General features: G+C 44.0%; 54 protein-coding genes and 1 tRNA gene (1 of these 55 running past the window's edge). 26 read left to right on the top strand and 29 right to left on the bottom strand.

All coding sequences use genetic code 11. The features are described from left to right. Positions 1–405: 405 nt before the first annotated feature. On the bottom strand, positions 406–780 hold the full coding sequence (locus F6K63_RS11110; RefSeq protein ID WP_008188182.1) for a tRNA-binding protein: 375 nt from the start codon (positions 778–780) through the stop codon (positions 406–408). A gap of 1589 nt (positions 781–2369) precedes the next feature. On the opposite strand from F6K63_RS11110, the gene F6K63_RS11115 reads away from it, so the two are divergent. Further along, positions 2370–3956: a SpoIID/LytB domain-containing protein gene (locus F6K63_RS11115; protein ID WP_131827322.1), complete on the top strand. Its 1587-nt coding sequence runs from the start codon at positions 2370–2372 to the stop codon at positions 3954–3956. Positions 3957–4413: 457 nt separating this feature from the next. Here F6K63_RS11115 and F6K63_RS11120 read toward each other — a convergent pair whose 3' ends face one another. Both F6K63_RS11120 and F6K63_RS11125 read right to left on the bottom strand, forming a co-directional pair. Further along, positions 4414–4713, bottom strand: a complete 300-nt coding sequence (locus F6K63_RS11120) for a ferredoxin (RefSeq protein WP_008188179.1) — start codon at positions 4711–4713, stop codon at positions 4414–4416. 41 nt (positions 4714–4754) lie between these two features. Then, on the bottom strand, positions 4755–5048 hold the full coding sequence (locus F6K63_RS11125; RefSeq protein ID WP_287262798.1) for a 2Fe-2S iron-sulfur cluster-binding protein: 294 nt from the start codon (positions 5046–5048) through the stop codon (positions 4755–4757). A gap of 477 nt (positions 5049–5525) precedes the next feature. Here F6K63_RS11125 and F6K63_RS11130 point away from each other — a divergent pair, with 477 nt between their 5' ends. Both F6K63_RS11130 and ilvC read left to right on the top strand, forming a co-directional pair. Beyond that, positions 5526–5666, top strand: a complete 141-nt coding sequence (locus F6K63_RS11130; RefSeq protein ID WP_287262799.1) for a hypothetical protein — start codon at positions 5526–5528, stop codon at positions 5664–5666. Continuing rightward, complete coding sequence (ilvC, locus tag F6K63_RS11135) at positions 5635–6630, top strand: ketol-acid reductoisomerase (protein WP_287262800.1); 996 nt, start codon at positions 5635–5637, stop codon at positions 6628–6630. Before F6K63_RS11130 ends, ilvC begins: the two co-directional genes overlap by 32 nt. Before the next feature lie 331 nt (positions 6631–6961). Here the strand turns inward: ilvC and F6K63_RS11140 are convergent, their stop codons facing one another. Then, the gene (locus tag F6K63_RS11140; RefSeq protein WP_287312113.1) at positions 6962–8374 is read right to left on the bottom strand and encodes an amidase; all 1413 of its coding nucleotides are present in this window, start codon (positions 8372–8374) and stop codon (positions 6962–6964) included. Positions 8375–8778: 404 nt separating this feature from the next. Between F6K63_RS11140 and F6K63_RS11145 the strand changes: the two genes are divergently transcribed. From F6K63_RS11145 to F6K63_RS11170, 6 genes are all read left to right on the top strand, one after another. Then, a complete protein-coding gene (locus tag F6K63_RS11145; protein ID WP_287312115.1) occupies positions 8779–9648 on the top strand; it encodes a DUF4058 family protein in 870 nt (289 codons plus the stop codon). 203 nt (positions 9649–9851) lie between these two features. After that, complete coding sequence (locus tag F6K63_RS11150) at positions 9852–10619, top strand: hypothetical protein (RefSeq protein WP_287312117.1); 768 nt, start codon at positions 9852–9854, stop codon at positions 10617–10619. Between the two features lie 31 nt (positions 10620–10650). After that, on the top strand, positions 10651–11031 hold the full coding sequence (locus tag F6K63_RS11155) for a hypothetical protein (RefSeq protein WP_008183020.1): 381 nt from the start codon (positions 10651–10653) through the stop codon (positions 11029–11031). Between the two features lie 647 nt (positions 11032–11678). Beyond that, complete coding sequence (locus F6K63_RS11160; RefSeq protein ID WP_008183023.1) at positions 11679–12479, top strand: MOSC domain-containing protein; 801 nt, start codon at positions 11679–11681, stop codon at positions 12477–12479. 169 nt (positions 12480–12648) lie between these two features. Continuing rightward, complete coding sequence (locus F6K63_RS11165) at positions 12649–12936, top strand: hypothetical protein (RefSeq protein ID WP_075873702.1); 288 nt, start codon at positions 12649–12651, stop codon at positions 12934–12936. Positions 12937–13394: 458 nt separating this feature from the next. Next, positions 13395–13589, top strand: a complete 195-nt coding sequence (locus F6K63_RS11170; protein WP_008183027.1) for a hypothetical protein — start codon at positions 13395–13397, stop codon at positions 13587–13589. A 140-nt stretch (positions 13590–13729) separates the two neighbouring features. On the opposite strand, the gene F6K63_RS11175 is transcribed toward F6K63_RS11170, so the two are convergent. From F6K63_RS11175 to hisF, 3 genes are all read right to left on the bottom strand, one after another. After that, positions 13730–13802, bottom strand: a tRNA-Ala gene (locus F6K63_RS11175). A gap of 77 nt (positions 13803–13879) precedes the next feature. After that, positions 13880–14092, bottom strand: coding sequence for a hypothetical protein (locus F6K63_RS11180; protein ID WP_008183028.1), 213 nt, complete (start codon positions 14090–14092; stop codon positions 13880–13882). 126 nt (positions 14093–14218) lie between these two features. Then, entirely contained in the window at positions 14219–14989 is a 771-nt protein-coding gene (gene hisF, locus F6K63_RS11185) for an imidazole glycerol phosphate synthase subunit HisF (RefSeq protein WP_008183030.1), read from the bottom strand. Between the two features lie 41 nt (positions 14990–15030). Between hisF and ruvB the strand changes: the two genes are divergently transcribed. Together ruvB and F6K63_RS11195 are read left to right on the top strand one after the other, a co-directional pair. Further along, the gene (gene ruvB / locus F6K63_RS11190) at positions 15031–16122 is read left to right on the top strand and encodes a Holliday junction branch migration DNA helicase RuvB (protein WP_287312119.1); all 1092 of its coding nucleotides are present in this window, start codon (positions 15031–15033) and stop codon (positions 16120–16122) included. Between the two features lie 77 nt (positions 16123–16199). Beyond that, complete coding sequence (locus tag F6K63_RS11195) at positions 16200–17021, top strand: tetratricopeptide repeat protein (RefSeq protein ID WP_008183034.1); 822 nt, start codon at positions 16200–16202, stop codon at positions 17019–17021. 138 nt (positions 17022–17159) lie between these two features. Here F6K63_RS11195 and F6K63_RS11200 read toward each other — a convergent pair whose 3' ends face one another. After that, positions 17160–18614, bottom strand: a complete 1455-nt coding sequence (locus F6K63_RS11200) for an MFS transporter (protein ID WP_044492840.1) — start codon at positions 18612–18614, stop codon at positions 17160–17162. 1580 nt (positions 18615–20194) lie between these two features. On the opposite strand from F6K63_RS11200, the gene F6K63_RS11205 reads away from it, so the two are divergent. From F6K63_RS11205 to F6K63_RS11215, 3 genes are read left to right on the top strand one after another with little or no spacing between them, the layout of a single operon-like run. Beyond that, positions 20195–21451, top strand: coding sequence for an ABC transporter substrate-binding protein (locus F6K63_RS11205; RefSeq protein WP_008183038.1), 1257 nt, complete (start codon positions 20195–20197; stop codon positions 21449–21451). Between the two features lie 3 nt (positions 21452–21454). After that, complete coding sequence (locus F6K63_RS11210) at positions 21455–22411, top strand: carbohydrate ABC transporter permease (protein ID WP_008183040.1); 957 nt, start codon at positions 21455–21457, stop codon at positions 22409–22411. A gap of 14 nt (positions 22412–22425) precedes the next feature. Then, positions 22426–23253 carry a carbohydrate ABC transporter permease gene (locus F6K63_RS11215; RefSeq protein ID WP_287312121.1) on the top strand — a complete coding sequence of 276 codons (828 nt, stop codon included), beginning with the start codon at positions 22426–22428 and terminating at the stop codon, positions 23251–23253. A 184-nt stretch (positions 23254–23437) separates the two neighbouring features. Here the strand turns inward: F6K63_RS11215 and F6K63_RS11220 are convergent, their stop codons facing one another. Then, positions 23438–24280, bottom strand: coding sequence for a TIGR01548 family HAD-type hydrolase (locus F6K63_RS11220; RefSeq protein ID WP_287297670.1), 843 nt, complete (start codon positions 24278–24280; stop codon positions 23438–23440). A gap of 174 nt (positions 24281–24454) precedes the next feature. On the opposite strand from F6K63_RS11220, the gene F6K63_RS11225 reads away from it, so the two are divergent. After that, entirely contained in the window at positions 24455–24754 is a 300-nt protein-coding gene (locus F6K63_RS11225; RefSeq protein ID WP_008183046.1) for a 30S ribosomal protein PSRP-3, read from the top strand. A 280-nt stretch (positions 24755–25034) separates the two neighbouring features. Here F6K63_RS11225 and atpC read toward each other — a convergent pair whose 3' ends face one another. The 6 genes from atpC to F6K63_RS11255 form a co-directional block, all read right to left on the bottom strand. Then, the gene (atpC, locus tag F6K63_RS11230; RefSeq protein WP_008183048.1) at positions 25035–25445 is read right to left on the bottom strand and encodes an ATP synthase F1 subunit epsilon; all 411 of its coding nucleotides are present in this window, start codon (positions 25443–25445) and stop codon (positions 25035–25037) included. Between the two features lie 130 nt (positions 25446–25575). Beyond that, positions 25576–27024, bottom strand: a complete 1449-nt coding sequence (gene atpD, locus F6K63_RS11235; protein WP_008183049.1) for a F0F1 ATP synthase subunit beta — start codon at positions 27022–27024, stop codon at positions 25576–25578. A 319-nt stretch (positions 27025–27343) separates the two neighbouring features. Beyond that, complete coding sequence (minE, locus tag F6K63_RS11240; protein WP_008183051.1) at positions 27344–27661, bottom strand: cell division topological specificity factor MinE; 318 nt, start codon at positions 27659–27661, stop codon at positions 27344–27346. Between the two features lie 91 nt (positions 27662–27752). Next, positions 27753–28547 (bottom strand): septum site-determining protein MinD, encoded by a 795-nt coding sequence (gene minD / locus F6K63_RS11245; RefSeq protein ID WP_008183054.1) that lies wholly within the window; start codon positions 28545–28547, stop codon positions 27753–27755. Continuing rightward, positions 28544–29338, bottom strand: coding sequence for a septum site-determining protein MinC (gene minC, locus F6K63_RS11250; protein ID WP_044492862.1), 795 nt, complete (start codon positions 29336–29338; stop codon positions 28544–28546). Before minC ends, minD begins: the two co-directional genes overlap by 4 nt. A 189-nt stretch (positions 29339–29527) precedes the next feature. After that, a complete protein-coding gene (locus F6K63_RS11255; protein WP_008183058.1) occupies positions 29528–30850 on the bottom strand; it encodes a four-carbon acid sugar kinase family protein in 1323 nt (440 codons plus the stop codon). A gap of 509 nt (positions 30851–31359) precedes the next feature. On the opposite strand from F6K63_RS11255, the gene lysS reads away from it, so the two are divergent. Further along, positions 31360–33078, top strand: a complete 1719-nt coding sequence (gene lysS / locus F6K63_RS11260) for a lysine--tRNA ligase (protein ID WP_008183060.1) — start codon at positions 31360–31362, stop codon at positions 33076–33078. Positions 33079–33324: 246 nt separating this feature from the next. Here the strand turns inward: lysS and F6K63_RS37760 are convergent, their stop codons facing one another. Continuing rightward, the gene (locus tag F6K63_RS37760) at positions 33325–33468 is read right to left on the bottom strand and encodes a plasmid mobilization protein (RefSeq protein WP_008183062.1); all 144 of its coding nucleotides are present in this window, start codon (positions 33466–33468) and stop codon (positions 33325–33327) included. Between the two features lie 77 nt (positions 33469–33545). Between F6K63_RS37760 and F6K63_RS11265 the strand changes: the two genes are divergently transcribed. Both F6K63_RS11265 and F6K63_RS11270 read left to right on the top strand, forming a co-directional pair. Then, positions 33546–34775, top strand: a complete 1230-nt coding sequence (locus tag F6K63_RS11265) for an RNA-guided endonuclease InsQ/TnpB family protein (RefSeq protein ID WP_287295344.1) — start codon at positions 33546–33548, stop codon at positions 34773–34775. Between the two features lie 304 nt (positions 34776–35079). Next, on the top strand, positions 35080–36714 hold the full coding sequence (locus F6K63_RS11270; protein WP_008183066.1) for an alpha-D-glucose phosphate-specific phosphoglucomutase: 1635 nt from the start codon (positions 35080–35082) through the stop codon (positions 36712–36714). Here the strand turns inward: F6K63_RS11270 and F6K63_RS11275 are convergent. Beyond that, positions 36711–37016 (bottom strand): hypothetical protein, encoded by a 306-nt coding sequence (locus F6K63_RS11275; RefSeq protein ID WP_131826939.1) that lies wholly within the window; start codon positions 37014–37016, stop codon positions 36711–36713. The two genes, F6K63_RS11270 and F6K63_RS11275, sit on opposite strands and share 4 nt — an antisense overlap. Before the next feature lie 1322 nt (positions 37017–38338). On the opposite strand from F6K63_RS11275, the gene F6K63_RS11280 reads away from it, so the two are divergent. The 3 genes from F6K63_RS11280 (at position 38339) to F6K63_RS11290 (ending at position 42438) form a co-directional block, all read left to right on the top strand. Then, positions 38339–39664: a hypothetical protein gene (locus tag F6K63_RS11280; protein ID WP_008183068.1), complete on the top strand. Its 1326-nt coding sequence runs from the start codon at positions 38339–38341 to the stop codon at positions 39662–39664. 1155 nt (positions 39665–40819) lie between these two features. Then, positions 40820–41128, top strand: coding sequence for a hypothetical protein (locus F6K63_RS11285; RefSeq protein ID WP_131826938.1), 309 nt, complete (start codon positions 40820–40822; stop codon positions 41126–41128). Further along, entirely contained in the window at positions 41119–42438 is a 1320-nt protein-coding gene (locus tag F6K63_RS11290; RefSeq protein WP_008183071.1) for a hypothetical protein, read from the top strand. The genes F6K63_RS11285 and F6K63_RS11290 overlap by 10 nt, the downstream gene beginning before the upstream one ends. A 599-nt stretch (positions 42439–43037) precedes the next feature. On the opposite strand, the gene F6K63_RS11295 is transcribed toward F6K63_RS11290, so the two are convergent. The 5 genes from F6K63_RS11295 to F6K63_RS11310 all read right to left on the bottom strand — a co-directional run bounded on the left by F6K63_RS11295 (position 43038) and on the right by F6K63_RS11310 (position 45241). Continuing rightward, entirely contained in the window at positions 43038–43505 is a 468-nt protein-coding gene (locus F6K63_RS11295) for an FxLYD domain-containing protein (RefSeq protein ID WP_008183073.1), read from the bottom strand. Positions 43506–44067: 562 nt separating this feature from the next. Continuing rightward, positions 44068–44520: a hypothetical protein gene (locus F6K63_RS11300; protein ID WP_008183077.1), complete on the bottom strand. Its 453-nt coding sequence runs from the start codon at positions 44518–44520 to the stop codon at positions 44068–44070. Positions 44521–44719: 199 nt separating this feature from the next. Next, positions 44720–44890, bottom strand: coding sequence for a hypothetical protein (locus tag F6K63_RS11305; RefSeq protein ID WP_287312123.1), 171 nt, complete (start codon positions 44888–44890; stop codon positions 44720–44722). Next, positions 44875–45129, bottom strand: a complete 255-nt coding sequence (locus tag F6K63_RS37765) for a ferredoxin-thioredoxin reductase variable chain (protein ID WP_499881084.1) — start codon at positions 45127–45129, stop codon at positions 44875–44877. The genes F6K63_RS11305 and F6K63_RS37765 overlap by 16 nt, the downstream gene beginning before the upstream one ends. Then, positions 45068–45241, bottom strand: coding sequence for a hypothetical protein (locus F6K63_RS11310; RefSeq protein WP_154659761.1), 174 nt, complete (start codon positions 45239–45241; stop codon positions 45068–45070). Before F6K63_RS11310 ends, F6K63_RS37765 begins: the two co-directional genes overlap by 62 nt. 14 nt (positions 45242–45255) lie before the next feature. Between F6K63_RS11310 and F6K63_RS11315 the strand changes: the two genes are divergently transcribed. Next, positions 45256–45747 carry an acyl-CoA thioesterase gene (locus F6K63_RS11315; RefSeq protein WP_008183079.1) on the top strand — a complete coding sequence of 164 codons (492 nt, stop codon included), beginning with the start codon at positions 45256–45258 and terminating at the stop codon, positions 45745–45747. A 32-nt stretch (positions 45748–45779) separates the two neighbouring features. Here F6K63_RS11315 and F6K63_RS11320 read toward each other — a convergent pair whose 3' ends face one another. The 4 genes from F6K63_RS11320 to F6K63_RS11335 all read right to left on the bottom strand — a co-directional run bounded on the left by F6K63_RS11320 (position 45780) and on the right by F6K63_RS11335 (position 48854). Beyond that, positions 45780–45944: a hypothetical protein gene (locus F6K63_RS11320; protein WP_154659762.1), complete on the bottom strand. Its 165-nt coding sequence runs from the start codon at positions 45942–45944 to the stop codon at positions 45780–45782. 83 nt (positions 45945–46027) lie between these two features. Beyond that, positions 46028–46690 carry a potassium channel family protein gene (locus tag F6K63_RS11325; RefSeq protein WP_008183083.1) on the bottom strand — a complete coding sequence of 221 codons (663 nt, stop codon included), beginning with the start codon at positions 46688–46690 and terminating at the stop codon, positions 46028–46030. A 463-nt stretch (positions 46691–47153) separates the two neighbouring features. Beyond that, positions 47154–47801: a peptide-methionine (S)-S-oxide reductase MsrA gene (msrA, locus tag F6K63_RS11330; protein ID WP_008183085.1), complete on the bottom strand. Its 648-nt coding sequence runs from the start codon at positions 47799–47801 to the stop codon at positions 47154–47156. Positions 47802–48257: 456 nt separating this feature from the next. After that, positions 48258–48854: a thermonuclease family protein gene (locus F6K63_RS11335; RefSeq protein WP_287254350.1), complete on the bottom strand. Its 597-nt coding sequence runs from the start codon at positions 48852–48854 to the stop codon at positions 48258–48260. Between the two features lie 12 nt (positions 48855–48866). Between F6K63_RS11335 and F6K63_RS11340 the strand changes: the two genes are divergently transcribed. The 3 genes from F6K63_RS11340 (at position 48867) to F6K63_RS11350 (ending at position 50816) form a co-directional block, all read left to right on the top strand. Then, a complete protein-coding gene (locus F6K63_RS11340) occupies positions 48867–49046 on the top strand; it encodes a hypothetical protein (protein ID WP_287312125.1) in 180 nt (59 codons plus the stop codon). Between the two features lie 145 nt (positions 49047–49191). Next, a complete protein-coding gene (locus F6K63_RS11345) occupies positions 49192–49923 on the top strand; it encodes a pentapeptide repeat-containing protein (RefSeq protein ID WP_287254354.1) in 732 nt (243 codons plus the stop codon). A 29-nt stretch (positions 49924–49952) separates the two neighbouring features. Beyond that, entirely contained in the window at positions 49953–50816 is an 864-nt protein-coding gene (locus F6K63_RS11350; protein ID WP_287254356.1) for a class I SAM-dependent methyltransferase, read from the top strand. Positions 50817–50844: 28 nt separating this feature from the next. Here the strand turns inward: F6K63_RS11350 and F6K63_RS11355 are convergent, their stop codons facing one another. From F6K63_RS11355 to F6K63_RS11365, 3 genes are all read right to left on the bottom strand, one after another. Next, entirely contained in the window at positions 50845–53346 is a 2502-nt protein-coding gene (locus F6K63_RS11355; protein ID WP_287312127.1) for an alpha/beta hydrolase, read from the bottom strand. Positions 53347–53927: 581 nt separating this feature from the next. Then, positions 53928–54260, bottom strand: a complete 333-nt coding sequence (locus F6K63_RS11360) for a DUF433 domain-containing protein (RefSeq protein WP_287312129.1) — start codon at positions 54258–54260, stop codon at positions 53928–53930. Positions 54261–54467: 207 nt separating this feature from the next. After that, positions 54468–54644 carry a hypothetical protein gene (locus F6K63_RS11365; protein WP_287312130.1) on the bottom strand — a complete coding sequence of 59 codons (177 nt, stop codon included), beginning with the start codon at positions 54642–54644 and terminating at the stop codon, positions 54468–54470. 41 nt (positions 54645–54685) lie between these two features. On the opposite strand from F6K63_RS11365, the gene F6K63_RS11370 reads away from it, so the two are divergent. Continuing rightward, positions 54686–57671, top strand: partial view of a hydantoinase B/oxoprolinase family protein gene (locus tag F6K63_RS11370; RefSeq protein ID WP_287312132.1) — the 5' portion only. It continues 785 nt past the right edge of the window; the window shows 2986 of its 3771 coding nt (coding positions 1–2986); it begins with the start codon at positions 54686–54688; its stop codon lies beyond the right edge, outside the window.

Consider the following 57671-nt stretch of genomic DNA (forward strand, 5'->3'; position numbering starts at 1 on the left):
TCTAAATAGATGGGTGGCAGGCTTAACTCCAATTGCCGATGACCACCCCTCACTTAGACCACAATAAAATGCACCTTGACCGTCTTATCCGGGATTATCCCGATTAATTACGGTTTAAGAGTATCCCCCCTCCTTTTCCTATTCGTGGGGGAAGTTAATCGGGTTCAAGCTTCATTAGGCAAGGACTTCAGCTTTTTTATGATCCCTTACTGACGTTCAATAGGAGTAGAGTGGGCATCCTGCTGTGGAATGGGAATATTGATAACCGGCAAAATGCCCATTCCACAGCAAAATGCCCATTCCACCTCACTCTTAAAATCATTTCATTATTAAGCAACGCTGATTCGTTTGGGCATAGTGGGGTAGCGTTCGTATATCCCCCCACACTAGATAGATGCCCTTGCTTTATCCTGCACGAGTACCATTCGGAATGATCTTTTCAGGCATAGCTAAAACTGGGGTTATACCATCTGCATAGCCAATATCAAAAAGCATGCCCTCTGATTGTTCTCCCATCATCTTCCTAGGCTTCAAATTAACTATAAATAAAGCCTGCTTACCCTCAATCTCTGCTTTAGGGTTTTCTCTCTCTTTTTTCATACCTACTAGGATCTTGCGTTTGAAATCACCAAAGTCAACCGTTAATCTGATCAACTTATCTGACTTTGGCAAATCTTCTACTAGCTCGATTGTGCCAACACGTATATCAATTTTTTCAAAGTCTTCATAAGAAACAATTTCTTTAATTGGAGCAACCTTAAAAGGGTTAGAGCTACTCATTTATGGATTCCTCACTAGTAGAGTTCATATATTATAATAAGATGCGTGCCAGATGAAGCTTCAGTATTTTTTATCCTGTGCAGTTACTTTACTTTGAGCTGCATCGGAATAATACAATACAAAGTGTGTCCTAGGAGCAACAGACCTAATTATACAGGAGTCCATAATTCAATTCATAGTCATCGGTGACAAGTTAAGGCTGTATACCAGTTGTCAAGGGAGTTTGCTGGAAATCAGCAATTCTCATTTTAGGAAATAGGTGTTCAACACCTACACAAAATTTGCCATAAGACAATACACAGTGGTAGATGTTTTGTGAAAGCAAAGGCTTGAGCCGGATGATGCGAGGAGTGTCAAGTCCGGTTCTTAGGGGAGGGAGATACGGTGACGTATGCTCTGTTACCCGCCACTTTCACGTATGGTATGACAGGAGAGGTGCCCCGGGTAATACAGTGCATCGACTCTACCAGCTTCAACAGCTGGGAGCAGGGAAAAGAAATATGTCCTAAGCTTTGCTTCGACTGGTATATAGCAGTCGCCAGGGCAGTTAGGACATCGACATTAGTCTCACACCCTTTGTAAGCGATGCAGAGGTGCGACCCGTGGCGAATTTAATTCTTAATGCGGAAAGCGCACCTAAGCGGTCTTGGGGGTTTCCCCCACTCGCTATTGCATCAAGAAGCGCAAGAGTTTGACTTCTGACTTCTGACTTCTGACTTCTGACTTCTGCTATACCAACTCGGAAAACCTTTTTTGAGGATTTGCGAGCCTTGACCCGTTACATGTATTTCGATAGCTGGGAAGATCTGCTCACTTTCATCCTCCAGGGATTGGAGTTATAACTCCCTCCCAAAACTAGTTAATATTTCATACTGAGAATTGCTGGTCATTGCTGATTAGTCTTGACAGATTTGAATTCATAATATAAGGAACTACGCATTAAGGTGTTTGACATTGATAAAAGCTGAAAAAGGTGCGACCCGAACGCGCCCCGCGTCGGCTTTGCCGATAGGCGCGACCCAAGGGCGATTTACTCACCCATTGGAAAGCCCACCTTGAGGTGCGACCCAAGGGCGATTTACTCGCCCATTGGAAAGCCCACCTAAGCGCGAATTTAATTCTTAATGGGTCAAGCGCACAAAGAGCGGAAAGCGCACCTAAGCTGTTTGAGTAAACTTTTGCCTGTGGCCTGTGGCCTGTGGCCTGTTGCCTTCGGCGTAGCACTATACTATCTCGCCCCCGATCTTTCCAATATTCCTCCTCCTCCTGATGCTTTAAATTCCAATAAATCATCCCTATGCCAAAGCAAAGACCCTCCAATGCCAAAGCAAAGACCATGAAAAGACCTGGTCAGGGTAACAATACCTGTGGAGGATCGTACTTTTCGGGATCTAGAATCGGGGAATGGGAATTATGGATTGGGTACTTTAAAAACTAAGCTAATGACAATAAAAGCGTTTGACTTGAATTCGCATCAAAATACGGCATCGGGTAAGACAGGTCGGTTTCGCAATTGGATAGTGGGGTTCACGAAAAAACCGATCTCTCTCAATTCCCCAGCTTCCAATCCCCATTTCCTCATACCATTGATGACACTATCGTTGTGGGGACTACCAATCCTATCAGGGTTAGCCGCCAAAGCCTCAGATATCCCACTAAAAGTGGGAGTAGTGCAGCGCTTTGGAGATGAACCAACGGACAAGCTCACTCTGAAAGCTGCCCCGGACGATCAGCTAACCGTCAAATTTTTAGGCGGTGATATGCAACCGAAAACCAAGCAGCTTAGCAGCCTCAAGCTGGAAATAGTCAATAAACCGTTACAGCAGCCCCAGATCGAAGAGTACGTGGTATTGAGTAACCATGGAACCTTTGAAACTGCAGAAGATAGTGCCAATAAATGGCGGGAAAAGGGGATTGAGGTGGAAGTTGCCAAGCCTGACCGCTGGCAGGTGTGGGCAAAACGGAGTGTTTATCAAACCCCTTTATTGCGACGTCTACTGCTAGCAAGTATCAAAGCCAAAGGTGATACTACTGCCTATATTGATACTAATGTTGTCACCGAGGTGCCCCATGCTTCCTTTGTGATTGGTAACTATCGCTACCATCGACGGGAAATTGATATTACTGCTGGCAAAAATCTGATCTGGGTTAGCAAAGGAGAAAATAACCGTAGGACAAGACTTTATCCTGGTAGTCTACGGATCCAGCCCAATGCCTATGGTGACTATACCTTAGTAAATCAGGTACCTCTAGAAAGCTACTTGCGGGGTGTGGTACCTCATGAAATTGGAGCTGGAGCACGCTATTCAACCGTAGCTGCTCAGAGCATTATTGCTCGCACCTACGCCTTGCGGAACCGACGCCGATTTAATGTTGACGGTTACGAACTCTGTGCCGATACTCACTGCCAGGTTTATTTCGGAATAAATCAAACCAATCCAGTGGCTGACCGTGCGATCGCAGCTACTAAAGGTCTAGTGCTGACCTACAACAATGAGTTAGTAGATGCTCTGTATTCAGCAGCAACTGGTGGAGTCAGTGCGCCCTTCAGTGATGTTTGGAATGGGTCAGAACGTCCCTACTTAAGAGCAGTGGTAGACTCCCCATACTCCCTCTGGAATTTGTCACAAAAATCCTTAGCAGACGAACAAAATTTCCGTGAGTTCATGAACTTGAAGCAAGGATTTAATGAGACTGACAATAGTTACTTATTCCGCTGGAAGTACAACAATAGCTTGAAACAAGTCACCAGCCATTTACAACGCTATCTCAAAAAAACCAAACACCCCCTTGCCAACTTCACGACCATTGAGCATATGGAAGTGGTAGAGCGTTCACCAGCAGGACGAGTGCTGAAAATGGCGGTAACAACGGATCGGGGTATCCTGGAGCTGAGTAAAAATGAAGCCCGCAGCGCCTTTGGTCCTCCCCGCAGCACCCTCTTCTACGTAGACCCGATTTATGACAAAGGTAATCAAACCCTCAAAGGCTACGTGTTCGTGGGTGGCGGCTTTGGACATGGGGTTGGCTTTAGCCAACACGGTTCCCAAAATTTAGCTAAACTCGGTTGGTCCGCAGAAAAAATTCTCAGCTTCTATTATCCTGGTACTCAAATTCAGCCTTTGAACAATTCTATTATCTTCTGGCAAAATGCCAGCGCACTAGTTAAGCCCTAGTCTAATCAAGGGTAAAAGGGGGGAGAAGGGGAATATATGGATTGAACTTCCCCAACCGTCTTCGATGGGGATTCCCAGGCACAACCAAATAGATTGTTCTCTCCATGGGCGTAACTTTCCCCCGCACCGGGGGTAGCTGAGTAGGGTCAATACCCAGTTTTTTTGAGACCGTTTCCTTTCATTTTAACACTATTTGAGAGGGAAAATTCATCCCCACCTTAAAAAAGGATGGGGTATTCTTTTCCCTCTCAAACTCTCCCTTTAGATAATTTCAGGAAAATTACCTCCTTCTCCTCCTTGATTTAGCTTGGATTGAGCGTGATTTCGCCATCACCCCATTAGCTAAGGATATCATCACCCGATCTGCGGCAAAGGGGAAGTAAAGAGCTTCAAGGATAAAACATCCAAATTCTAAGCTCTCTTACTTCCCCTCTGTTATTAGTACATATACTAGTACTTAGTACAGAGCTTCCTCTTGATGAGTTTCGATCACGCAATCAGAGGTGGGCTTTGCGACACAGGTTAGAACGAAGCCAGCTTCTATTTGGTCATCATCCAGGAAAGATTGGTCGTCCTGGTCAACAGTACCACTGACTACTTTGCCAGCACAGGTAGAGCAGGCACCCGCACGGCAGGAATAAGGCAGATCTAAACCTTGCTCCTCGGCAACGTCGAGAATGATTTCGTCATCGGGAACGTCAATGGTTGTATTTATACCTTCCGCTTCACTTTTCAAGGTGACTTTGTAAGTTGCCATGTTTTAGTAATCCTCTTTGTTACTAGTACTTATATTAGTATTTAGTACAGAGCTTCCTCTTGATGAGTGGTGATCACGCAATCAGATTGGGGGTAGGCGACACAGGTCAGAATGTAGCCCTTCTCGATTTGGTCATCATCGAGGAAGGATTGGTCTGACTGGTCAATAGTACCACTCTCTAGTTTGCCAGCACAGGTAGAGCAGGCACCTGCACGGCAGGAATAAGGCAGTTCTACACCTAGCTCCTCGGCAGTGTCGAGAATGTATTCGTCATCAGGAGCGTCAATGGTTTGATCCCCTTCTGGCGTTTTCAAGGTGACTTTGTAAGTTGCCATGTTCTAGTAATCCTCTCGTAAAACAATAGTAGAGACTTTGTGAGTATACGGCAAAAGCCTATCCTTTAGTTCAAGGAGCTTGGCATGCTTATTTTTACTCCATCTCTGATACTACGGGAAAACACTCAGCAGATTAAGACCGATTAAGAATGAAAGGCTGAATCCCCAATTTGATAAGTTTTACTTATATTTTTACTGCAAGTATCTACACCACAGATTTAGCTGTAAAACCTCCATGAAAATACTCTAAGGTCTAGGTTTAACATGATTTTTACAGATCCTATCTCCCTCAGATAACTTTGGCAAAATCCTTAGAGATTTATAATTAGGAATACTTATAATTACCATCCAAGACCTGTATTCACACATGGGGTAATGTGGTGATGGATTGATCGATAAAAAGGTATATCACCTGCCAGGATTGAGATCGGTTTTGCGGTATCATGGTAAGTTTGCAGCGATGCAGAGGTGCGACCCGTGGCGAATTTAATTCGCCAACGGAAAGCGCACCTAAGCGGTCTTGGGAGTTTCCCCCATGAGCGACTGCATCAAGACAATGACCAGCAAAAAAGGAACAGAAATTACAATGGCTCAGATGTATTACGATACCGACGCTAACCTAGACCTACTGGCGGATAAAACTATTGCTATCATCGGCTATGGTTCTCAAGGTCACGCCCACGCCCTTAATCTTAAAGAGAGTGGCATGAATGTGATCGTGGGACTGTATCCAGGTAGTAAGTCTAAGGGCAAAGCTGAAGAAGCAGGCTTAACCGTCCACACAGTGGCTGATGCTGCTAAAGCAGCTGACTTGGTGATGATCTTGCTGCCGGATGAAGTGCAAAAAACCATTTATCAGGCAGAAATTGAGCCAAATCTGACCGAGGGTAATGTTATTGCCTTTGCCCACGGCTTCAATATTCATTTTGGTCAAATTGTTCCCCCAGAATTCATAGATGTGATCATGGTTGCTCCCAAAGGTCCAGGACATTTGGTGCGGCGCACCTATGAACAGGGAGAAGGGGTACCTTGTCTATTTGCTGTTTACCAGGATGCCACAGGCCAAGCACGCGATCGCGCCATGGCTTACGCCAAAGGAATTGGTGGTACCCGTGCCGGGGTTCTTGAAACTACCTTCCGGGAAGAAACAGAAACTGACCTATTTGGTGAGCAAGTCGTATTGTGTGGCGGCTTGAGTGAATTGATTAAATCCGGATTTGAGACCCTAGTCGCTGCTGGTTATCAACCAGAATTGGCCTATTTTGAATGCCTTCATGAAGTGAAACTGATTGTTGACCTAGTCGTAGAAGGTGGTTTAGCTAACATGCGCGATAGCATCTCCAACACTGCTGAATATGGTGACTATACCCGTGGGCCAAGGATTGTTACTGATGAAACTCGCGCCGAGATGCGTAAAATTCTCAAAGAAATTCAATCAGGTCAATTCGCCCGTGAATTTGTCTTGGAAAATCAGGGAGGTAAACCCGTCTTCACTGCTATGCGCCGTCAGAATAAAGAACATCCCGTCGAGGAAGTTGGTAAAGACTTACGGGCTATGTTCAGCTGGTTGAAAAAAGCTTAAGCATTGTTGACTGTTGACGGTTTACGATTAACCTTTTAAATCAGCACTTATAGCAATTCTATATCCCATAAGGTACCTATTATCCCCCTAAATCCCCCTTATTAAGGGGGACTTTGAGGTTGACGAGCGTACCTCATAACTGCGAGAAACGCTATAAATATAATCAGGACTTACGCCATAACTATAACTTGTTGGATGGGGAAATAACTCATATGTGGCGTAAGTCCTGTAAATTTTAGATTTTATAGCAGTCGAAGTCAAGGTTAATACATATTTCTGTTCCCTGTTCCCTATTCCCTGTTCCCTTTAAAGCCAAATATTATGTCCTAAACTATACTTCCGTTGCGATAGTGGGACGATAATCACTCCAAGGGTTTGCAGCTTCCAACTGAGCCGCTAATGCCAATAGTGTTGCTTCTGATGCTGGAGGTCCCACTAACTGAATTCCGAGAGGTAAGCCCTTCTCATCAAAACCAGCAGGAATTGCGATCGCAGGAAGTCCAGTAGCATTAAATGGTGGACACGGTCCAATCCAATTAATAATATTCTCCAAGGTTTCTTCATAACTCAAATCGTCCCACTCTCCGACCCGAATCGGTGGATGTAAATAAGTAGGTAACACTAGCACATCATAGTTGTTAAAGAATCCCACAATTTGACGCGCTATAATTTGTAGCTTAGTCACCGCTTGTAAATATTCCCCAGCAGAACCGGATTGTTCAGCAATCCAGCGATTCATGGGACTTAAGGCTTCTAAGGGAATTCCTGCTGAGGTTACCCCAGCTTGCCATACTGTCTTAAACGGTTCGACTATGTCACTGAAATCTGGACAACCCGGTTCAACCAAATGTCCCATCCCTTCCAGTCGCTGCATGGTTTCCACCACAATCTTTTCACATACAGCTGACGCTGCTCCCATCGGTTTAATCGATGTGGCAAAACTAATCCGCAAATTATCCAGTTGTTGATGGGTAGCCTCTAGAAACGATATCTCTGGGTCAGGTAACCAGTAAGGGTCTCCAGTAATATAGCCAGACATCACATCCAGTAAGGCGGCTGCATCAGCAACCGTCCGTGCCATCGGACCAATACTAGCAATACCACTTTGAAAGTCCCCTACTGGAGCGCAAGAAATACGACCTCGTGTCGGTTTAATCGCCACCAAACCACAGCAAAAGGCTGGACCGCGCAGGGAACCGCCACCATCGGAACCTTGGGCAATGGGAGATAAGCCAGCTGCTACTGCTGCAGCTGAACCGCCACTGGATCCCCCTGGTGTGTAGTCCAGATTCCAGGGATTGCGAGCCGCTGGAAATCCTGGGGGTTCGGTATAGGGTAACGAACCCAGTTCAGAGGTAGCAGTTTTACCTAAAATAATGAATCCAGCTTGCTTGATGCGGGTGATTACCCCATCATCATACTCAGCAATATTGTCTTTGAGGGCAGCAACACCAAAGCTACAAGGGAGTCCTTCTACAGCCCTGAGGTCTTTAATCGCAATCGGAACACCAAAAAATGGAGGGAGTTTAGAGGTATCGGTAGTTTGGGCAAGTTGTTCGGTTTTAGCTTTCCCATCCGCAAGTGCCATTTCAGACGCCACAGTGAAGTAACTGCCTAGTTGGGGATTTAATCCTTCGATCCGTTCAAGGTAGAGTTGGACTAATTCCAGCGGTGATATCTCACCCTTGCGGATCAGTTGGGCTTGGTCTAGAGCTGGAGTAAACGCTAGGTCAACTTGATTCATAATGCTTGTTTCCCATAAACGGATGCTAATTTGCCAAAAAAAAATGCCTAAGAGTATTACTTACCAATACTTTTAGGCATTGAGATGCTAGTTAGTAAAACTGAATTCTTAAAATCTCAAAGCTATACAGAGTAGGAGTTTGAGAGACTTTTTGTTAAACGTTGCTTAAATCGAAGGCTACAGCAGGTTAGGGGGTCAGCCCAGACCATAGCTGTCTTAAGATTAACTTTATCTTTATTAACTGCCCATTATACCATTAAATTTATTTTTCTATGATAACACATAGTCAAATCCCGGTTATTTTCCAGAGTTTGCGAAAAATACTAGCTAGGTTGCAGCTACCGAAGAGCCAAAATTTTTCGGTAACTTAGGTACTATACCACTTCACAGCTTCATCACAAAAGATGCCTTCACCTTTTCCTGGGATGAATCCCTACCTGGAGAAACCTGAATATTGGTCACAAGTTCACAAATGGCTCATTGTCCTGATTGCCCAAAGCCTTAACCCCCAGCTACGTCCTAAGTATCGGGTAGCAATTGAGGAAAGAGTCTACAACGCTACTGGTGATGATTCGATGCTAGGTAGAGTGGGCATCTTGCCCGCCCGAAAAGATCATGTAGTGGTTCAAAGTTCTCAAAGCAACCACCAAGATCCGTCACCCCTGGTTACCGTTGCTGCTCCTAGCGTTAAAGCAATGAAGATTGCTCTACCGATGACTGAAATGGTTAAAGAGCGATGCAGCGCGGTCTTGGGGGTTCCCCCCATGAGCGACTGCATCAAGAAGTGGTATTTAGAAGTGCGAAAGCTAGAAACTGGCAAAGTAATTACTGTCATCGAAATTCTTTCTCCCAAAAACAAACGGTCTAAGGCCGTAGGCCACGCTACGCGATCAGAAGGGCGCAGCAATTATGAAACCAAACGGCAAAAAATATTAGATAGCTTAACCCATTTAGTGGAAATTGATTTACTGCGTCAAGGAAAACCAATGGCTATGAATAATCAAGCCTTCCAAAGCCACTATCGCATCGTAATCAGCCGTTCTCAAGAACGTCCCCAAGCCGATTTATATGCTTTCAATCTCCCCCAAGCAATCCCTTCCTTTCCTTTACCTCTCCAACCAGAGGATACAGAACCTACGGTTAATTTACAACAATTATTACATCAGCTTTACGACCAAGGGAGTTATGATTTAGCGATTGATTATAGTCAAGACCCTCCACCACCTTTATCGACCGCAGATGCAAGTTGGGTAAAGCAAGTCTTGATTGAATAGTAGCCTGCAGCTGGTTCTATATTGGAGTAATATCAAGTTCGGTTAATCCCTTACGAAATAATCCCTAATCTTAAACTACAAATTAATAATTACATAGTACCAATTAGTAGGCAAGGTATATAATAATTCTTCAACCAGACATGATATAATATTATCATGCCACGTGAGTTATATATTATTCTTGGCAATAGACACTAATAATTATGCAGTTTCGGACTCATAACAACTATGAAATTACTGAGCTAATAGCTCAACAACCTTCGTCGTCACCTGCACCGCAAATAAATAAAAGCACCAGAACAAACGTGCAGTCAGAGGATCCTATTACCATCCTCATTGCTTTATTTAGTTTACTTGTATCTATAGCTGTAGCTTATACATCAAATTTTAGAAAAGCTAATCTTAAGCTGTCTTTGGGAAGAAATATTATATTTTTTCCTACATACCTTACTGACCCAACTGGTGATCAAAAGATTGTCGGATTAGGCTTCAATCTTCCCATAACTTTCTACAATTGGAGTCCTCAAGGAGGAACCATTAAACGAATTCGTTTAGTTGTTGGAAGAAAAGATAATGACAATTTTTATGACATGGCATGGACTACTTTTGTTAAAATCGAGAGTGGAGGAAATTTTCAAGATGAAAATCTAGCTCAACCGATTCCAGTACAAGCACGTTCTTCAGTCAATAAAATTGTTCGGTTCGATTGGAGTCCTGAATTAGGAGGAAAAGAATTTGATTTACAAGTTGGCAACTACGAGTTGAGGATTTATGGATGGACACAGAATACACAAAAACCTGACTTGAAGTACATTGCTTCTTTTAGCCTTAAGGAGCAACATTATCAAAAATATAAAGACAACATAGCTGCTAACCTGACTGCATCGATCTGGGTGTCCCTAGACGAAAACGAAAAACCCAATCAGTTTGTGTCTAGAAACACGATTGGTGTGCTTTACTCTAAAAAGTAAGTGTCTCATTGATTAAGGAGAAGATTTTATTATGCCTGGAGATAGCAATACATCCAATTTCAATATTAGTCAAAGCGTTTATTACGCTAACAATACAGGAGGCATAGCTGGAAATTCTGTAACTGCTGATCTATCAATAGCCAACGAGCATAAGCAAACCCTAGTTGAAGCAGCAGAAGAAATCCAACAACTTCTAGACCAAGTCTCCCAGACTAATCCCACTACAACAAACAAAGAGAAGATGATAGTTGTAGGTGAAGTTGTTGACAAAATTGAGAATAACCCAACACTAAAAGTTAAGGTAATCAATTCCCTGAAATCTGGACGAGTAGAGGCATTCAAGGAATCGATTGACCATCCGCTAGTGAATATTCTGATGGCAACTATTGAAGGGTGGCAGGAGGTAGAGTAATTGCTTAGGATCGTTGCAACACTTTACCATAGTAGACCTTAGGGGGGAATTAGGATAGGGTAGCGATCGCCTGAATAATTCTCCTTTATTTCAATTAATACTAGAGAAAGTAGACTGGATCAATGATGTTTTTACAAAGATGAGATGCGCCCACTCGGGGCAAACCCTCTATATTTGGCTTAATAGCATAAATTAGCTGCTATTATAACTTAGCGATCGCTTAACTACTTTCTTCTACTAAAACTGAAAGTTTATTACGTTTGTTTAAGGTAAGTAACAAAACCAACATTAGCGATCGCTTGCTCGGATTAGCGATCGCTTTCCTTGATCTGCCCGGTATTATTAGAAATTAATTAATTTATTAACTCTGATAAGATGAATTTGCCCTGTGACACCTACCAAGTTTATAAAAAAATGCTTTACTTGATCGAAATAGTGACAACTAGGATAAAGCTGATGGAGTCTTGATTATTCTTGGTATATCATTCTTTATCTCTTATTTCTAATAGATTAGAACTATCGCATTACTTTAAAAAAGTGGTAGACTGACTAATGACACTAAACTGATGTGCATTAAAATTGGTTATTACCTGTTCCCTGTTCCCTGTTCCCTGTTCCCTTTGAGGAATTTAGGTATCTCAATCTAAATGCTGAACAGCTTACCTTACCTTAAAGCTATCTATATCTACCCGATTAAATCCCTTGATCGGATTGAACTCCAAACCGCAACTCTCCTCAAAAGTGGTGCCCTAAAGCATGACCGGGAATTTGCCCTATTAGATCAGCAAGGTAAATTTGTCAATGGTAAGCGCCATGCCAAAGTTCACTTGCTGCGGTCGGTCTTCCATATCCAATCCCAATTGCTATCCCTACAGATTCAGGGCACAAACCAAAACATTACCTTTCATATTGATCACGGGCGAACTGCTCTGGAAGCTTGGTTAAAGGATTACTTCGATTTTCCAGTTAAAGTAGTGCAGAACACCAGCACTGGTTTTCCAGACGATACCAATGCTCTTGGTCCTACTATTATTAGTAGCGCTACCATTGAAACCATTGCTTCTTGGTTCCCTGAAATAACTGTTGAAGACATACGACGTCGGGTTCGAGCCAATCTAGAAATTGGAGGAGTTCCTGCTTTCTGGGAAGACCAATTGTTTACCGAATCAGGGCAATCTATTCAGTTTCAAGTAGGGGAAGCTTTGATAGAAGGAATTAATCCCTGTCAACGTTGTATTGTTTTAGCACGAGACTCTCAGACAGGAGAGGCTACTGATAATTTCCAAAAGACTTTCATGGCGAGGCGCAAGGAAACCCTACCATCCTGGACAACCAGCGCTCGTTTCAATCATTTCTACAAATTAAGTGTGAATACAAACGTGCCTGCTTCTGAAGCTGGTAAAGTCTTGCACCAAGGGGATCCCATCCAAATCCTTAAAGGAGCGTGAAGGTTGACTAGACTTTTTGCAGAAGTCGGGAACAGGGAATGGGGCACAGGGAACTGAGAAGAATTGACGGAAACAGTGTCTTGATGCAGTCGCTCATGGCGCATGGGTCTGTGTGCGGAACTTGCTTCCGCACCTGTCTTGATGCAGCGCGGTCATGGAGCTTTCCCCCATGACCGCGCTGCATCGCTCTCCAGCCCCGTGGAAACAACGGCAGTTGCTCATGGGGGAACCCCCTTTGGCGGCACTGCCTCCCCAAGACCGCACTGCCTCCCTAAGACTGAGCTGCATCGCTATCATAAAAGCGATGCAGCGCTATAATCCCAAATTGGGTTCAAATCCTCAAAAGCGATCGCTTATAAACAAAGTGATTAACGTGACAGCTCCTAAACTGATTCTATTGAATCAGTTTAGGCTTCCCAGCCAATCCAGCTATTGCTTAGGAGGCGCTGGGCTTTAAGAACGGACTGCCCTGCCGCTCTGTTTTTGTTTGACTTTTTTTTGAATAATCTTTTACCAACAAACCAGCATTTAAGGCCGTAGGCCACGCTACGCGAACGGCTTTGCTTGTTAGTATACATACTATAACACATCAAAAGGCGCGATCCAAGAGCAGTTTACCTGCCCATTGGAACGTGCGCCTTAGGTCTTTTGTTAAAGACCCTGTGCAAAATTCATCCCACAACAAGCGTGAAACGTGAGTGTGGGATGAATTTTGCCGGAAGCTAAAGTGATCTCAACTGTCAACCCTAAACCGTGAACCCTCAACACCAATCAATATCGGAAATTTTATTAAATAAAAATTTTTGACTTTTTTGCGGATTCGTCGCTCTGGAATTGAAGTAGAGATTTAGGTACATCTGAACAAACAGAAGCCAGACAAAACCTCTACCTACCAAATGTTTAAACCTCAGAGCAATGAATCATCAGTGGAACAATGTATTTCTGAAAGTCAGCACCTGGCTAGTGGCTGAGATCATCCTAAATTTGATTGGTCTAGATAACCTCGCCGATTACGGCGAATTCGTCTTCGATAAAGAGGTTTTAATCTCAACATCTCACCATCAAGTCTCACGGATTTTCCCCCCTCGGCACTCCCAAAACTTGTTTTAAGAGTTTCCCGCCAACCGTCAACCGTCAACCGTCAACCGTCAAAAAATTCTAACCTTATTACTGAAGACTGATAGCCAAGCTACCCTACAGCAACCCCTCAGGCTAAAAGACTTCAGCCTTTAATCAATATTTAATCAATATGGAGCTAAGCGGATTCGAACCGCTGACCCCCTCAATGCCATTGAGGTGCTCTACCAACTGAGCTATAACCCCGTAATTTTATACTCCATTACCTAGTATACCTTGATAGCTCAGCTAAGTCAAGTAGTTTCAGAATGAAATTATCTCGATCAGTAGAATACGCTGGGAGACTGAGCCATTTGGGTAATATACCCCATGCAGCTGTTCATCAGAAAATAAACCACTAACATAGCTGCCGCTGACATGGCTACTAAGGTACCAGCCAGCATCAGAGAGAACTCTTGGGTATCAAAGGCTTCCTGCATCAGGTGCAGTGACCAAGCCACCAAGGCGACATCAAATATTAGAATTATCACCAGCATTTTTTACAAAAATTAATATTGGATCCATATTTAGTTTAGCAGCTATAAAAATCACTGCAAACCATTAAACTACTTAATACTACACAACAAAACTTAAATCTTTCGGAAGAATAATCCATTAGTTTACTATGGCAATCGCACCGGAATTTGGTGTTGGTTCAAATAGGTTTTAATTTCAGATACACTCAGTTGCCCGTAATGCAACAGGGAAGCTAGTAACGCGGCTTCGGCTTTGCCCTCAGTCAGGGCCTGATAAATATGATCGCAGTTGCCAGCACCACCGGAGGCAATCACTGGAATTTCCACCTGTTCAGCCATAGTGCGCGTTAGCTCTAAGTCATACCCAGCCTGGGTTCCATCCGCATCCATACTAGTAACCAGAAGTTCCCCAGCTCCCCGTTGTGCCACCTCTTTTGCCCATGCGATCGCATCAATACCAGTGTTCTCACGTCCTCCTCGCACATAAACATTCCAACCAGGATTATCGGGATCTTCCCGACGACGAGCATCAATAGCAACTACAATGCACTGATTACCAAAGCGATCGCTGGCTTGATTAATAAAGTCTGGATTGCGTACAGCAGCCGAATTTATACTAACTTTATCGGCTCCTGCTCTTAATAATAATTTAATATTTTCCAAAGACTGGATGCCACCCCCCACGGTCAAGGGAATAAACACTTGTTCGGCTGTACGGTAGACTACATCAATAATAATGTCTCGGTCTTCATGGGTAGCAGTTATATCCAAAAACACCAGCTCATCTGCACCAGCATCATTGTAAACTTGTGCTAATTCCACTGGATCACCAGCGTCCTTAAGATTAACAAAGTTGACCCCTTTAACAACTCGCCCAGCTTTTACATCCAGGCACGGTAAGATTCTCTTAGCCAGCATAAGTAAACTAAGTATGAAGTATGAAGGATGAAGTATGACCCATGGCCATAACGTCTTTTAGACAAAAGTACCAAAACCCAGATAGAGAACCCAAATCTAGCAAGAAACGAAAAGGTCGCGGGTTACCCCGTCAGAGGCAAAGCGATGGTGACCTACTACTAGCAACGGCTACCGCTGAGGAAATTGGTCATCAGGAAGAGAGTATTAGACCACAGCGCTTAGCCGACTACATCGGACAAAAAGAACTCAAAGGAGTTTTGGAAATTGGCATTCAAGCCGCCAAAGCCAGAAATGAGGCCATGGATCACCTGCTGTTGTATGGACCACCAGGATTAGGGAAGACAACCATGTCCCTAATTTTGGCAACTGAGATGGAGGTGAATTGTAAAATTACTGCTGCACCTGCCTTAGAGCGTCCACGAGATATTGTGGGGCTTCTGGTTAATCTCAAACCTGGGGATATCTTATTTATAGACGAAATCCATCGTTTGTCACGCATGACAGAGGAATTGCTATATCCAGCCATGGAAGACTATCGATTGGATATCACTATTGGTAAGGGTCAGAGTGCCAAGACCCGCAGTATTCCTCTGCCGCAGTTTACCTTAGTGGGGGCAACCACACGAGTAGGTTCCTTAACCTCACCCCTACGCGATCGCTTTGGTATGATCCAACGCTTACGCTTCTATGAGATCGATGAATTGAGTTTAATTGTAACAAGGACAGCCCAACTGCTAAAGGCAGCAGTAACGGAAGACGGTGCTGAAGAAATTGCCCGTCGGTCTCGTGGCACACCTCGAATTGCTAACCGACTTCTGAGGCGAGTGCGAGACTATGCTCAAGTCAAAGGCATTGAGCAAATTAACCAGGATGTAGCAGCTCAAGCCATGGAAATCTTTAATGTAGACCCGATGGGGTTAGATTGGACAGACCGACTGGTACTCAAGGTAATGATTGAACAATTTAATGGCGGACCAGTTGGTTTAGAAGCAGTGGCAGCCTCTACTGGAGAAGATGCTCAAACCATTGAAGAAGTTTATGAACCCTATCTGTTACAAATTGGTTTCCTGCACCGCACACCTCGGGGTCGCGTCGCCACCTCAGCATCTCGGAAACATTTGGGTTATGAGTAGTAGTTAGTAGTTAGTAATTAGTAGTTAATGGTCAGTAGTAAGGAATATCAAGATTGCGGTCTCACTTGAAATAATATATGAAACGCTTGATTAGGATTTTACTGATTTTACTGCTTGTCGTTTTATCGGCTGCTACGATAATCACACCCCCAGCAATGGCGCAAACCCAATTCCCAGAATTGACTAAGGCTCAGATAAAACAAATTAACCAGTTAAGGAAAAAGGCATTTGCTGCTACGAATCAGGGGAAATTCCCAACTGCTGAAAATTACTGGACTCAGCTAATTGAGCTGTTACCAGATAATCCCGTCGGTTGGAGTAATCGGGGTAACCTTAGAGTCAGCCAATATAAATTAGAGGATGCGATCGCAGACTTTACTCACGCCATTGAGTTAGCACCAGAAGCCACTGACCCTTATCTAAATCGCGGTGCCGCCTATGAAGCACAAGGGCGATGGCAAGATGCCATTGCTGACTATGAGCGATTGCTAAAACTTGATCCCAATGATGCCATGGCTTACAACAACTTGGGGAATGGGAAGGCAGGACTAGGCCAATGGACAGAAGCGATCGCAAATTACCAAAAATCCATCGAGCTAGCGCCCAATTTTGCCTTTGCCTATGCTAACTATGCTCTGGCTCTCTATCAAATTGGTGAAACCAAAGAAGCCATGGGCATTATGCGCAATACTATCAGAAAATACCCCCAATTTGCCGATCTGCGAGCTGCTTTAACAGCTGTGTTGTGGGCTGACGGAAAACGGGGGGAAGCTGAGAGTAATTGGGTGGCAGCCGTTGGTCTCGACAAGCGCTACCAAGACTTGGACTGGGTAGAGCATGTCCGCCGTTGGCCACCAATGATGGTTGAGGCGTTAGCAAATTTCTTCAACCTCAAATGAAATTAACCTGATCCACCTTAGCTTTTCTCAAGAGTCATTACTTCAGGACTTACGCAATAATTTTAGGTCTTAAGGATAATTTTAGGGTGTGTTATTAACGCACCCTAAACTCATAACTCTTGACTAAACTATTGATTATCAAGCACCCTTGCGAAGCAGCAGTTGTTTGAGGTTCCGACCCCGTGGCTCCCGGACAAATGCCAAAGGTAAAAGGGTAGCCAATCGCACCACTGCTGATAGGGCAAATAATGTTGGCAAACCACCGAAGTGAGGCAACTCGGCTAAAAAGCCACCAAACATACTACCTATAGCACCCCCTAATCCGGCTGATGCTGCAGCTGCTGCAAAATAGGTGGAGGGTTTATGAGCTGGTGATATCTCGATTTGGATGTTATTGGCACACAGGTCAATGGCTGCTGCAGCTGAACCTGTCCCGAAGAATAAAAGGGGTAGCCAAACCCAAAGAGCGAGAGTTGTTGGACTGCCGATCCCAAGCCAAAGTAAGGGAATCACGGATAGGAGAATCCCAACCATCACTAGTACTGGACGATTTCCGATCAGGTCAGACAACTTACCCCAGTAGATCAGCGTCAATAAACTTGCCCCAGCCATCAGACTAGTATAGAGAGTTACCCAACCCACATCTAAGCCCAAATTGTCGAGCAGATAAACATTGAAAAACGGATTGCTGAGGGTGAAGGCAAACATCCACAATCCAAAGTAGAGTACAAAGATTAGGAAGTTTGAGTCTTTCAATAGGGCAGCATAATCAGAGGGCGTCGGCTCCTCAGACTCTAAGGTTTCATCAGTAGTCTCATCAGTAGTCTCATCAGTCTTGGCAGTCTTCTTTGAGGGTATCTGAGGAGTGATATCTACCATGAAGAACTGAAAGAGTAGACTGAGTATTCCAGCTACGATAGCCAAAATCAAGATTACGCCATAGCCTTGAACTTGCCCACCGTCCCAGCTAGAAACAATGTATCCCAGTAGGGGAACACAAAGTAGGTTGGTTAAATTAGTAAAGCTATTGCGCAGTCCAAAATAGCGCCCTCGCAGGCGAACAGGAACTAACACCGCCATCCAGCTAGACCAAGAGGGACTACCCAAAGCTCCAAAAATGTGAGTGATCAGGTTAATCGCCAGTGTGCACAACACTAGATGATGAGCTGGAGCCAGACCAGTGCAGAACATCCCAATGCCTACTAGGACAAATAACCATAGTAGTCGCGAAGGAATGAAGGTTTTGATGATAAACCAGTGGCGACTGTAGGATCGGTCAGATAAATAAGCACCAATAGGCTGTAGAAAATTCGCCAGTAGAGGTATCCCTGAAAGAATACCGATTTCAAAGTTGCTAGCACCCAGTTGCAGCAAGAAGTTAGTGAGGAAAACCTCAGCTGTGATACAGGAGAAGAAGGTGGAAAACACGCCGTCAAGGGTGGCAGCCCTCAGGCTAGAGCGAATCTCTCCCTTGGGAATTTTTTCAGTAGGGCTAAGCGGCGGTCGTGCTTCCTTGTTTAGGGGCTTGAGCAACTTTGGCAATCGCGGCAAAGACGGAGCTTCTGGGGCGACATCGGATATGAGTCTGAGCATAGCGGTTCAGGTAGCTAGATAGAGAGGACTTAAATGGCGAATTTGATGGAGACGAGTAAATCGTATTGGTTCAGGTAGCACCTGTACTGGATCGGCAGGCAGGTCGAAACTCCTATGCCATATCCTCCCTATAGCATCCCCCTTCTTGATGGGCGTAGCGTGCCCATAGCGTAACCCTCTTGGCTTGCTCTTAAATCCCCCCTATACCCTCTTGTAAAACCTCCTTCGGCTAAAAGGGGTTTTACAAGAGGAGTCTATGCCATTTACATCACTAGGGAAGTAAGACTTGCTTACTCTCGCAGAAGACCTACCATAGGCTTCCGTACTCCTGGTAGAGTCCGGTAAGGTCTAGCTCCTGCGACATCTGCTATACACTCCGGTAACCCTTACTTTTCGAGAAGGGCTACTTTTCAATAACACTTATTCTCTAGCCTTCACCCAACCCCTTAGAAATACGAAAAGTAGTACTTTTCTATAATCCCTAAGGGTTACTTCCTAAGGGCTATGCCCTACGGGGAGAGCTATGGTCATGACGGGGTATAGCAGCGGAGGCTACGCTATTCAATTAACGGGGGAGCAAGGGGGCTAGACATGGATCATGAGGAAAAATCACGCCAATGCCCTATTCCCTTGTTTAGGAATCCCGATGTAGTCAGAGTCGATATCTACATATCAATATCTACATATCAATATCTACATATCAATACTGACCTAAGTACAGCTGTTGCCTTTTTTATCCGTGGGGCAACAGGGTACCTTAAAAATACTATCTCAAAAAAAGTAAAATATTGCAACAAAAATACACTTAAGTATATTCACTGAAATCTTTCATCTGACCGATCCTGCGCAAGAGCTCCCACTACCTGGCTACCGAAAAAAAAAGGCGGGATCGCCTTCATAGTCTTGATCTCCGGCTTACGTAGTTGAGTCAGTTAAGAGCGTAGCCACGATGGGGAGCATGGTTAATCATAATTAAAGCTAAAGATAAGTGGTGGTATAATAAAGATAAGCAATAATTAAAGTTGGCTACTAACAGCTAGCTTTACCCGAATAAATATGGCTACTAACAGCTTTACACCTTAAGAAATAAGGTGAGTAAACAGCTAGATAAAATGTCCCAGAGTCTACCAAAAACTCTGATTATTTGTTAGACTTAAATTAGGGTAACACCGACAGGGATTATTATGTAACTTAAATTAAAGCCGAAAACCAAGGTAAAAATAGTTGCGCTTAAATCCCGGTGGAACGAACTTTTTTGACATTTTTATGGCGCTCGCGGGATATTCCGTCAGAGAAGCGCGGAGATACCCCCTGGATGCGAAAGCATCTTGCCTTGGCGGGCTAAAGTCTACCTTGGTAGATTTTGGTAGCTAAAAAGGATCGGACACCTTAAGAAATAAGCTGTAGAAAGCCATCTTGGATACCTTAAGAAATAAGCTGTAGAAAGCCATCTTGGATGTCGAGTTATCTCAAGAACCATATCATCTGTATTGACTAATTATTTCTAGGTGCATAGCCACCTCCTCAGACGGGAAACAAGTTTTCCAGGGGAGGTGTGCTTGCCGTCCTTACTTATCATCATGAAGCAAATCCTTTCGAGATGTCTAATTTTAGTATCTCTAATTCTGTTCCTAACTGGCTGTAGCCGCAGTATCGCCAGTGACATTTCCACTGTGACCCTCAGCGGCTGGCAGAGCAGCCCGGAGGAAAAACAGCTCCTTGAGCAGGTACTGAGGGAGTTTGAAGCATCACATCCTGGCATAAAAGTCAAGTTTGAAGTCATCACTGACCAATATATGGATGTCATTAAGACTCGGTTGATTGGTGATGCTGCTCCTGATGTCTTCTATGTAGACGCCCTAGATGCTCCCTTACTCATGACTCATGGAGTCTTGGAGCCTCTTGATGATTACATCACCGAGGACCTAGATTTAGATGACTTTGCTCCCCATCTCTCGGAAGCCTTCCAATCCTTAGGCAAAACCTACGGATTGCCTAAGGATTTTACAACCCTTGCCCTTTTCTACAATAAAAAATATTTCGCTCAACTCAGTATAACCGACCCTCCCCAAACCTGGGAAGAGTTAGAGGACTATGCCAATAAATTGACCAGGGATAGAACTCACAATGGCAGGGTTGACCTATATGGGTTGGGCATCACCCCAGAACTCTCTCGTCACTACTTCATGATCAAAGCCTTTGGTGGTGAGTTAGTTGACCAGAAGGGCAAGGCTGTCTTCGCGACTCGCCAAAGCCTATCAGGTCTAACGCCTTTGATGGATATGTATCGACAAAACCACTCTGCTGCCCTAGCCTCAGACGTTGGAGCTAGTTCTGGGAGCGAAATGTTTGGCCAAGGGAAGGCAGCAATGGTTATTGAAGGTAGCTATGCGATTCCTTACCTACAACAGACATTTCCCAAGATTGAGTTTGCCACTGCGGAAGTTCCCAGTATCGGTAACCACAAAGGAAGCATGGTTTATACCGTTGCTTATGTCATGAACAAGCAAGCTAAAAATAAAGAGGCTGCCTGGGAACTGATTTCCTATTTGACTGGCAAGGAAGGGATGAAAGCTTGGGCGAAGGGAGGACTGGCAATCCCGGCTCGGAAATCGGTCATATCAGAACTTGGCTATGAACAGAATCCTCTGTACACCCCCTTTATCAAGGGTGCTGAGTACGCCACGATTTGGCAAGGGGATGAAAAATTGCCAATATTTATGACCCATTTCGACAATCAGTTTCTTAGTGCTTTACTGGGTGAGCAATCCTTGAAGTCAGCCATGAAAAAAGCACAACAAACTGCTAACAAAGAAATTCAAGCGAGTAACTACTAAAAAATGTCACTAGCTAAAGCTAAACTTGGAGTTGACCAAAACGTCAAATCGAGGGATGTCAAATTGAAGGGATTTTGGCAGAAAGCCAAAGTTAGGGAAGCTATATCTGGCTACCTCTTCATGGCTCCTACTATTCTAGTTTTAGGAACCTTTTTGATTGCACCAATTATCTATGCAATCTTCCTTTCCTTCCATAAAGTTGAGATTTTAGGAGGGCTGAGTTACCGATTTGTTGAGTTAAAAAATTTCCTTCGTACCTTTGAGGATGAGCGAGTTTGGATTGCGCTCAAAAATACAATTGAGTATGTCATTATTGTTGTTCCTTGTCAAACAATCCTGGCTCTGGTTTTAGCTCTAGTCCTCAATAAAGAAATTAAAGGAAAAAAATGGTTCAGGATTATTTTCTTTCTACCGACTGTCACTTCCTCAGCGGTTTTAACCCTGATATTTATCTGGATTTATAATTCTAATGGTCTACTTAATGGATTACTAGACTTCTTCGGTTTACCGACCTATAACTGGCTAGGAGACCCAAGTGTGGCGCTCAAATCCATTATGATTATGAATATTTGGTCTACAGCACCGTTTTTCATGGTGATTTACCTGGCAGCGCTGCAAGATATACCTAGGTCCGTTTATGAGGCGGCAAAACTTGATGGTGCCAATGAGTTCGATCAATTCATAAATATTACTGTGCCTTTACTCAAGCCAGTTACATTTTTCGTTATGGTTATGGGTGTCATCGGTACATTTCAGTTATTCGACCAGTCTTACATCTTCTCGGGTGGCACCGGTGGTCCAAACAACTCAACCCTGACGGTTGTGCTTCTGATCTACCAGTATGCGTTTAGAAGTCTGGATATGGGTTATGCCGCTGCACTGGCATTAATGTTAGCTGGTGTAATTCTAGTAACAACACTGATTCAACGCGGCTTCTTTAGAGAAGAAAAAGTGAATTAGGAGATCAAATAAGAGTGAATAATTTTCGTTGGATCAGAGGGATATTTTATAGCATTCTTATCCTCTATGCCATTATTACGTTTTTACCTTTTGCTTGGGCTTTATCAGCCTCATTTAAACCCCTTGAGGAAATTATCGCTGGCGGTTTGAATTTTATACCCCATGATTTTACCGTCGATAACTACCGCAATATTTTCATTGAATCCCCTTTGTTTGGGCGCTGGTTTTTAAACAGTGTCTTGGTTGGTGTTTGTGTAACAGGGTTGAATATTATATTTAACTCAATGGCAGGTTATGCCTTAGCCAGAGTTAAGTTTCCAGGTAATTCATTATTGTTGGGAATAATCTTGGCAGTTTTGATGATTCCTGGACAAGTCACCCTAATTCCTGGTTATTTAATCTTAAAGTCTTTGGGATGGCTCAATACCTACCAAGGATTGATTGTACCGAGTGCAGTGAATGCCACCTTTATTTTTATGATGCGGCAGTTCTTTATCAATTTTCCTAAGGAACTTGAAGAAGCTGCTGCCTTGGATGGATTAAGTCGCTGGGAAACCTTTTGGCAGGTTGTCCTGCCTTTAGCCAAGCCAGCTTTGGCAGCACAAGCTATCTTTATTTTTATGGGGTCTTGGAATAATTTCTTAATGCCCCTAATGATTACCTCAGATCCAGGAATGTTTACCCTTCCCTTAGGTTTAAATACCTTTAAGGGGCAATACATTAGTTATTGGAACTACATCATGGCAGCCTCAATGGTCTTTACTATACCGGCTTTGGGGATTTACGCCTTCTTCAATCGTTACTTTATCTCTGGGGTAACATTTACTGGCTCTAAAGGATGAGCTGTTGAAACGGTAAAGGGTCAAGTCCCACTACACACACAGAAATAAATACAAAAAGGACAAGGTCAAGACAGGGAAGCTCTTGACCTTGTCCTTTTTGTTTTCGTGAACCTGTGAATTGTTTAACTATTGACTATTGAGCTTTAACCTCAAGGAATCTAAAGCTTCAAGTATTAACTGTCCACTAACCCTGATGTACGATTTTCTCAATCTGTTCAGGAGTCAGCTGCTCAACATTATCAAAAACCACTGTTGCAGCAGCAGCTTTTAGCCTATCTCCATAAGCCTCCCGCTGTTCTGGTATCTGCTGCACATGAGGGGGTAAAATCCCTACCCCAACCCAAACTCGTTCTGGATGAGAGTCTCTGGCTTTTTCAACAGTGTACATGTCAGCAACTGTGTCACCAACGTAGATAACTGGCAATTTCACCTTAACTTGATGCTCCTGTTCTAGCTGTAGAACTACGGCAAACAGTCCTGTCGGGTCAGGCTTACCAGGAGCATCCTCCATCGCAATTAAAACAGGCCGTTCGAGACCGAGTCGTCCTTCTAGGGCATAGTTCGCTTCCTGTCGTGTTGCCCCACTGAAAAACCCCCAAGGAATCCCTGCTGTTGTCAAACTCTCTAAATAACTCGGTTGTAACAATAACGGTTCGTCGCAAATGTATCCAGTCCAATGGTTGGGATCTTTTCCTCGGTAGCGAGAATTGAAAAAATCAACAAGGGCTTCATAGTCGAGAGAAAAATGCGATGCTCTGGAAGAGCCGCTACGCGAACGCGTTTTCCCTTGAGCCTCAAAGTATCGATAAACTAATTCTTGCGATGCATCCCAGTCGTTATTCCATAGCCCTTCTGATTTAAGTTGGTCAATCTCTACCATAGTGGGTCGATAGGCACCACCAGTGTAATGGTCTACTGTATCTGCGATCGCTCTACGGTAAGAACCACTAACGTCACGCACCACGCCGTCAATGTCGAACACCACTATGGCATTCAAGTTAGGAATGAATGTTTCTGAACTAGGCATCATGCACGCTTGGGCTAGGCTCGCCAATATTGCCGATAAACACCAATAGTACCAACAATTTAACCAAAAACCTATCCCTGAATCTTGATCAGGAACAGTCTTATTGCGCTAGAATCATCAATTGTACAATAGATTATAGTTATAGATAACGTGGGATATCTGAGGGAGGCCTGATTGTCAAAATTTCTATTAAAAGTTCTCTGGCTAGATGAGAATGTAGCCCTGGCAGTTGATCAAATTGTCGGCAAAGGCACCAGCCCATTAACTTGTTACTTTTTCTGGCCCCGGAACGATGCCTGGGAACAGCTCAAGGATGAGATGGAAGCCAAACACTGGATTACTGAAGCTGATCGCATTGAAATCCTCAACAAAGCCACTGAAGTGATTAACTACTGGCAAGAGGAAGGTAGGCGTAGACCTATGTCTGAGGCTCAGGCTAAGTTCCCGGAAGTCGCTTTTACTGGTAGTGCTTAATCCAGCCTTGCTGATTAATCTAATGATTGAGGGTAATTGGGAATTGGGAATTGGTAACTGACCAATCATCCGACCATACTTGAGATGATTCCTTAGTTCAACAACGCCCTTAATCCAACGCCCTTAATCAAATTACCTTAATCCAAGTAAAAGACTGACGGTAACCAACTCCAGACGTTCCCCTACCCCCCTGTTTCGGGGGGTGTGGAGAGCGCTGAGCTTATAGGGTTTACATCCCCTCCTTACTTCGTTTATGGGGTTGGAATTTACCGTTGCGTGACTAAACCATGCCACCAGCAGCTTGAAAGCGAGCACGGGCTTTCTTATAGGCTTGAGTTGCTTGGATTTTTTCTTGGGTATTCTCGTCGCTTTGAAGTTCTTCTAGACGAGCTTTTGCTTCGTTGAAGTCAACACCTGCAGCATCCTTGTCAATTTCATCTGCGGACTCAGCACCATTGACAAGAATCGTCACTTCATTATCTTCAACTTCCACAAATCCACCCATAAGAGCAATTGGTATCCACTCTTTTTCTGAACGAATTCGCATCACACCAGTATCCAGCGCTGATAACAGAGGAGCATGATCACTCAATATACCTAGCTGACCGGTAGTGCTGGGTAAAATTATTTCTTGTGCTTGGTCATCCCAGACGGTTTTGTCGGGAGCAATAATACGAACAGTTAAAGCCATCAGCAGAATGAATTGTGTTTGTTGGACGTTGGCAGTTTAGCAGCTTGAAAGTTGAAGGTTACAGGTTGAAGGTTACAGGTTAACTAGGTTAACCTTCAACCTTGATAACCTTATTAGCATCAAACCTGACTTAACTCTTTAGTTTTTCAGCTTTAGCCATCGCTTGATCAATACTGCCCACCATGTAGAAGGCTTGCTCAGGAAGGTCATCCAATTCCCCCTTCAGAATCATTTGGAAGCCTTTGATAGTATCGTCCAAGCTAACATACTGACCAGGAGAACCAGTGAAGACCTCCGCTACAAAAAACGGCTGAGACAAGAAGCGCTCAATCTTGCGGGCGCGAGCCACTGTTAGTCTGTCATCCTCGGACAATTCATCCAAGCCCAAAATCGCGATAATGTCTTGGAGTTCCTTGTAACGCTGTAGAGTTGCCTGCACAGCACGAGCTGTTCCGTAGTGGTCTTCCCCGACAATGCTCGGTTGCAGCATGGTGGAATTAGAATCGAGGGGGTCAACAGCCGGGTAAATTCCCTTAGATGCTAGGCCACGGGACAACACCGTTGTACCATCTAGGTGAGCAAATGTAGTGGCTGGGGCTGGGTCGGTCAAGTCGTCAGCTGGCACATAGACTGCCTGAATGGAGGTAATTGAACCCTCGTTAGTGGAAGTAATCCGTTCTTGTAGAGCACCTACATCTGTTCCCAAAGTAGGTTGATATCCTACCGCAGAAGGCATTCTTCCCAAAAGAGCAGACACTTCCGAACCGGCTTGTACAAATCGGAAGATGTTATCGATAAACAGCAACACGTCCTGCTTGTTCACATCCCGGAAGTACTCAGCCATGGTCAACGCTGACAGACCCACCCGCATCCTCGCACCGGGGGGTTCATTCATCTGACCATAAACTAGGGCAATTTTCGACTCGTTTAGATCATCCGGGTTGATCACCTTGGATTCCATCATTTCGTTGTAGAGGTCGTTCCCTTCACGGGTACGCTCTCCCACACCGCCAAATACTGATACTCCACCGTGTTTCGTGGCGATGTTGTTGATCAACTCCATCATGATCACAGTTTTGCCGACTCCAGCGCCGCCAAAAAGACCAATCTTACCACCACGTCGATAGGGAGTCAGCAGGTCGATTACTTTAATACCGGTCTCGAATACTGAGGGCTTGGTTTCCAGCTCAGTTAACTTGGGAGCAGGGCGGTGAATTGGGAAGCGCTCCTCAGATTCTGCCGGTCCTCTGTTATCTACTGGTTCACCCAAGACATTGAAAATCCGTCCTAAGGTAGCCTTGCCGACGGGTACACTAATGGGGGCACCAGTATCAATAACTTCCATACCCCGCACCAGACCGTCTGTACCACTCATGGCAACAGAGCGCACTTGGTTATCCCCGAGAAGCTGCTGCACTTCGCAGGTCACAGCAACATCTTGTCCAGCTTCATTTTTGCCTTCAATTCTCAAGGCATTGTAAATCTGCGGCATTTTGCCGCTGGGAAACTCTACGTCAACAACCGGACCGATAATTTGGGCAATAGCGCCCGTGTTTGTTTGTTCTGCGGTGCCTACCATATTGCGCTTATTTAGTCAAGCTATTGTTACAGATTTTGGAAAACAGTCTTAACATTTAGTAATGCCACTCTCAAGATTACCATTGTTAGGGTTCAACCGTATCAGAACTTGATCCCAAATTAAATATAAACAGGACTATAGGTCCCATCCCTTAGGGGTGACCAGGCAAGCATCCCTTGGTTCATAATCACCTTCAAAGGTGATCCGATAATTGTTCAGCCAAGTAATAGGCTCAATTTAGCTATACACCCCACACCCGTTCGCCCCGTCAACTGACCTACGTTTCACGTAGCTTGTCACCCCTTCAGCTACTAGACACTTACTCTTCTTCTTCGTCTTGAGTGAAGCGTTGGTATTCTTCCTCTCGTAGCTTTTCCTTAACTCGTCGGATGGGTAGATTAGCAATTAGTGCTGTTGTCCGTTGGTTGCTTTCTAAGGAAAACTCTGACCCTTCCGAATCAATCTCAACGTAGCGAGAGACCACCTCCAGGATGTCTTGCCGCATCGACTCCACCATTTTAGGACTCAGGTCAGAGCGATCGTGGGCAATTACCAGTTGGAGGCGGCGCTTAGCCTCCTCACGGCTGCTTTGAACACTCCTCCAGGAAAAAAGTTGTTCTAGAATTTCGATAATCATGGGGCTTTTTGGAGTAGTGAATAATCACACAGGGGGAGAAGGAAGAGGCTCTTTGGCAAGACTAGTTGTTGGCAATTCACAATGTAAAACCTTATTGGAACAGGCGGCGTAAGCGGCTGATTAGGTTGTCGTGTTCTGCCATCAGGTCGAGGAAGGAAATATTTGCACCTTCTAAGCGTGCAGCAATGTTTTCAATGGCAATTCCAGGCAGAGTTTTCTTTTCTGATAAGATCAAGGGTTCACCCTGATTACTGGAGACAATCACCCGTTCGTCTTCGGGGATAACACCAATTAGGGGAATAGCAAGAATTTCTTGGACATCTTGAACTGACATCATCTGATCCGCTTTTACCATTGTCGCTTTCAGGCGGTTGACAATTAGGCGGGTCTGCTTGATTCCTTCCGCTTCCAGTAAGCCAATAACTCGGTCAGCATCCCGCACTGAGGTAATCTCTGGTGTAGCAACGATTAGGGCTTCAGTAGCTGCCGTAACCGCATTTTTAAACCCGCTTTCGATTCCTGCTGGAGAGTCCACCAAGATGTACTCGTAATTCTTGGCTAACACCCCCAACAACTTTTTCATTTGGTTGGGGTTAACGGCTTCTTTGTTACGACTTTGGGCTGCAGGTAACAGGACTAGTCCTTCCTGCCGTTTGTCTTTGACCAAAGCCTGGTCTAAGCGGCACTGACCTGTTAAGACTTCAATAGCCGTGTAGACTACCCGATTTTCTAGTCCCAACAGCAGGTCTAAGTTTCTCAAACCAAAATCTGCATCCACTAAAGCAACTCGACGACCCAAACGAGCTAGGGCTAAACCTAGATTGGCGGTAATGGTAGTTTTCCCCACCCCTCCTTTGCCAGAGGTGACAACAATAATTCGACTCATGAATTCAACGACAAGTGGGTTTTAGCAACATCAGCAGCTCTAGCAATACGAATCCCAACGGATGTCACGTAAGCTACTTCAGGATAGTACTGAAGTGGCGGTGTCTCCGGTGCCCTAGCTACAGCATCAGCAATCCGCAACTGGGTGGGTTCCATTTTTAATGCCATAATCCGACATTTTCGATTACCATTCGCACCGGCGTGGGCAATGCCTCGTAGATGCCCCCAAACGAAGATATCCCCAGCTGCAATCAATGCACCACCAGGGTTCAAGTCCCCTATTATAACAATAGTGCCAGGGTGACGAATCTCTATACCCGAACGTACTGTCATTTGTAAGTACAGAGGTTCTGCGAGTAATTCAGTAGGTTGATCAATCTTTTGATTCAAAGAGTACTTAGGAGTTTCTTGTTCTACTGAGTACCCAGCAGCTGCTGCAGCCACAGCGGTTTGTCGGCGCGTGGTGTAAACTCGCTTTAGCCTTAACTGGACTGCCCCAAGGGCATCAGCGATCGCTTGTAGCTTCATCCCATCCAGCAATTGATCCCCAGCCATCAGATGGACACTGGATTCAGGCTGCCAAAAGCGCTCTCCAGCATTGAGGCGATGCTTGAATTGTTCCCATAGGTCCGACCAATTGACAGTACTAGGGTTTTTAGTGGCTGGTGGCAAGATCAACAACAGCCGTTTCCCCTCACTTTTTAAGCGAACTTGCCCAAGGCAGTTAACTACCGAGTTGCGGTCGTTGGAAACCGTTGAAACTGGTGATGGTTGGGCAGAATCAGAAGTCATGCAACAAGGAGCCAGATTGGTTAACGCACCGAAGATAGATTCTTCCGTGATCATACCTTCTTCAGCAAGTTCTGGTGGATAACTGTTGAGAATTGTAGCTAATGGTGGTAGGGAGCAAAAGGGCAAGATACTTAAGAATACTATTGCTCTGTTACCCCACACCCACAACCGATATCCTGTCAAACATTCTTACTCTGCACTCAATCGACGGTAAACGGTCACCAAGCCATTCACATCTCCCACATTGCCAGGAAATAGCACTACAGGTAAATTATGAAACTGGGGATGGTCAGCAGAGGTTAGTACCATTGAGCATCCAGGAAGGATCTGACCCAATAGTCGTGCTGACCTCAAAGCCAGGCCAGTACTTAAGACATCATTGGAGGTAATACCCCCTTTACTGATTAAAAACCCCATATCTTTAGGCAATCCCCTCACGATATCCATCAATAAGCCTGAAACTACTGCTCCAAACGCCAGCCGTTTCTGCACATCCTCAAAAACCAATTCCTGACGAGAGGTATAAACCACCGGTGTTTTACCAGTACTGTGAATTTCCTGAACGCGCTCGAGAATACTTGCCAAAAGTTTTGCCCGTTGCTGTTCGGATTCATCCAGTAAATTGGCTACATTTACCTCAATCCCCTCAATCCCAGATGCTCCCAATAGCTGCTCCAGCTGTTGAGTAGTCTTTTTAACGTGGGAACCCACAATCACAACTCCTGGTTTCCCCTGTCGGACATACTGAGCCATATTCATAGGGGCTACCGGTTGGAAGCCAAGACTAGCAAGGGAGGTTAAAATACTAGCAGCAGAACGAAACAGAAAGCGTTTCCCTTGGGCAGCAGCCCTTAGGACATCTGCCGCAAATTGATCTAAATCCCCTTGGGTTTCCCCATCCACAACGCCACACTGGTTATTGGTAAGTTTGAGAAGACGCTCCAAGCTACTGTTACGAATATCTGCTAGTAAAAACCGCTCTACTGCATCAGCCTTGATCTGACCTTTGGTCTTTTCTTGGACATAATCGGGTAAATAACTATGGCGATATCCAAATACCGAGTCACGGGCAAACTCGGTTTCATGCACTGGCGTTCTAATACCATCAATGATTAGGTAATGGACACTATCGAGAGTGACTCGTCCGCCCTCAAAGAATGCGGGGACTAAGAAATGGGCATCAAATGGTCCGACTTCTTGGGCGATTACATCAATTTCGACAGGATAATGCCCCCGCAAGGTGGAGTCAGAGCGACTGACTACCATAAAATCTTTAATTCCTTCAGCGTCTATGGCCATTTTGAGGTTATGGCAAACTTCCCGAGTCACAGTTGCTGCTTGCTCTGGGTTAAGAGCTCTGGTATTAGTAAGAATAAAAAAGATTGGGGAGTTATCCCTTAGTCCCAGCCGCAATGTATCCACATCCCAGTGCATCAGCAACAAGCAGCTGTGAACTGTCTGGGAGCCAGTCGGGTCATCATCAAGTACAATAATTTTTGGTTTTTTGCTCATTTCCCAAGCCTGTCATTAAAGTCAGTTATTTACCATGGTAATCGGGAATGGGTAATCGGGAATGGGTAATTGCTGATTGTGATAGTAATGGTTATAATGATTAGGACATAAAGCTAAAATTATCGATAAAAATATAGCAGATAATCTAGCACAATTACATCAACAATTAAACAAAAAAAAAGGTCAATTTCGAGCATTTACTACGTAAAAATACTGTAATAATATTTGTAATAAATTACTGAACATCCCTTACCACGAATTAGCAATTATTAAAAATATCTATAAACTTAGTTATAGTTGATAAGCTTTTAAAAATCAGCTATAATTATAGTTATAGAGCAGTGCTAACTGATTATTAATAAGAAGTTATACTTCCCTTATGTTACCCGTTACCTATTTTAACCAGGATGTTAACGTTTAACTTATAATTGCTATATACTAAGGGATCACCAGGCAGCACTAACTCACAGTTGATCCACTATGTGTCCACTAGATTGTCGCTATAAATTATGTCAGACCAATCCCGTCCAGAAGCACAAAGCACTTCAACTCTAGAAGAAATTCGCACCACACGGCTTGAAAAAGTTGAACAACTGAAAGCAGAAGGATTAATTCCCTATGCCTATAATTGGGAATCTACAGCTCAGGCTGCCGAATTGCAGCAAAACTATGCTGACCTAGGCAATGGCGAAGAAGTAGATGTGGAAGTGGCTGTTGCTGGTCGGATTATAGCTCGTCGTGTCTTTGGTAAATTAGCTTTCTTCAACATTCAGGATGAGACTGGTACAATTCAGCTTTACCTGGATAAAAAGAGAATCACTGCTAAAATGGCAGACCTTCCCAATGCTTTCAATATTCTCAAAAAACTCACTGATACTGGAGATATTATTGGGGCAAAAGGAACCATCAAGCGCACGGAGAAAGGGGAACTATCGATCTATGTCAAGGAGTATGATATCCTGACTAAATCTTTGTTGCCTTTACCAGATAAATGGCATGGTTTGACGGATACAGAAAAGCGCTATCGTCAACGTTATGTTGACCTAATTGTTAATCCTGATGTCCGGGAAACCTTTCGTCGTCGTGCCAAAATAACTGCTTCTATTCGGCACTATTTAAACCAACAGGATTTTATTGAAATTGAAACTCCGGTACTTCAGAGTGAGGCTGGTGGTGCAGATGCGCGTCCTTTTATCACCTACCACAATACCTTACAAATGGACTTGTATCTGCGTATTGCTACCGAGTTACATCTGAAGCGACTAATTGTTGGTGGTTTTGAAAAGGTGTATGAGTTGGGGCGTGTTTTCCGCAATGAAGGAATTTCGACTCGTCACAATCCGGAATTCACCATGATTGAAATCTATCAGGCTTACGCCGATTATAATCAGATGATGGTGTTGACGGAAAATCTGATTAGTAATGCTGCTAAGGAAGTGTTAGGTACACTAACCATTAACTACCAAGGTGAAGTAATTGATCTAACTCCCCCTTGGCGTAAAGTAACGATGCAAGAGTTAGTCAAAGACCAAATTGGTTTAGATTTTGATAAGTTTACCAACATTGAGCAGGCAAAAGCAGCAGCAAAAGATGCTGGTGTGGAGGTTCCCAATGATTGCTATTCTATTGGTAAATTGCTCAATGAAGCTTTTGAGCAGAAGGTAGAAGAAACGTTAATCCAACCGACTTTCGTTCTGGATTATCCTGTGGAAATCTCTCCCCTCACTAAGCCCCATCGCTCAAAATCTGGTTTAGTAGAACGGTTTGAATTGTTTATAGTGGGAAGAGAAACAGCAAACAGTTATTCTGAGTTAACTGATCCTATAGATCAACGGCAACGACTAGAAGCTCAAGCAGCCAGGAAAGCAGCAGGAGATTTGGAAGCTCAAGATGTTGATGAAGACTTTCTCGCTGCTCTGGAGTACGGTATGCCTCCCACTGGTGGTTTAGGTATTGGTATTGACCGTTTAGTGATGCTACTCACTGATTCAGCTAGTATTCGAGATGTGATTGCTTTCCCATTGCTGAAAAGTACCAGCGCTGTGATTAAATCCTTCGACTACGATGTAGAAAAAAAAATTCTTCGGGTTCAATTCAATAATGGTAGTATCTACAAGTATCGGGATGTACCAGAGGAGATCTACAAGGGTTTAAAAGATAATCCTTCTATCGGTCAGTATTTTAATACCCATATCCGCGAAAAATATGGCTTCGACCGAGAAATTTAGTGTAAGGATTCAGCCCAAGGATCATCAGCCATAATCTAGTAACTTGCTGTTGGATTATAAGTTGAGAGGTCAGATGAAAATTTAGCTGTCCGGTAAAAGAAGCCCCACATCTCAATCCGCAAGGATGAGTGTTCAAAGTTACCGTAAGAATAAGGCAGTCTTTATGGTTGGTCGGCTATGAGACAAAGGTTAAAACTGTATGATTAAGACTGCCTTATTCTAAGGTTTCGTTTCCAGGGATGAATTTTACACAGAGTCTCCTGGGATTGGGAGACGAGCTATAAAACTTCTGACCAACTCAGATGGAGTCATACCCCTCCTGTCAGCCTCCTGCTTTAACTGCTTTTTCTCAAACTCAGTTACTCTAACTATCAATTTTTTATCTTTCATTTTTTTTGATGTTGTGGGTTGTTATTTGGCTACCCACATGCTAACCTAGTTATAGGTCGAAAAACAGGATACAAAAAATGAGACTAGCTTACCAGTACCGATTACGTCCAACGAGAGAGCAGAAAGTTGTAATAGACAATTGGTTGTCAATGCTTTGTGCTCAATACAATTACTTGTTGGCTGATCGATTTAACTGGTACGAAGCTAACCGCTGTCCCATTAATGCCTGCCCACTTGTCTGTCATCTTCCAAAATTAAGAGTTAATCCTGACTACTACAGTCAAAAGAAAAGATTACCAGGACTAAAGAAAACCCATCCTTGGTACAAGCAGGTTCACTCTCAGGTACTTCAGGATGTTGTCAAGAGGGTAAAGTTAGCTTTTGATAGGTTCATTAAAGGGGATAGTAATGGAAGACGAAGTGGTCGGCCTAGGTTCAAAAAACCACACCGTTATCGCACTTTTACTTACCCTCAAGTAAAGGAAGGGTGCCTAGATGGAGACTTAATAAATCTCCCAAAAATAGGCAGAGTAAAGGTAGTACTTCATCGCCCCATTCCTTCCGGCTTCAAGATTAAGACAGCTTCCATTACAAAAAAGTGCGATGGATACTATCTGGTCTTGTCCCTGGAAGACAAGACAGTTCCCGAAGTTAAGCCAGACATAAATCCAGATTCAATAATTGGGATTGATGTTGGTCTAAAGGATTTTTTGACAACCTCCGAAGGGGAAGCCATAGAGATTCCTCAATACTATCGGAAAGCTCAAAAGCGCTTAAAGGTTGTCCAAAAGCGGGTATCTAGAAGGAAGAAGGGAGGAAGTAATAGACTTAAGGCTATCAAACAGCTCGGGAAACAGCATAAAAAAGTAGCGGATAAACGGAAAGACTTTCATTTCAAGACCGCTAATTACTTATTGTCAAACTACGACGTAGTTGCTCACGAAAAGTTAAACGTCAAAGGGATGGCTAAATCCCGATTGGCTAAATCTGTGCTAGATGCTGGGTGGTCAAGCTTTCTGACGATACTGACGAACAAAGCCGTTCGCGTAGCGTGGCCTACGGCCTTAAATGCTGGTTTGTTGGCTGTCCCAGTAAGCGCTCAAAACACTTCACAGAATTGCTCCAATTGCGGAAAAAAAGTCCCAAAGAAGCTGCATGTAAGATGGCATGACTGTCCCCATTGTGGATGTAGTCTAGATCGCGATTCGGCGAAGCCGACGCTACGCGAACACAATGCAGCTATAAACATCAAAAACAGAGCGGAAGGGCAGTCCGTTCTTAAAGCCCAGCGCCTCCGCGCGCAATAGCCGGATTGGCTGGGAAGCCTACACTGAACCCAACGGGTCAGTGTAGGAGCTGTCACTTCTTAATGAGCGATTAGCTAACCTTGTGCAAAGCTAATCGCTTGTAGCTTAGATAGATTAAAGTGAAGCATTGACAAATAAACAAAAATATGCGTAGGTAAGGATTGATCGTGCGTTCGCGCTTTTCTAGACCAGGGCTCACTAAAGTCATCAGTCATTTATCAAAGACTTTTGAATTTTTCATTAACAATTAACAGGTAACAGTTAACAATAAAGAATTAGCAGTAAAACCTGTAGCTAGCTTGTAATGAACATACGCACTGTCTCTACTAAGCCCTTTACAGACCAAAAGCCCGGTACTTCCGGACTCCGTAAGTCGGTCACCGTTTTTCAAGAGCCCCATTACCTGGAAAACTTTATCCAGTCTATCTTTGACTCCCTAGAAGGCTGTGAAGGTCAAACCCTAGTTGTAGGGGGTGATGGTCGCTACTACAATCGGCAAGCAATTCAGACCATTCTCAAAATGGCAGCCGCCAATGGGTTAGGTCGGTTGTTAGTCGGTTGTGGTGGTATTCTGTCTACCCCAGCAGCATCTTGTGTTATTCGCAAGCATAAGGCATTAGGTGGCATTATCCTCTCGGCTAGCCACAATCCTGGGGGTCCAAAGGGTGACTTCGGTGTCAAGTATAACACCAGTAATGGTGGACCAGCACCGGAAAAGGTGACGGAAGCTATCTATGCTCGGAGTAAAGTCATTGATAGTTACAAAATCCTGGAGGCTGCGGATGTGAATCTAGACCGACCAGGTGCATTTACCCTGGGAACCTTGAGCGTTGAGGTGATTGACCCAGTTGAGCCTTATACTCAATTGATGGAGTCCCTGTTTGATTTTGACCGCATTCACCAGCTACTAACCTCTGGGAAATTCCGCATGTGTATGGACTCATTACATGCGGTAACTGGTCCCTATGCCCATGCTATTTTTGAACAACGCCTAGGGGCACCAGAAGGTACAGTACTTAATGGTATACCGTTAGAAGATTTTGGTGGTGGTCATCCTGACCCCAATTTAGTCTATGCTAAGGACTTGGTGGATATTCTCTATGGTGATAATGCACCGGACTTTGGGGCTGCTTCCGATGGGGATGGCGATCGCAATATGATCCTGGGAAGCTCGTTCTTCGTTACCCCCAGTGATAGCATCGCTGTGTTAACCGCCAATGCCCATCTGGTACCTGGTTATAGTCAAGGTTTAGCAGGGGTCGCTCGTTCCATGCCAACCAGTGCTGCTGTAGACCGAGTGGCGGCTCAGTTGGGTATTGATTGCTATGAGACCCCAACAGGTTGGAAGTTTTTTGGCAATTTATTGGATGCAGGTAAAGCCACTTTGTGCGGTGAAGAAAGTTTCGGCACTGGTTCTAACCATGTACGGGAAAAAGATGGACTTTGGGCAGTGCTATTCTGGCTCAATATCCTGGCAGTGCGGGGTGAATCAGTGGAGCAGATTGTCCGTAGCCACTGGCAAACCTATGGTCGTAATTTCTATTCCCGCCATGACTATGAAGAGGTAGATGGGGCACGAGCTCAGGAACTGATGGAGCGTCTGCGTTCAAGTGTGCCAGACCTGAAAGGACAGCAATTTGGCTCTTACCAGGTAGAGTATGGTGATGACTTTAGTTACACAGACCCAGTAGATGGGAGCGTCAGCCAGAAGCAGGGGATTCGGATTGGCTTTACTGATGGCTCTCGGATTGTATTCCGCCTATCTGGTACTGGCACAAAAGGGGCAACCCTACGCCTCTATTTAGAGAGCTATGAGCCAGATTCCACTAAGCATGACGTGGATACTCAACAAGCATTGGAACCACTGATTTCCCTTGCCCATGAGATTGCCCAGATTCGCAAGTTTACAGAGCGGGAGGTTCCCACTGTAATTACCTAAGGTTTTGATGGGTTAGTTTCCCTGTTAATGAAAGGAACATGGGTAATAGGTAATAGGTAATAGGTAATAGGTAATAGGTAATAGGTAATAGGTAATAGGTAATAGGTAATAGGTAATAGGTAATTAGGTAAGCATTCAGCGTGTCGCGTATCAGCGTGTCGCGTATCAGCCAGCCATTCCCGTAGCGTGGCCAACGGCCAAGGCTGACGGCTGACGGCTGACGGCTGACGGCACCTCAAGTAGCACCATCTGTAGCGCATATGCTTACTTGGTATAGCACTACCCATTAAGATGTTTGACATTGTCTTGATGCAAAGCGCGAGTGGGGGAAACCACGGCAGTCGCTCATGGGGGGGACCCCCAAGACCGCGCTGCCTCCCCAAGACCGTAATGGTGCGCTTACAGTCGTCGAATTAAATTCGCCACGGGTCGCACCTCTGCATCGCTTCTAAACTCCGAAACCTAGTCCTAGCTTACTTTTGACTTCTGACTTCTCACTTCTGACTTGCCCGTAGCGCTATACAACCCCGACCAGTTACCTATTACCCATTAGCCGTTACCAAAATGAGTAACTGTCTCGGTAATAGTGGATAGCCTAGATTTCAATAGCAACAGATTTTTATTCCTAGAGGTGCGACCCAAGGGCGATTTACTCGCCCTAGGAGGCGCGCACCTATAAAAATTTTCATCATTGTTTAATTTAGCTCATCTCCATAGATGGTTCTTGGATATTTCGTCAAGTCAAGAGATATCTGGCTACATTTCAACATTATTTATTGTCAATTAGTTAATTTTATGAATAATCTCAAATCACCTGCTGTTAACCCTTTTTGCCACACAGTAAATTGATTGGGGCAAAAGCTTGCTTGCACACCTCAATGACTGAATCAAAGAGGGACTGAATGAAAAAGATTATTCTTTAACCCAGATTTGGTATAACCCCTAACTGCTCTGAGGGAGGGTAAAATTACTCATTCATAATTCTTAGCTGAATGATGTTATATAATAATTAGTTTTTGCTCAGGACTAACTCAGTAAATTTTTCATAAATTTTTATGAATTTTTGATGAAAATCCCTATTTTGATAGTGACATTTACTGAAATTTATGCCATTTATACTAATGGTAGGATTTTTTTTTGTCAGTCAAAACGCAAAAAAAAAATATGAAGCCTAGAACCAAACTACTTTTTTGACTAGGTCATCTGTTAGGGGTGGAATTTGATCAGGGAATCGTTAGGGAGTCAAACTATAGAAAAGGCTTCAAAAAATCTATCCAGTTTCACTGGATAGATTTGAGGAGGGCATCTTTGAACTATTAAAGGGGGTGTTTTACCCTTACCGATGTTTCTAGAAACATGTATCTAGAAAGGTACTGTACCCTAGATACATCGATAAGCATGATTAAATTTGCCCCAAAAGTTCACATACAAAGTTCACATAAAAAGTTCACAGACTCTTATCCCATTTCAGGCCAGGGACGTTGAGTAATGCCAGTTTTGTAAGTTACACATCCCGTGAGTTACTGAATTGGGATGGAGTAATTAGAAATTTTTTGGTGCATCAGGACTGAAAAGAAAAGCCCACCAGTGTAAACACAGATAACTTTTGGGAGAAAACCATCTTATGGTTCTGATTGAAGCAGAAAGCGATCGCGTAACGCGAGTCAACTATGAGACAACCAGTGCAAACAATATTGATACCGTTGCTTCAGGCGGTCGAGCCGTCCAGATCTCAAGCTTTAATGACCCGGTTGAAGAAAACCCTGGTGTGCTTAGATTTCAATGGACAGCAGATGATGGACCGGCTGGTAAGTACGATATTAGTATTGCCTACTTTGACGAAGAGGATGGGGAATCTCCACTGACATTTAGTGTCAACGACAATGTAGTTGGTACATATGTTTATAATCTAAACTTACCTGGGATTACAGCTGAGCCAAGGAATTATGTCCCTCTGAGCGGTGGCAATCCACGTGGCCCTCGCCCTCTAAGTGCTGAGGATAATCCAAATGCCATTTTTCAGGGCGTAGACCTTGCTCCAGGGGATGAAATAGAAATCTCGGTACTGGCAGATAGCATTAATAATGATGCTAATTTCGAGCTAGGGCGACTTGATGCCATTGAAATTACCCCAGCTGAAGATATTATCCCCAGTTTGGATCTGTTCTGGCGTAATCCTGTCACTGGACAACTTGGTGTGTGGACTCTAAATGACGAAGGCACTAGCGTCGAGACGGCAGCGTTCATTAAAGATCAAAGTGGTAAGGAGGTATTGGTACCAGACGACAGTCCATTTGACGCCCGTGGTGTTGTGGATTTAGGCGATGGTAACAGGAGTCCTCTGTGGCGTAATACCGAAACCGGGGGTGTTGCGATTTGGAAGATGGAAGGCTCCGAGTTCCAGGAGGCAATAACTACTCAGGCACCAGCAGGTCAACCAGGATCAGACCTCAACTGGGAAATCCGTGGCACCGGAGATGTTAACGGTGGTGGTGCAGAAGAAATCTTCTGGTACAACACATCTACTGGAGAAATTGCTGTTTGGGAGATAGATCAAACCGGGTTTCAGAATGCTACGTTTATTACGGATACCAATGGTGACAGGTTGACCATATCACCTAATGATCCCTGGCAGTTAGTTGCGGCTGGAGACATGGATGGCGATGGTAACGCAGATGCTATCTGGGAAAATATGAATACCCAAGAGTTTGCCTACTGGAAGCTTGATGGTACTGTTTTCCAAAACGCAGTGCTGATCGATTCCCGACCAGCAAACGGTGCTTGGGAATTCCGTGGTTCCTATGACGCTAACAACGATGGTACTGATGATTTCTTCTTCCGTAATTCCGTTACTGGACAGAATGGCATGTGGATGATCCACAATAACTCACTGGGTCAGATTGTCGAGATCGATAGGGTTGAGGATCTCAACTTCTCCTTCTACGTCTAGGATAGTCAGCAGCTAGCTTTTCTGTTGTAATTAAAGTTGAGAAAAACCCACCCCTTCTGCTTACGCTCAAGGGGTGGGTTGATTGTTCACTTAAATCTGAATCTAATATCTCCGAGTTTTAGGGCAAACGCATCTAATCGTCACAAACCAGATCTTATTGGCATTTGGCTGACCCAAAAATTTATTGCTGACCCAAAAATTTTGACGGGGATGAATTAAACTGGTATATTATTTATTTGGCTTATCTTTAGCGCCACTATGATTTTCACTAATTAATAGGTACGACCACCAGGATATAAAACTGTCAGCATTCAGGCTAATGCTGTCAGCTATCATGCTTAAAATAAACCCAGCGTAGCGTGCGCCGTTCCCGTAGCGTGCGCCGTTTTCGTAGCGTGCGCCGATGCGCAATGTGCAATGGGCAAACGGGATAATTTAATATTGATAGATTAATGAGAATTGAAAGTCAACAGAAAAGTCCTTGGCCTATGGCCACGCTACTTGAAGTCCTTTGTGGCACAGGCTTCGACGCTGTGATCCAAAAAAGATTAAACGAATGCTTACCTCTTTTATTCAAAAGCACCTCAAGTAGCACCCTCTGTAGGGCATTAGCTGATAGCTGATAGCTTACCCACTAACTGCCCTGAGGCAGGGGAAAATTTATCATTCATAATTATTAGCTGACTTGATGTTATATAATAATTAGTTTTTGCTCAGTGCCAACTCAGTAAAAATTTTATAAATTTTTATGAAAATTTAATGAATATACCTAATTTGATAGTGACATTTACGGATTTTTATGGCATTTATACTAGTGGTAGGTTTTTTTTCAGTCAAAACGCCAAAAAAATCTGAAGCCTGGAACAAAAATATTTTTTTGAGTAGATCATCTGTTAGGGGTGGAATTTTATCAGGGTATCGTTAGCCAGTAAAATAATATAAAAGGCTTCAAAAAATTTATCCAGTTTCACTGGATAAATTTCAGCAGGGCATCTTTGAACTATTAAAGGGGGTGTTTTACCCTTATCGATATATCTAGAAATAGGTATCTAGAAAGGTATTGTACCCTAGATACATCGATAAGCATAATTAAATTTTCCCCAAAAGTTCACAGACAAAGTTCACAGACTCTTATCCCATTTCAGGCAAGGGACCTTGAGTAATGCCAGTGTATTGATGCAAAGCGCGAGTGGGGGAAACCACGGCAGACCGCGAGTGGGGAGGGGCTGTGTGCGGAACCTGCGTCCGCACCGCTGTTTGCCCCGTGGGAACCCCCAAGACCGCACTGCCTCCCCTGTTCCGAAGCTGCATCGCTTTTGTAAGTTACACATCCCGTCAATTAGTGAGTTGGGACTGAATTGGGATGGAGTAATTAGAAATTTTTTGGTGCATCAGGACGGAAAAGAAAAGCCAACCAATGTAAACACAGATAACTTTTGGGAAAAAACTATCTTATGGTTCTGATTGAAGCAGAAGGTACTCGCGTAACGCGAGTAAACTACGGCATAACCGGTTTCAACAATATTAATCTCGTTGCTTCAGGGGGTCGAGCCGTCGAGATCACAGACTTTGATAACCCGGTTCCAGTTCCCGGTGTGCTTACCTTTCAATGGACAGCACAGGATGGACCAGCTGGTAAGTACGATATTCGTATTGCCTACTTTGACGAAGAGGATGGGGAATCTCCCCTGACATTTAGTGTCAATGGAGAGGTAGTTGGTACCTATGTTTATAATCTAAACTTACCTGCTAATAGACCTCGGCCAACAGCTGAGCCAAGGAATTATGTCCCTCTGAGGGGTGGCAATTCAAGTGGCACCCTAAGTGCTGAGGCTAATCCAAATAAACCCCTTTTTCAAAACATAGACCTTGCTCCAGGGGATGAAATAGAAATCTCGGTACTGGCAGATAGCAATAATTCTGATTTGAATTTCGAGCGAGGGCGACTTGATGCCATTGAAATTACCCGAATCCCCAGTGTGGATCTGTTCTGGCATAATCCTGTCAGTGCAAAAGTTGGTTTGTGGACTCTAAATGGCCAGGGGACTAGCGTCGAGACGACAGCGTTTATTACCGATCAAAGTGGTCAGGAGGTGTCGGTACCAGACAACACTGGATTTGAAGCTCGTGGTGTTGTGGATTTAGGCGATGGTATCAGGAATCCTCTGTGGCGTGATACCCTAACCGGCGGTGTTGCGGTTTGGAAGATGGAACGCTCCGAGTTCCAGGAAGCAATAATTACTCAGGCACCAGCAGGTCAACCGGGATCAGACCTCAACTGGGAAATCCGTGGCACGGGAGATGTTAACGGTGATAGTGCAGAAGAAATTTTCTGGTACAACACATCCAGCGGAGAAATTGCTGTTTGGGAAATAGATGAAAACGGGTTTCAGAATGCTACGTTTATTACGAATACCAATGGTGACAGGTTGACCATATCACCTAATGATCCCTGGCAGTTAGTTGCGGCTGGAGACATGGATGACGATGGTGACGCAGATGCTATCTGGGAAAATATGAATACCCAAGAGTTTGCCTACTGGAAGCTCGATGGTACTGTTTTCCAGGAGGCAGTGCTGATCGATTCCCGACCAGCAGACGGTCCTTGGGAATTCCGTGGGGCCTATGACGCTAACCGAGATGGTATTAATGATTTCTTCTTCCGTAATTCCGTTACTGGACAGAATGGCATGTGGATAATCGAGAATAACTCACTTAGTAATATTGTCGTTATCGATACGGTTGAGGATCTCAACTTCTCCTTCTACGTTTAGGATAGTCAGCAGCTAGCTTTAGGGACTTGCGTGTAAAAAAAATACCAATTAAAGTAGGGTGGGCAAAGTAATATAATTTAGAATAATCAAAAGAAACAAACTGTTTTTGCCCACCCTACAAGCTAAAAACTGGTATTTGATTTTTTGGCTACTCCCTTACTCTTGTCATTAGAGTGAATGAAAACCCACCCCTTCTGCTTAAGCTCAAGGGGTGGGTTGATTGTTCACTCAAATCTGAATCTAATATCTCCGACTGTTAATCACTTCGTAGTCAGGTACGTTAATTGTTATAGCGGTTTGCGATTTTTTAAGTACATAGTTCTGGGTTTTTAGGGAACAGGGCACAGGGCACAGGAAACAGGGCACAGGGCACAGGGCACAGGGAGTAGGGAGTAGGAAACAATAAAAAAATCCTGTGTACCTGATTAATATGAGAACCGTTATAGTGAATTATTAGTTATTAATTTAAAACTGTCAATTTTAAATTTATTGATGACATTATTATGTGGGATTCAGTGGTAAGCATTCACCTAAAGACCAAATACTTAGGTTCAGTTGCTCAGCAATTTATGCCTCAAAAGCGTGAATTGATATCGAAATCATGGAGTCGGTTTACGATCCCAGTCAACGGATGTGGTTTTTAATTCCCGACCACCCCACATTTCCGTCTCGAAAGTAGCACTTTCTCCAGCACTGAGGTTAGGGGGATTGGTGTACATGGAACTGGTGCCAATTACACTGCCGTCATCATCGAGAATTTCATAGTTTACTCGGGTCGAGTAGACAGTTTTGTCGGTTTTGTTGACTACACGACCGATAAGACGGTCATTTTGGAAACTCACTTCGCTAATGACTACTTTGGAGTCTGAGATGCCACATAGACTACTAAGATCTACAAGGGTGCCATTATCGGTTTGCATGTAGCACACTGGTAGCTCAATCTCTGTGCTCGGTACAGGGGAGAAGCCAGAGGCAAGCGTCAGTGGCAGGCTAAACGCCTTGGGAACAATTAGCAGGATTGAGGCAGCTTCTAAAGCAAGGGACAAAGACCAAAATTTCACCATCATGGTCACCTTCTCAAACTGATTACAGGATAAATGGTCAGGGTGGGAGCCCTCAGCCCAAGTTCTCCAAGTGGGGAACCTTGGTGGTTGAGGGTGATTACTAGTTCAGCTAGGTTGATACGGATCGTAAATCCAGTTATTAATCGTAGCGTGGGCAGTGCCTACCAACGCGGTTTGCAAGCTTGATTATCTGTCTGGTGCACTGCCCACCCTACATCAACCTAGGTTGATACGGATCGTAAATCCAGTGATTAATCTTCGGGTGGGCAGTGCCTACCAACGCCCTTTGCAAGCTTGATTATCTGTCTGGTGCACTGCCCACCCTACATGAACTCTAGTTCGGCTGGGTTTGTGTAGCCCCACGGTTGACACAGTGGGGCAAAAAAGGCCTAATAGACTAGCATATTGTAGAAACTACTCAGAAGTTATCCGAAAAATTATTTAATGGTTGGGTGAGAGTGGAGAAATTACTGGTAACTCACTTCAGTAATCCTTTAGACGGCTTGTGGTCTAAAGTAGGCTCCACAACCCCCCAAGACAAATTTTTGGATAGCTTCTAAGCAGCCTACGGGCAATGTACAGCAAGGTGGAAGTTACGATCTACGGCATTTCCACTAGAATTGTTAGTAGCAACCCAAACCCCATTGGTGGTGCCAGCGCGTGTGGCTACAGTAACTTCACCAGATCGTTCAGTGCCAAAGCCTGTAGTACCTAAAGTAGCAGTGTAAGCACACCGACGGACATCCCGGTTGAAAAAGACTTCGTACCGACCGTTCAGAACTTTTCGGGCTCGGCTGGCACCGAATCCGCGACTGAGTGCGCCGTTCCTGGTGACTACAGCAAATACGGTTTTTGCACTGGGGGTGGGGGTAGTGGTTAAAGTAAATTGTTGGTTGCTCGGAGGGGTGGGACGAGGCGCGTTAGTATCTTGTGCTAAGGCTTTGCCTTGAGGAATACCGAGGCTGATTACACCCAAAGATAGAACTACAGACGCAATGGCTACTTTACTACGAAACATGATCAGTCTCCTGGTTTGAACCTTGAAGTTTGTAATGTTAATACTGAGGTGTTTCGGTCATTGGCTGACTCGAATTCAACCTCTACTTACATTTCTGAAGCCGATCCAGGATTTACGCAGTGGATTGTTTAATCTTTACAAAACTTAAAAAAAAGCTCTGGTCAAACCTGGCATAAAAAGCCGGAAAATTCCCTAAAACCTAGGATGCTTCAGTAACGCACCCTACTGGTAGCATCAGAAGAAACCGATTAGAAGAAACCATGGCGACCTGTGAGCAGATACCCTGAAAGCGATCGCATGCGATCGCTTTCAGCAGGTGATCAGCTTGGTTACCAAATCGTGACCAGATTACTCCTAACCCTCCCAACACAGGGCTAATATCAAGTCTGGTTGAATACCCATAATTAAGGAGAGAGTGGGGAGGGTGGGAAGTGTGGGAAGTGTGGGAAGTGTGGGGAGATGGGGAGATGGGGAGATGGGGAGATGGGGGAGATTTTGATTAAGGGTAATTATCCCGACATGATATAAGGATAGGTTCTGATTACGATCAGTAGGATGATGGTAAACAGTGATTGACTTTTTGAGACGGACGCGATCGCTTACTTTGATCTGTCAGGATTAGACTTGCCCGAACTAGATCCCAAATCAGCAAAAACTTAGCGCTGATCTGATCTAGCTCTAACAGAATACGATCACCATATACGATCATCATACCAGTCACGATTAAGTTGATCCATGTCAGAAACACCCCAAACCTCAACTCAAGGACAGCTGGACAGTACCATGGCAAGTCATGAGCTAACTGCCACCACAGCCAAATGGTTTGACTATCCAGTGCGAGTCCATCCCCACCACACTGACTATGCTGGTATAGTCTGGCATGGTACCTACATTGGCTGGATGGAGGAAGCGAGGGTGGAGTACTTGCGCTCAATGGGTATGGATTATAGTGATTTTGTCAGGCTAGGATGCGATTTACCAGTAGTAGAACTTTCTTTACGCTATCACCGGGCAATGCCAATGGGCACAGCAGCAGTTGTCAAGACAGCCATCGCCGAAATGAAAGGTTTCCGTATGAAGTGGGATTATAAAATTCAATCCCATGATGGCAAAGAACTTTACCTAACCGGTCGTGTGATTCTAGTAGCCGTTGACCGAGAGCAGGGTAAGATTATGCGCAAATTACCACCAGTGCTAAAGGATTTATTAGATAAGCTTTCTAGTTGAGCCAATCGAACTGAGGTTATTTTACGGTTATTTCACAAAGCAATATCAGCATATTGCCACGCTTGTTGATATTGCTGTTGTACAGTTTCTGCTTCTGCTGTTTTTCCTTGTGCTTGCAAGCTTTGTGCTAAACCATGTAATGACCAACCATTTTCCGGATAAATATCTAAATCATTATGATAAACCCTATACAGCAATTGTACCTGTCCTAACTTCACAATCTTAAAAACATACCCTTGAAAGTCTCCTCCCTCTGACTTATCTGCTTCCCCTGCTCCCTCTAATGCTCTGCTTCTGGGTTATAAATTCCGACCAATCTGCCAATTAATACGGCGGGATACATCACCCCACAAATTCCTTCTAAATTAGTCAGAGCTTTCGCTAGAGGACTGACAGGAGTAATATCCCCATAGCCAACGGTAGTTAAGGTGGTAAAACTGAAATAAAGCAGGTCAAAAGAATTAATTGTTTCTGCTGAATAAGTAAAAGATTTTGGGTTTAATAAATAGATAGTTTCAAAAAACAAAACCCACAGAGTACCAATTAAAAGAAAGACGTTAATACCGCCAACTATGGTATCGATCGTGACTTTGTGACCGCTAAAAATCTTCTCAATCATCAACACAATAGCTAAGAGAAAAAAACCACCATAAATAATATTTGTAGCCACAGCTAGCTTTAAGTTAGAGTATTGATAAATAAACTCGATAAAATCGACTACAAAAGCGAGCAATGAAATGAACAGATAACAATAAAAAAACCTTTTATGTAAATAAAATGTTGTAATTATTACAACTATTGCTCCTAATAAAATTAGGGATAGAATTAAGTCGGCAATTATTGCTTGCGAGAAAAAAGCATAGGCGACAAAAGCCAAAAGCAGCACTAACAAAAGCTGAGTATATTTATTCTTGGCTGAACTCTGTAACTGTTTGAGTCTCATCACTCTCTTGCTCCTTGAAAAAGGATATATAGCAATTCTCATCACAAGTTAGGTACACAGGATTTTTTCCAACTCCCCCCTCCCCGCGCCGGAGCACCCCACTAGCTGTTCTCTGGTCCGAAGATCATTAAAACCCAGGACGAAAGTACTTAAAGCAATTTAGAGCTGTTATATCAATTTAAGAAGATTCCCAGAAACTTAGCGCTATTGACAGTAATTATGTCGGTTTAGCAACTTTAGTTTCGCACCAGGAACTAGTGTAAACTCCACTCACTCTGTAGGGGTGGGTTTAGCTTATGTATCAGCCCAAGACAAACAACCTTGTTACAAACGTTACAAAACCCACCCTTTCCTAGTCAACTGAATTGCTGCATTTAGTCATTAGTCATTTGTAATCCACCAAAGTCTCTTGGTACTTACAAATGACTAATTACTGATGAGTGTTAACCACAGAAGTGATGACTTATGAAATTGCAGGGCAATTCACATTCGTCCCACCTAAACCACAATACCCATTAGGATTTTTAGCCAGGTACTGCTGGTGATAGCCCTCTGCGTAATAAAACTCAGGAGCATCTAGAATCTCTGTGGTAATATTACCATAACCGGCGACCTTCAGAGCTTGCTGATAAGCGTTTTGTGAGGCTTCCGCTAGCTTCTTTTGGTCTTCGGAATAGGTATAAATTCCTGAACGGTACTGAGTACCAGTATCATTGCCTTGGCGCATGCCTTGGGTGGGATTGTGGCTTTCCCAGAAGACTTTCAATAGTGCTTCGTAACTGATTACCTTTGGATCAAATACCACCAGCACCACTTCATTGTGACCGGTCATGGCTGTACAGACCTCTTGATAAGTAGGGTTAGGGGTAATGCCAGCAGCGTAACCTACTGCGGTAGTGAACACTCCCTCTTGTTGCCAGAATCGGCGTTCTGCTCCCCAAAAACATCCCATGCCAAACATCGCCATTTCCAATCCATCAGGATAAGGGGGTTTGAGAGGATTGCCGTTGACGTAGTGACGCTCGGGTACTGGCATGAGTTCTGAGCGTCCGGGTAAGGCTTCCTCAGGAGTAGGCACGGTCAGCTTTTTCTTAAATCCGAAGAGTACCATCAGTTTTGAATCTTAGTTTTGATCACTTACTTAACATTTTGCAACATTTATAGCGTTTGTATATGGGTTGTAAACACACCAATTGCAGGAAAAGGCATGCATGCAAGAGGCAAAAGGCAAGAGGGGAAAGAGCTCCGGAGTTTTATTGGATAATAAAAAAATACCTCTTAGGTTTACATCTGATTTACAAACCCTATATGAGTAAATTACTCATTCATTAGTGGTAACTACCAATAGACTTTTGGCTGGCTATTGGCTAGCTACTAAGAGACGGTTTATAAAGTAAATCTTAAGACAGCTATAGTCTTGAATATTGGTGGGTTACGGCGGACAGCTCTCTTAAAAGGTGAGCTTTGACAGATATCGCCGCCTAACCCACCCTAGGCAAGGATTTAAGCAAAGTTTAACAAACATTCTCTAAGGACTAAAGACTCAGAGGACTAAACACTCTCCGACTCAGGAGGAGGATTTAGTTTTTGCTAAACTACGATATTCCCAAGCTGGAACAAACTTAGGGTCTCGCCACAACCCTCGCCGATATCGTTTGGCATTGGCTTCAGCACTATCGACCATTTCCGCACTGGGGCAATCTTTCAGATAGGGGCGATATACCTGTGCTAGTCCTTCTTTTACTAGCACTTCCTGGACAAAGGTGCCATCGGTTAAGCGTACTTCACTGACGCTGCGCCCATAGCGGTCAGTATCAGTTACAGTCAAAACTACCTGATTATCGCTTTGTTTAACCAGTTCCTGAAGTCGCTCCTTGGCTTTATTTCCCCATTTGAATTGACTTTTGTCTACCAATTTGCGGCTTTGCTTCTCTTTTTTGGAATGGGCAATTTCTGGAGCGTCGATACAGGCAAACCGAACTTTGACATCCTTGCCAAACCTGTCAGCGACGAGAATGGTATCCCCGTCAGATACCCGTTTGACAGCGTAATTCCCGATTCCTAACTGGTCTAGAAGGGCGGCACATCCGAAGAGACTCAGGATTAGGACAGAGGCTACTATCCATTTTAAAATGTTTTGGATTAGTTGGGGAGTTGGATTCATGGTCAATTACTGTTGACGAGTGTACAGTTTAGCGAAAAAACTCTACTGGTGTCCTATTCCCTGGTGCGACGTTCCGATCAATCCTACTTTCACATCGAAATTACTGTATACTATTATAGCAATCCGAAGTCAAACCTCATAGAAATCCGTGTTACTCTGGATAACTTCTTCGCCATCTTGCGAGACTTCTAGATTTTTCCATACTTCCATTGGTTACATCCGTTAACCATCCGTTGCTCCAACTGACTACTCTCACAACTCTGACAGGGATGGCTCTAGATTTGACTCTGTCTTAATTCATGCTCTAAAGATTCAATCCTAACTACTCAATATGACTATGGTGCTTAAAACAATAACTCTAGTTTCTTCAACTCTAGTTTCTTCTCTCTTATGTCTCGGTTGTCTAGGGTTGCCAGCTCAAGCCCAATCTAACACTTTTTCTAATTGCGATCTAGGCGATGATTTAAGTGGTCGTGATTTGAGCTTTGGGAATTTTAGTAACTGTAATTGGAGAAGTATTAATTTAAGAGGGGCTAATTTATCAGGGGCTTATCTAAATAGTATTCTACTTAACCCTAAACTTCAATCTTACCAACGACGAGCCACCGAAGAAGTAAGTTCGGATCTGACCAATGCTAATCTCCAGGGAGCAGATTTAACTCTCGCTAATTTAGAACGAGCCATCCTGACAAATGCTAATTTAGTAGCTGCTCGTTTATTTGATGCTGACTTAACATCGGCTACCTTGGAAAAGGCTAAATTAGATAAGGTTTTTGCTCCTGTGGTAATCTTATATGAGGCTAATTTAAAAGGAGCCACATTAAGTTTAGGGGATTTAACCGGTGCGAGCATGGCTAGCTCTGATTTAAGTAATACCTATTTGTATAGAACCAAATTAAGTTATGCTGACTTACAAAATGCTAATCTAAGTGGGGCTAATTTAACGGAGGCTAACTTAATCGGTGCTAACTTAACGGGTGCTAATTTGACTGGGGCTAATTTGACTGGGGCTAATTTGTGTAATGCCACTATGCCCGATGGTACAGTATCTCAGCAAGGTTGTCCTTAATTTCATGATCAAGCAGTAAATTGTAAATTATGGAAAACGAACTGGCAGCAAAAGCCGAAAAAATACCAGAAATCAAAAATGATGTCTGTCGTACCGCAGTAGTAATGGCGGCGAAACGTGCTATTGAATCGAAAAGGGCAGACCGACTTTTTGACGATCCTTTTGCTGCTCAGTTAGTTGGGTCTAAGGAAATACAGTCTTTGATGGATTCTTGGGAAAAACAAGACGGTAAAGACCCGAAATCAAATACCCTTCGCATCCAGTTTGTGGCAGTGCGAACTAAATTTTTCGATGATTTTCTGATATCTGTAATACCAGAGGTACGTCAAATTGTAATTCTAGGGGTGGGGTACGATACTAGGGCATATCGCCTACCCTTACCACCTGAAATATGTATATACGAGATTGATTTACCAGAAATCATGTCTCGCAAAGAAGCAATTCTTAAGGATATTCCATCTAAATGTCATCGCCAGTCCATCGCTACAGATTTGCAAAAACCTTGGGTGCATTTATTAAAAAATCATGGATATCAATCTAATCAACCTACAGTTTGGTTGATGGAAGGTTTATTGATGTATATGGATAAAAAAGAGATAAATACATTACTGCAAACAATTTCTGATGTCAGTGTCAAAGGGAGTTATTTGGGTGCAGATTTAATAAGTGTAAAGTCGTGGCAGATAGGCTCCAAAACTCAGAAGGGATTAATTAGTAAAAATTGGCGTTTTGGCACAGACGCACCAGAAGAATTATTTGCTGATCATGGGTGGAATGCGTCAGTTATCCAACCGGGAGAAATAAGAGCAAATTATGGACGTTACTCTGTCCAAATCGCACCCCGTTCAGTACCTGGAAGGCGACGTTCGTTTATGGTGACTGCTAAAAAATAATGATGAATATCCTAGACTGACTTACATCTTATTTATCAATACAATACTCTAGATTTAATAAGACATAGGGAAACAAATTTGTAAACCATCCCCCCCAAATTTCTTTAGCTTTTTCGCCTTCAATAAAGGAGTTGACAATACGTTGCCATGGCGGATCACTCTTAGGGAGAATCATGCCATAGAAATCACAGGTCAGTGGTTGATCTGGAGATAAGGTGTACTGGGATGAGGAAAGTCCTTGTCTGGTGACTTCTCCAATTAATAAAATGCCATCGCTGGCAAAGGCATCAATATCGCTATTGACTAATGCTTTGACTCCTTGAGACCTACCTATGTCTCCAGGAAAAACTATTTTCTGAGCATTAGGATAGGTTTGCTCAATAAATGTTTCTGTGAGGCTACTGGGAAGCACTCCAATTTTTAAACTGTCAAGGCTTTGGTAACGATTGAAGACTCTCGGTTGTTGAGAATCTACTAAAAAGTGTGTGCCAGTAATAAAAAATGGTGTTGAGAATTTTACCCCTGCAATATCACTCCTAATAGTATTAGGGCCACACTCCAAATGTACGGTTTCGTCTCGGACAATAGCAAAGCGATTTTCCAAGGTTGATTGAATGGCAACAACTTTTAGTTCTATAGGTTTATTGAGTTCTTCGGCAACCTTGTCTTTTAAGGAATTTAGTAGCTCAAAGCAATACCCTTTCCAATCTCCGTTGGTATCAATGTAGCCAAAGGGAGCAGCATCTTTTCTAATACCAACTTTGATGGTACCAGTTCGTTTAATTTGGTCTAAAACCGTTTCTGAACGCTTCGGTATTGGCTCAATTGCGATTTGTGGTATGATACTTTGGGGAGGTTCACTACCAAAGGATTCCTCTAGTTGTTCTGGCGTTAAAGACTTGACTAAATGTAGCTCTAGGGAATTCTCAGAGAGGAATTTGGCATAGCTAACACTGAGGTAAGGTCGATAGTTTGGCAAATCCCGAATATGAGTATTAACAAAAGCTAAGCTTAAGGCTTTTAGGTAAGAAAGTCCGACCTGAGGATTGGAACCAAGTAATTCTTTAGGAAACAGGGCAAAATCGTCGCCGGATGCACCACTAGTGGAGAAGTGGTTGCCATCAACAATCATTGCCAGATATTTTTCTGGGGTATTGAGCCAAATGAAGGGGTGAATCTGTTCTGGGACAGTTGGTGCTACGATGTCGTGGCTACCTGCCATAATCATGACTGGCACTTGAATGTTACCCAAGCTAGCTGGACCAAGGGCTGTGCTGGTAATAGGATTAACAGCGATTACAGCTTTGACCCGTGGATCCTGCAAGTCATAATTAAACGGGGGTAAGCGATTGGCAAGGCATTGGAGCAGTACAGAGAGATTGAAGGTTGGGTCTTGATCAGGACACACTTGGCGCAGTCTTAAATCATTAATTTCTGCACCTGCTACGGCTAACGCTGTGTAACCCCCGAAGGAATGACCAATCACACCAACCTGTTCCAGATTCAGCTTATTAGCAAAATTAGGGTCAGATTTAGAGAGGTCTTCCAGCTCATTGAGCACATATCTAATATCTAAGGGTCGTTCAATAAACTCTACCGGATTGATTCCATTCGCTAGTCCCTGTAGTACAGCTTGAGAGTATTCAACATTACTCCCGACGTGTTCAGGCACGGCTACAGCAATGCCATGGGATGCTAAGTGTTCTGCTAAATAGGTGAAATGGTTGCGATCTGAGGCAAAGCCATGGGACATGACTACTAAGGGGGCTGGTTTTGGATTGCCTTTGGGTAAGTACAAAGCAACCTCAAACTTGGTTTCTCCGGATAAACCTAGAGGAGATTGACGGCGGCGACCGGAAAGGGTGATGATTTGCTCTGTGAATTGATAAGGACCTGGTTGTTGTAAGTCTGTTAACTGGGAGACATCAATGGTATTCTCAGCAGCCGCTTCTCGGGTGGCTTGGTTTGCGATCGCATTCACGGCTGCATCTCGATATCGAAATAGGGTAGCTAGCTCTTTTCGGACATCAAAGATATAGTCAGTATCAATCAACATCCCCTCGGTGGGAAACTGACGCACTATATTCATTAGAGTTAGACCTTCCGAGTCAGCTGCTGCCAAAACCAGCGCCCCCCGAAGACTATGTAAACCATTGCGACCAGGGTGCGTTTTGATCATCTTTCCCAAACCTTCCAGAAAGGCTTCTCCCATGGGGGATTTACCTAAGCGGGAGATGGCCACAGGACTGATTTTAATCCGCTGTTGGAGTAGCATCCGCAACTGTTCCAAGGCTTCTGGGTTCAGCATTTGGGCGTAGAACTCAAATTCCTTAGTAATTCTGCCCTCATTGGCGAAAATTTCCAGAGATTCCCGGGAAAGGGACAATTTTAACGGACCATAGTTAAAGTAAATGTATTCTGCACTAAGGGCTGGCTTTGGTTTGACTACTGTGGGGAGTATTCCTAAACCAAGGAATAAGCAAGTATATAAAAAACCTAGTAGTTTCTTGGGTTTGGCTTTTGCTTTCACGAGTCTAGTCTTCTCAGTCTTAGGCTTGTTGAGGAGTAAGCATTCAGCTATCAGCCGTCAGCCGTCAGCTAATCAACGGGAGGTAGTAAACAAGTTTAAGGTGCTGGAACGGCTGGTTGAAAATCCCTGCTCGTTTTACTGATCCGACCCCGTACAGTTAAAGCGCCTGCTAGCACCTCAAGTACCGTGGCACAGGCTTCTAGCCTGTGATCCGCTTAAGCTTATAGCTGATAGCTGACGGCTGAATGCTTACGATGAGGAGCATTATAATACAAACAAACAGCAATGTATTGTTGAGACTTCTAGTTATAATAATTCATTAATTCAAGTCATCTGCAAGTGAATAATTTGGTTAGCTATCAGTTATCAGCTATCAGCTATCAGCTATCAGCTATCAGCTATCAGCTATCAGTCATCAGTCATCAGTTGATGCGCTATATGAACCCTACTTGATGTGCTTTTGAATAAAATAAGCTGACCGCTGACTACTGACCGCTGACCGCTGAACGCTGAATGCTTACATAATTTGGTCTTGATATTCCTGTTCATAAGAACATTGTGCAATTATAATAATTAACTTTTCAATTGCCTTTCAACTGGGCTTGTCTTTCTGCTTTGATTTTCCGGAGTCGAGCCACTGCCGGATGAGGATTCAAGGCTTGAGCTTTACGCTGTTGATGTCCCCACTCTAGCCAGTCAGCAATGTATTGACTGACTGTGTCTTTGTTCTGTAGGTAATAAAGAATTGTGGCATAAACCTCTTCTAGGGTTAAAGTTGAGTAAATTTTGGCAATTTCTTCAGCAGTACGCTCTTTAAATAAATACTCGTACAACACCGTTTCAATCCCAATTCGATGACCTTTAATACGAATGTCATCGGGAGCCAGAAAGTTAAAATATTCTTCTAGTTGCATAATTAATTTTGATGGCGTTAGCGCGTTAAAAACAAATATCAACAAAAAATTGTTTTGAACAGTAAATAGCGATGCATATATTGTAGATAATTATACCAATATTATTATCTATATTTTACCAAAATCAAACAGACATGACCACTAATAGTAAAGGTTTGGGATTGCCATAGGATAACTAATTTTAGTCTAAATTAGAGTCAACTTGGGCTATGTTTGCTCAATCTCAGAAATAATTCCTGGCTCCCATTGAATGACCACTCCCCGATCGGGTGATACCTCGGCTTGGTGGCTCTGGAATGCTAAGTTACTCTGTCTTAAGGGAAAATATAGTTTGCTGGGACGTTGCTGATGGAGAAAGGAAACTATTGGAAAATTCTCCGCCATCTTCCCCATCTTTTTAGTGTTTTATTAAAAATCGGGCAAATATGACTACTACTTCCACTGGACCCTGGCAATTCTGGATTGATCGAGGTGGTACCTTTACGGACATTGTGGCAAAACGCCCGGATGGGCAGTTGATAATTCATAAGCTGCTTTCAGAAAATCCTGAACGGTACCAAGATGCTGGAGTACAGGGAATTCGAGAGATTTTAGAGATTCCTGTTGATAGGCCGATACCAAGTGATGCCATTGAAGCGATCAAGATGGGAACGACAGTAGCCACCAATGCCTTATTGGAACGGAAAGGCGATCGCACTGTCCTAGTGATTACCAAGGGCTTCCAAGATGCCTTGCGCATCGGTTATCAAAATCGCCCGAATATCTTTGCCCGTGAAATTGTGCTCCCTGAAATGCTCTATGAACGGGTGATTGAGATAGAAGAACGGTACAGTGCCCTGGGTGAAGAGCTAATCCCCATCAATCTGCTTGAAACCCGCCAATCCTTGCAAGCTGCTTATGATGAAGGTATTCGTAGCTGCGCCATTGTCTTGATGCACGGCTATCGCTATCCCACTCATGAACAGGAGATAGCCACCATCGCATCAGAGATTGGTTTTACCCAAATATCAGTATCTCATCAAGTCACCCCTTTGATGAAATTAGTCAGTCGGGGGGATACCACAGTAGTTGATGCCTATTTATCACCGATTCTCCGTCGCTATGTAGATCAGGTAGAACAACAGTTGCAGCTTGGCGGTTTGACCAATGAAGCTTTGGAAAATAACCTTGAATATACCCGGCCTGAAGGCTTACGGGGAAAAACCTCTGGACTATTGATGTTCATGCAGTCAAACGGAGGACTGGCGGACGCGCAACAGTTTCAAGGGAAGGATAGTATTTTGTCAGGACCTGCTGGGGGTATTGTCGGAGCAGTACAGACTAGTCGAATTGCTGGTTTTGAGACGATCATTACCTTTGACATGGGTGGTACCTCTACAGATGTAGCCCATTACAACGGGGAATACGAGCGTACCTTTGAAACTGAGATTGCTGGGGTGCGGCTGCGCACGCCAATGATGGCAATTAATACAGTAGCTGCCGGTGGTGGCTCCATTGTCCAGTTTGATGGTGCCCGTTATCGGGTAGGACCAGAGTCGGCTGGGGCAAATCCAGGTCCTGCTTCCTACGGTAAGGGGGGTCCGTTAACGGTGACCGATTGCAATGTGATGGTAGGGAAGTTGCAGCCAGGGTTTTTTCCCAAGGTGTTTGGAGCCGATGGTAACTTGCCGTTGGATGCTGAGGTGGTAAGGCAGAGGTTTGAAGGATTGGTAGAGGAGATTGGGGATAACCGCAAACCAGAAGAAGTAGCAGCAGGATTTTTAGCGATCGCAGTCGAGAAGATGGCCAATGCCATTAAACAGATTTCTCTACAACGGGGCTATGACGTTTCCGAGTATACCCTATGTTGCTTTGGGGGTGCTGGTGGCCAGCATGGGTGTTTAATTGCGGAAGCCTTAGGCATCAAGCGAGTGTTCATTCATCCCTTTGCTGGAGTATTGTCCGCTTATGGCATGGGTTTAGCCGATATCAGGGTATTGAAAGAACAGTCAGTTGAAGCTGAGTTAGTAGAGGGGTTGGAGTTAGAGGGAATTTTTGCCAAGTTGGTGGCTCAGGGAATAGAAGAGTTGAACCACAACCATACCCAGGATCGGAATAGTAACGAGATTGACGTAATTCGGCGAGTCCATTTGCGCTATCAAGGCACCGATTCAGCTTTGGTTGTTGGGTTTGGTGGGATTGATCAGATCACGGAAGAGTTTGAGGGATTGCATCGACAGCGCTATGGATTTATCGTGCCAGGGAAAAAGTTGATGGTCGAAGCGGTGTCGGTAGAGTTAGTAAAGCAGATGGCTATCCCAACAGAACCGATACGGTCTCGTCAGACTGGGGAAATGTGTGCTCCCGTTGCCACGGTGCAGATGTATACCGCTAATCGCTGGTGGGATACCCCTGTGTTTAGGCGAGAGGATTGGCAGCCAGGGGATTCGGTGTTTGGTCCGGCATTAATTATTGAAGCAACCGGAACCAATGTGATTGAGCCTGGTTGGAAGGCAGAGGTGAATGAACGGAATCATTTGATTTTAGTTAAATCTGGTTTGGCAGAGCAGCAAGACAACCTGGAAAACTTGACTAATAGCACTATAGATCAGCGGCAAGGAAAGACCGTCGAAGCTTCACCCCATCCTGACCCGGTCATGCTGGAAATCTTTAACAATCTATTCCGTTCCATAGCAGAGCAAATGGGGACAACTCTCCAAAATACCAGTTATTCAGTCAATATCAAAGAACGGCTAGACTTTTCCTGTGCGATTTTTGACCAACAAGGGCAATTGGTAGCCAATGCGCCTCATATTCCAGTGCATTTGGGGTCAATGAGTGAAAGTGTCCGCAGCTTGATTGATGCCCATGGTGATAGTCTCAAAGCTGGAGATGTCTATATTCTCAACAATCCCTATAACGGTGGCACTCATCTCCCAGATGTTACCCTTGTTACCCCAGTTTTCCTCAACTCTTCCCTAGGGCTAAAGGAACCTTATCCCCTCTCCCCTCTATTCTTTGTAGCTTCCCGAGGACACCATGCTGACATCGGTGGTATCACTCCTGGTTCCATGCCTCCTAATAGTACCAGCGTGAAGGAAGAAGGAGTATTAATTGATAATTTCCTGCTGGTTGAGAATGGTAAATTCCGAGAAAATGAAATAACCGAACTCCTTTTAGGGGGTCAATACCCAGTCCGGAATCTGACTCAGAATATAGCTGATTTACAGGCACAGATTGCTGCCAATGAGAAAGGTGTACAAGAGTTACGGCAGATGGTAGCCCACTATGGATTAGAGACAGTGCAAGCCTATATGGGTTATGTCCAAGATAATGCTGAGGAGTCGGTGCGCCGAGTGATTGATGTGCTGACAGATGGCAGTTTCAGCTATCAGTTAGATGGGGGTGCTAAGATTCAGGTCACCATTACTA

The organism is Moorena sp. SIO1G6, from assembly GCF_010672795.1.
Lineage (GTDB): Bacteria > Cyanobacteriota > Cyanobacteriia > Cyanobacteriales > Coleofasciculaceae > Moorena > Moorena producens.

Coding starts and splice junctions, on each gene's coding strand:
- F6K63_RS11110 (WP_008188182.1), bottom strand. CDS start 780: ATGAGTAGCTCTAACCCTTTTAAGGTTGCTCCAATTAAAGAAATTGTT.
- F6K63_RS11360 (WP_287312129.1), bottom strand. CDS start 54,260: ATGCAACTAGAAGAATATTTTAACTTTCTGGCTCCCGATGACATTCGT.
- F6K63_RS11150 (WP_287312117.1), top strand. CDS start 9,852: ATGCAGTTTCGGACTCATAACAACTATGAAATTACTGAGCTAATAGCT.
- hisF (WP_008183030.1), bottom strand. CDS start 14,989: ATGCTGGCTAAGAGAATCTTACCGTGCCTGGATGTAAAAGCTGGGCGA.
- atpC (WP_008183048.1), bottom strand. CDS start 25,445: ATGGCTTTAACTGTTCGTATTATTGCTCCCGACAAAACCGTCTGGGAT.
- F6K63_RS11220 (WP_287297670.1), bottom strand. CDS start 24,280: ATGCCTAGTTCAGAAACATTCATTCCTAACTTGAATGCCATAGTGGTG.
- F6K63_RS11345 (WP_287254354.1), top strand. CDS start 49,192: ATGGTGCTTAAAACAATAACTCTAGTTTCTTCAACTCTAGTTTCTTCT.
- F6K63_RS11300 (WP_008183077.1), bottom strand. CDS start 44,520: ATGTTTCGTAGTAAAGTAGCCATTGCGTCTGTAGTTCTATCTTTGGGT.
- F6K63_RS11335 (WP_287254350.1), bottom strand. CDS start 48,854: ATGAATCCAACTCCCCAACTAATCCAAAACATTTTAAAATGGATAGTA.
- F6K63_RS11155 (WP_008183020.1), top strand. CDS start 10,651: ATGCCTGGAGATAGCAATACATCCAATTTCAATATTAGTCAAAGCGTT.
- msrA (WP_008183085.1), bottom strand. CDS start 47,801: ATGGTACTCTTCGGATTTAAGAAAAAGCTGACCGTGCCTACTCCTGAG.
- minD (WP_008183054.1), bottom strand. CDS start 28,547: ATGAGTCGAATTATTGTTGTCACCTCTGGCAAAGGAGGGGTGGGGAAA.
- minE (WP_008183051.1), bottom strand. CDS start 27,661: ATGATTATCGAAATTCTAGAACAACTTTTTTCCTGGAGGAGTGTTCAA.
- F6K63_RS11145 (WP_287312115.1), top strand. CDS start 8,779: ATGCCTTCACCTTTTCCTGGGATGAATCCCTACCTGGAGAAACCTGAA.
- F6K63_RS11350 (WP_287254356.1), top strand. CDS start 49,953: ATGGAAAACGAACTGGCAGCAAAAGCCGAAAAAATACCAGAAATCAAA.
- F6K63_RS11200 (WP_044492840.1), bottom strand. CDS start 18,614: ATGCTCAGACTCATATCCGATGTCGCCCCAGAAGCTCCGTCTTTGCCG.
- F6K63_RS11365 (WP_287312130.1), bottom strand. CDS start 54,644: ATGGCGGAGAATTTTCCAATAGTTTCCTTTCTCCATCAGCAACGTCCC.
- F6K63_RS11170 (WP_008183027.1), top strand. CDS start 13,395: ATGAATCATCAGTGGAACAATGTATTTCTGAAAGTCAGCACCTGGCTA.
- F6K63_RS11210 (WP_008183040.1), top strand. CDS start 21,455: ATGTCACTAGCTAAAGCTAAACTTGGAGTTGACCAAAACGTCAAATCG.
- F6K63_RS11280 (WP_008183068.1), top strand. CDS start 38,339: ATGGTTCTGATTGAAGCAGAAAGCGATCGCGTAACGCGAGTCAACTAT.
- F6K63_RS11180 (WP_008183028.1), bottom strand. CDS start 14,092: ATGCTGGTGATAATTCTAATATTTGATGTCGCCTTGGTGGCTTGGTCA.
- F6K63_RS11125 (WP_287262798.1), bottom strand. CDS start 5,048: ATGGCAACTTACAAAGTCACCTTGAAAACGCCAGAAGGGGATCAAACC.
- F6K63_RS11265 (WP_287295344.1), top strand. CDS start 33,546: ATGAGACTAGCTTACCAGTACCGATTACGTCCAACGAGAGAGCAGAAA.
- F6K63_RS11160 (WP_008183023.1), top strand. CDS start 11,679: ATGCTGAACAGCTTACCTTACCTTAAAGCTATCTATATCTACCCGATT.
- F6K63_RS37760 (WP_008183062.1), bottom strand. CDS start 33,468: ATGAAAGATAAAAAATTGATAGTTAGAGTAACTGAGTTTGAGAAAAAG.
- ruvB (WP_287312119.1), top strand. CDS start 15,031: ATGGCCATAACGTCTTTTAGACAAAAGTACCAAAACCCAGATAGAGAA.
- F6K63_RS11205 (WP_008183038.1), top strand. CDS start 20,195: ATGAAGCAAATCCTTTCGAGATGTCTAATTTTAGTATCTCTAATTCTG.
- ilvC (WP_287262800.1), top strand. CDS start 5,635: ATGGCTCAGATGTATTACGATACCGACGCTAACCTAGACCTACTGGCG.
- atpD (WP_008183049.1), bottom strand. CDS start 27,024: ATGGTAGGCACCGCAGAACAAACAAACACGGGCGCTATTGCCCAAATT.
- F6K63_RS11295 (WP_008183073.1), bottom strand. CDS start 43,505: ATGATGGTGAAATTTTGGTCTTTGTCCCTTGCTTTAGAAGCTGCCTCA.
- F6K63_RS11325 (WP_008183083.1), bottom strand. CDS start 46,690: ATGAGACTCAAACAGTTACAGAGTTCAGCCAAGAATAAATATACTCAG.
- F6K63_RS11290 (WP_008183071.1), top strand. CDS start 41,119: ATGGTTCTGATTGAAGCAGAAGGTACTCGCGTAACGCGAGTAAACTAC.
- F6K63_RS11275 (WP_131826939.1), bottom strand. CDS start 37,016: ATGTCAAACATCTTAATGGGTAGTGCTATACCAAGTAAGCATATGCGC.
- F6K63_RS11120 (WP_008188179.1), bottom strand. CDS start 4,713: ATGGCAACTTACAAAGTCACCTTGAAAAGTGAAGCGGAAGGTATAAAT.
- lysS (WP_008183060.1), top strand. CDS start 31,360: ATGTCAGACCAATCCCGTCCAGAAGCACAAAGCACTTCAACTCTAGAA.
- F6K63_RS11255 (WP_008183058.1), bottom strand. CDS start 30,850: ATGAGCAAAAAACCAAAAATTATTGTACTTGATGATGACCCGACTGGC.
- F6K63_RS11315 (WP_008183079.1), top strand. CDS start 45,256: ATGTCAGAAACACCCCAAACCTCAACTCAAGGACAGCTGGACAGTACC.
- F6K63_RS11165 (WP_075873702.1), top strand. CDS start 12,649: ATGACCGCGCTGCATCGCTCTCCAGCCCCGTGGAAACAACGGCAGTTG.
- F6K63_RS11270 (WP_008183066.1), top strand. CDS start 35,080: ATGAACATACGCACTGTCTCTACTAAGCCCTTTACAGACCAAAAGCCC.
- F6K63_RS11195 (WP_008183034.1), top strand. CDS start 16,200: ATGAAACGCTTGATTAGGATTTTACTGATTTTACTGCTTGTCGTTTTA.
- F6K63_RS11115 (WP_131827322.1), top strand. CDS start 2,370: ATGACACTATCGTTGTGGGGACTACCAATCCTATCAGGGTTAGCCGCC.
- minC (WP_044492862.1), bottom strand. CDS start 29,338: ATGACTTCTGATTCTGCCCAACCATCACCAGTTTCAACGGTTTCCAAC.
- F6K63_RS11140 (WP_287312113.1), bottom strand. CDS start 8,374: ATGAATCAAGTTGACCTAGCGTTTACTCCAGCTCTAGACCAAGCCCAA.